Here is a 57,671-nt window from a genome sequence, read left to right as displayed (position 1 = left end):
GGCAACAACAGCTGAACGGGTCAGCACCGACCCGTCGTTGAGCGCATTCTGGATCCTGCGCATTGGATTTGTCGTCCTGCCCCTGCTCATGGGACTGGACAAGTTCGCGAACATGATGACCTACTGGCCGGACTACCTGGCCCCGTGGGTCATTGCCATCCTGCCGTTCTCCGCGCAAACCGCCATGCACGTGGTTGGCGTGGTGGAACTGGTTGCCGCCGCATCGATGATCATCAAGCCGCGCTATGCGAGCTATGTGCTCGCCCTGTGGCTGTTAGGCATCATCATCAATCTGGTCTCGATGGGCATCTTCCTCGATGTCGCCCTGCGCGACGTCGGCCTGCTCGTTGCCGCACTGGCGCTGACCCGGCTGGCCAGCAAGTACGACAAACCGTGGGGCGCCAAGCACGGCACCCGCTGATCCGCTGCAGTACAGAGCAAAGCACCGGGAACTGCTTGGCATCAAACGGTCATTGCAACAGCCTGATCAAGCAGGCGTTGCATCGGCCGTGTCCCATTAACCGCATGATATTGAGCTTGGAATCCCGCTTCCTGCCGAAGACCTTCTTCATTCGCCAGTGTTCACAGCGCTCCAAGGAACTACTGATGGCGAACCACTTGCGAAGCGAGTGAGGGATTCACTGATCGCGTGCGCACGTGTAACGCCAGCGTCGCGCTCATCCCCAGGGCACAGAAGCCGCAGGTCATCACCCAGGAAGCCTGCCAACCGCCGACCTGCACCGCAATCCAGGCCAGCAGGAAAGGGCCGAGGAAGTTGCCCACATTAAACAGCTGCTGCATCAGCCCAATCACTGCGCTCACCGCCCCGCCAGGCGGTGCCAGATCCACGGCCACCCTGCTCAGCGCGGCCGGTGCGATCCCGCCAATGAGCGAGAACACCGAGGCGCAAGCCAGCGCCCCGACGATCCCGCGCGGCAGCTGCATCCACGGCACAGCGAAGAGCCCCACCGAAGAAACGGCCATGACCGCAAAGCACAAAAGCAGGATTCCGGTGGCGCCGCGTCCGCGCTGCAACCAGGCCGCCGAGATCCAGGCACCGATAATGTTGAGGCCACCCACAAGCGCCGAGAGCAACCCTGCCGGCAGTGCTTCCAATCCATAGGCGGCATAAATGCGCGGCAAAAAGCCCATCACGGCCATCCACTGCACTGTGTAACAGGCAAAGGCCAGTCCTGCCATCCACGGCGGCAATACCTTGATGGTCAGCAGAATTTTGCGCAAGGAACCGCGCCCGTCAATGCCCCGCTCCACCGGGCCGGCCGGCACCCACCGAGCCAATGGCCACAGCATACCGACGGCCAGCAGCGCCATCAGCAGCCACAAAGCACGCCACTGCAGCACCTGCAAGGCCAAGATCCCGCCGCTGAAGGAGAGCATGATCGCGATGCCCTGGAAGGACCCCCAAGCACCCATGGCCCGATCCAGATCGGCCGGGCGGCAAATCACACGGATCAAGGCCGGGGCCAGCACCGTGCACAGCAGAAACCCGATACCTTCGACCATGCGCGTGCCAAGCAATAATCCGGGGTTCGGTGACACCGCACCACCAGCCGAGCCAAGCGCCAGCAAAATCAATCCGAGCATCAGCAACCGGCGCAAGCCGAAACGCTCCCCGCCCCAGGCAACCAGCAAGCCACCGAGCATGCTCGCCACCTGGATAACCCCCAAAAGAAGTCCGGAGAACACCAACCCAAAGCCCAGTTCGGCTTCCAATCGTTGCAGCGCCAACGGCAGTTTCCAGATGTTCATCGCTGCAACTACTCCCACACCGACCACGATCATCCAGCGCCCCGCCGCCACCCCTGGACCGCGTCCCTGAGCGTGCGGTGCATGCGCTTCGGTCGCTTCGACCGCGCCGGCGACGACTGTGGGACGTGGAACAGGACAAGACATATGCAATAGGGCTTTCTGAGCACGGCGCCAAGCGCCGGAAGGTGGGTTAATGCTAATCACCAAGGCTTTCCCAGCTCGTTGGATTCTGCTCCTAGGATTTCATCCAATGGAAACACCGGGTCATCTATTGCCGAGGGTGACCGCCCAATGCCTATGCTGATGAGTCCGAAGAAGTCTTGAACCATGGAGCATTCCCATCGCCAATCCGAAACCACGGCTCAAACGTGACAGCACCACCAGCGCCCCAACAGGACAGTCGGTAACTTCGCGCGCTCTCGCACTCTTAGGCACTTTTGACTCCGAACACCCGCGACTCACCCTGAGCGACATGGCCTCTCGGGCCGGCCTGCCGGTGGCCACTGCACACCGTCTCACCGGCGAATTAGTCAGTTGGGGTGCGCTGCAGCGCTCCGGCCAGGATTACCTCATTGGCCACCGGATCTGGCAACTGGGACTGCTGGCACCTGCCCACCAAGGCTTCGCCGAATTGGCCGCGCCCTATATGCAAGATGTTCTATTCGTGACCCAGAACGTCGTGAACCTGTTCATATTGGACAACGATCAGGTTTTGCTTCTCGAACGCATGTCGGGCACCCGGGTGGGAGCCCCATTCCGGCGCGTCGGTGAACACCTCCCTCTCCACGCCTCGGCCGCGGGCAAGGTCATGATGGCATTTGGCGAATCTGATGTATTAGAGGCAGGCATGGCCAGCCTCACCCAACTGACCGAGCACACCATCACGGCCCCCCAGCAGCTGCGCCGCGAAATCGCCAAGGTTCGCGAAGATGGCTACGCCACTACCAGCCAAGAGGCAGGCGCACAGAACTATGGGGTCGCAGTGCCGGTGATTTCGCTCAATGGCCGCTGCCTCGCGGCACTGGGAGTTGTGACTCTGGAGCGTCCGGCCTCCGTGGGTGCGGTGGTGCCCGTCTTGCGTATCGCGGCACGCAGTATTGCCCGCCGCCTAAGCATGTCCACCGAGAGCTAAGTAGACTGCACACCTTAGCCCACAGAGATTTCCATTGGATGGAAAACAATCGCTTAAGTGTGACCAGCTCCACCTACGCTGGATTCACGCACCGGCCCTGTGGGGTCGGCCACCTCGCAACCACTGCATTCAGGAGCGGTAGAGCATGACTATCACTGCGCCCATTCAGGCACCGGCCATCATCAATACGGTGATCGACGCCGTAGAGTATCCCGCGGACGGCGTCGCCTCCTTGGTGCTGCGTCGCGCCGATGGGCAGAACTTCCCCAGCTGGGCCCCAGGCTCGCACATCGACGTGCACCTCACCGACGATCTCACCCGGCAATATTCGCTGTGCTCGGACACCGAGGACCTGTCCACCCTGCGCATTGGCGTACTGCGCACCCCGGATTCCCGTGGCGGCTCCGCTTGGGTGCACGATCGCCTGAGCGCCGGTTCCGAACTGCGCATCTCCGCACCACGCAATAACTTTCCGCTTATTGATTCGCGCAAGTACCTCTTTCTTGCCGGCGGCATTGGCATCACCCCGATCATCCCGATGATGCGCGCTGCCGAGGCCGCAGGCCGCGAATGGGTACTCTACTACGGTGGCCGATCCCGCAACACCATGGCGTTCGCCCAAGCACTTGAAGCCGAATTCGGCAACAACAAGGTTCGCATTGTGGCCGAGGATGAATCGGGTCGTCTGGATTTGAGCCAGATCCTGGGTCTGCCCCGCGCCCATATGCTGGTCTACGCCTGCGGCCCAGGCGGCATGCTCGGTGCAGTGGAAGACTTCTGCATGGGCTGGCCTCCGGGTGCCCTGCACACCGAACGCTTCGCCGCCGACAGCCTCGGCGTGGGCGGCAGCTCCGAACCATTCGAGGTGGAACTGTCCCTCACCGGCACCACGCTCACCGTGGAGTCCGACCAGACCATCCTCGAAGCCGTCGAACAGGTCGGCGCCCGAGTCCTATCCAGCTGCCGGGCCGGACTCTGCGGCACCTGCGAAACCCGCATCATCTCTGGCGAGCCCGAACATCGCGACGCCGCCCTTTCCCAGGCCGATAAGGACGCTAACGAGGTCATGATGGTCTGCGTATCCCGCGCCGCTGCCGGTTGTTCCAAACTCGTCCTCGAACTCTAAGGAAGCCCACCATGTCTTTGCGCACTCAACCTATGGTCTTCCAGGAAGACCCCTTCGACGTTGCCGCCATCTCCGACCCCTACCCGTTTCTTGATCGACTGCGCGAGGCCGGCCCGGTAAGCTATCTGGAAGCCACCGGCAGCTACGCCGTCACCGGATACGAGCAGGTCTACGAGGTCCTCACTGACTTCGAAACCTACTCCTCCGCCGGCGGCCTGGGTCCCCGGGATATCCGCAAGGATGAAGCCTGGCGTCCACCAAGCATCCTGGAATCCGACCCGCCGATCCACACCCTCATGCGCCGCGCGCTGACCGGGGTCATCAACCCGGGCACCGTGCGCGCGCTGCGCGGCCCCTTCACTCCCCCAGCTCTAGAACTGACCGATGAACTGGCTACCCGCAGTGGCTTCGACGCGGTCACCGACCTAGCTGAAAAGTATCCGATTAGGGTCTTCCCCGACGCGGTAGGCATCCCAGAGGAAGGGCGCGAGCATCTGCTGCCCTATGGGAACATGGTCTTCAACGCCTTCGGCCCGGAGAACTACATTTTCCAACAGGCCTTCGCCGAAGCCGATGTGCACTCCAAGGTGGTCATGGCTGCCTGCGAGCGCGAATCGCTGAACGACACAGGCTTTGGCAAACAGATCTGGGACCGCGTTGCCGACGGGCTGATCACCGAGCAGCAAGCCACCTTGCTGGTGCGCGCCTTGCTATCGGCCGGAGTGGACACCACCATCTTCGGCATTGGCAACACCCTCTCGGTACTCGCCAAGGAACCCGAAGCCTGGGCCGAACTACGCCGCCAACCAAACCTGGCCAAGTTCGCCATCGATGAGGCCCTGCGTTTGGAATCACCCTTCCAGAAGTTCCACCGCACCGTCTCGGTGGATACCGAACTGGGCGGGGTACACCTGCCAGCCGGTACCAAGGTGCTGGTCTTCCTCGGTGCAGCCAACCGTGACCCGCAGAAGTGGGGACCGGACGCCGATAAGTTCAGTTTCGATCGCTCCTCCTCTGGCCACGTGGCCTTTGGTATGGGGCTGCACCAGTGCGTGGGCCAACCCATTGCCCGCCTGGAAATGGAAATCGTGCTCCAAGCACTGCTGGAACGGGTGGAAACCATCGCCCCTGCCGGCCCGGCCGTACCGATCATCCACAATGTGTTGCGCGGTTTCGAATCGCTTCCGGTAACTATTACTCCGGCACGCTAATACCGCCGTCGGCTCCCTGGAGTCGACACCTTGAAGCCCGCGAAACACCGCGCTTGTCAAGGAATTCTCCGCCCGCACCACCTGCTCGCCGGCGGAGAATTCCATCTAATGCACCCTGTCGCAACTACTTAGGGTGAACACACGCCACCTTCGGCACTCGTACCCGGCAATGACGCCGCCCGAAAACACCTGGGAATACCAATGACACAGACCACTCCGGCACCACCGGTGCCCAGCAAGTCTAAGCGTTCCAACCCCGCCACGTGGACCAGCCGCAAACGCACCGCCTACGGCTGGACAGTCACCATCATGCTGCTCATCTTGATGATGGTCAGCTGGGCCGACAAGGCCATCTTGGGTATCGTGGCCGTTCCGCTCATGGAGGATCTGGGCATTACCCCGGCCCAATTCGGTCTGCTTGGCAGCGCCGTGTTCGCCCTCTTCGGTGTCGCCCAGTTCGTGGCCGCACCGATCGCCAACCGCGTCCAAGCCAAGTGGATCCTGCTGGCGCTGTGCCTCGTCTGGTCCATCGCGCAGGTCCCGGTCATCGTCTTCGCGTCGCTTCCCGCACTGTGGTTCAGCCGCTTGCTGCTCGGCGCCGGCGAGGGCCCGCTGGCCCCGATCACCATGCACGCGGTCTACAAGTGGTTCCCGATGCGCCGTTCGGCCACCCCGGCTGCAGTGGCCTCGGCCGGGGTGACCCTCGGCGTGGTGGCTTTCGCCCCGGTCATCGCCTGGGTGACCTCCGAGTTCGGCTGGAAGTCAGCCTTCATCTTCGTCGCCTTGGTTGGTGTAGTCTGGTCCGTTCTGTGGCTGTTCATCGGCAAGGAAGGCCCCTACACCTCGGTGCAAGCCGAACACGAAATCGAAGGCACCAGCCCGTTGGAAGGCGCCACCGCCGTGGCGGCCGACTCCAAGGTTCCTTATCTGAAGTCATTCCTCACCCCCAGCTGGTTGCTGGCAGTGCTCTGCTCCTTCCTGGGCTACTGGACCTTCACCGTCGCAATGACCTGGCTGCCTGCCTACTTCGAGACTGTGATGGGCACCAGCACCCAGCAGGGCGGCTCGCTAATCGCCTTGCCGGCCATCTGGGGTGCGATCTCCACCGTGGGCCTGTCCTGGCTTACTCAGGTGCTCGGGAACCGTGGCCTGAACACCCGCATCTCCCGTGGTCTGGTTCTCGGCGGGTCGGCTGTGTTCTCTGGCGTGATGGTGCTGCTGGGTACCGCCGCCGACTCGCAGGGCGCGGCGCTGACCTTCTTCACCTTCGGTTTCGGTACCGCCCCGGCCTTGTTCGCTCTTACTTACCTGGTCGCCGCGGAAACCACCAACATCGCCCAGCGTGGGGCCCTGCTGCAGATTACCAACGCCTTCCTAACCGCTGGCGGCCTGTTCGCGCCGGCCGTGGTCGGTGCCATGGTCAGCGCCGCAGCGACCCCGGCAATCGGATACGAGCAGGCTTTCTGGCTTACCGGCATCATGATCACCATTGCCGGCATCATCGCCTGTTTCGGCATCAACCAGCAGCGCGACCGCAAGAAATTGGGGCTGCAGCTCTAAGCTGCACTCCGGCTTCGCGCCGCACAATGATGCCACTGGCGCTCCACCCTTGTCGGGTAGGGCGCCAGTGGTGTTTTTGTGCACTGACTCTTCCGCTTTGCGCTGGGGTTACTCCCTTTGGCGTAGCAGGTCGCATCCTGGAACGTATCCGAACGGCTTTATCGGGAGAAGCTGAAAATATTGGTGATGGAGCGCTAGAAAGTGGAGAAAATGGAAGAATATGGCACGCGTGCGATGGATCTCAGGGTTGTATGGTGCCCGGAATGCACGTCGTGAGAATACACCCGGAGCGCGCCCCTGAAAAAACGACGGAGAGCCGGAGATCCGTGTTTGCAATGAGTGGCACGAATCGGAGCACGAGGCAATTTCTTATTGCCCTGCAAGCGAAGCCACGTATGCCAACCTCTGATTGACACCCATTGTTATGTAACGGTCGTTTTTCGCGTCCGCATACGGCACGTTCACCGGCCAGCTTTGCGGGCGGGTATACGGGATGCCTCTCTTGCTTATGAATATGGAAATGGCTTGCTAGCCAAGTCATTAGGGCGGATGTCCCGGTGAACGACCAAATTACAGACGAATATAACGTACATCTTGGATGACCGGCAGGGAAACGCCTCCAGAGTCAACATCTTCGCAGCAACTACTCGCCAGCCATGACGCGCGAGATAAATTGAGCTTTTCCGTTGTTGTAGTTAAGCCGGTGAGTGCCGAAACGGTCAGCGAGTCCGAGCTTAAGCGTGGCATATTCGGCGGCAAGCTTCGGATCGACTCGGAGCCTGTCCCGGAAACGCAGTACGCCGTGTTCCCAAACCGATCATTGTTCGCAGACGTGTACGTGCACGAGGCGAGGTTCACCGGCTGGTGGCCGAAAGAACCGGTGGTCAGGTTCGCGTTGCCGAAGCACGAGGCCTAAGGATTCAAGACCAGTACGGTAGGCCGCTTCATCGTTTAAATCTGGCACAGCTATTTGCAAGTCAAGTACGGGCTTGGCGATCAGACCGGGGATCGATGTTGACCCTACATGTTCTACTCGCGCAAGCGTAGGAAGAATGTTGCTTTGGATTCGGTTGGTCCATTCAGCCGCTATCAATGGCCACAGCGGATCAGATTCATAGAGTTCCACCGGTTCCCCACCAGGCTTATCGAACCACTCACTTGGCATGATCCAATTCTCACCCAAATTGCCCGCTCAAACCGGGTCACAGCACACGTCGATGGGGTTCCGAGGGACAGAACAACGCCCCCGGGCTTCGATCCACAATATATTCGAGGATCAAATCCCGGGGGCTCAGAGAATTTCGACGGTTCCTAGCCGACGACGTCCGCTGCCAATGTGTTGAGCGCAAAACGCTGGCCACTGCTCGCCACGGTGACCTGACCGGCGAAGCTGGTTTCGGCACGCTGCTTCCATTCTTCCGGGGTTGCTACCCCGGCCAGATGCGAGAGCACCAAATGCTTCACTCCGGCAGCCTGCGCCACTCGGCCGGCACCTTCCGGCGGAGTGTGCGACTCCCGCTGGTGGTTGATGAAAGTAGGGCTGAAGCCCATGGCGGTAAAGAATTCCAGATTCACTGCCTCATGCACCAAAATGTCGCTGCCGCGTGCCAGCTCAATGAGCGCATCGCATTCTGCTGTATCCCCGGAGAAGGTCATCGACCCGTGGGCCGTATCAAAGCGGAAGGCGAAAGCCGGGAATACCGGTGGGTGCTCCACCAGAACCGCGCGCACGGTCACCCGGTCATCTTCGTAGATGATGAAGGGGCGGTTGCCAGAACCTTCGGCCGCTGCGGGCAGCGTGATCTCCTGGACGTCCAGCAACGTGTTCATCACCGGGCGTGCCTCATCCGTGACGCGGATATCCAGATCGTAGGAGAAGGCTTTGAGCGTATGATCCACCAGCTCGCGGGTGCCGGCCAGCTGCTGGCCACGCACATGGTTCGGGTCCTTCCCCGGACCGTAGAGGCCCACCGGTGTGGTGAAGCCGCCCACAGGGGCACCCCAGTTCCACATGAGATAGGCCGGCAGTTCACCCACGTGGTCGGAGTGCAGGTGCGTGATGAACCCGGCGACTAGATCCTGGCCGCGCAGTCCTGCCTGGTGGGCGGCCCTCACGCAGCCCAATCCGAAGTCCACCAGATAATGCTTGCCATCGACGACGACGGCGCTGGCCATCCCATTTTCTTTACCACGGATGGCCGGTCCGGCCGCGGTACCGAGCGTGATGAGCTCAGTGCTCGACGAAATGTTCATTTCAATCCTTAAAGTTCTTGTGGCTTGCGGGGCTTAGCCGTGGCTTCGAGCATTGATAGTGCGTGGTTCAAGGTATTCCTCTAGGCCCCAGCGGCCGCGTTCGCGGCCCGTGCCCGAGGCCTTCCACCCGCCAAAGGGCGCATCGAGTTCTACCACGGTGTGCTGGTTAATCCACACCGTGCCCGCCTCTAGGTTCGAGGCCAGCGCTTCAGCGCGGTCCAGATCCGGAGTCCACAGCGATGCGCCCAGACCAAAGGGCCCGGAATTCGCCTGCACCATGGCCTCATCGACGCTGTCGTATCCAATGATGGGTAGTGCGCTGCCAAATTGTTCTTGATCAACCAGCGCCATGCCCGCGGCCGCATTGGCGATGATCGTCGGATTCATGAAGTGGCCAGGCAAATCGCAACCGGTACCTCCCCCGGCAGCCAGCCGGGCTCCGGAATTCAACGCTGCATCGACCATCTCCTGCACGCTCTGGCGCTGCTTGGCGGTGTGCATCGGGCCCATGGTGGTGCCCTCGGCTACCCCGTGTCCCAGGCTCAGCTTGGCCGCTTCGGCCACCACAACCTCGGTGAATGCCCCCTGCATTGCACGCGGCACGTACACGCGCTTGACGGCCATGCAGACCTGTCCGGCATTGCGGAAGGCACTGCCCACGATGCCGCGGGCAGTGGCTTCCAAATCGGCGTCCTCCAGCACAATGGCCGGATCATTGCCACCCAGTTCCAGGGTAACCCGCTTGACACTCGACGTGGCCGCGGCGGCGACCGCTGCGCCCACCTCGGTAGAGCCAGTGAAGGAAATCTTGCGGATTTCTGGCAGCTCGGCCAGCGCCACGTTAACCGTGCGGCGGCTGCTGGTGCGTACCTGCAGCACGCCTTCGGGGAGCAGCTCGTTAGCCAGTTCCACCAGTGCGATAGTGGACAGCGGAGTGGTCGCCGAAGGCTTGGCAATCACCGTGCACCCAGCCACCAAGGCTGGGGCCAGTTTCACGCAGAGCAGTGATATCGGGAAATTCCATGGCGTGATGGTGCCAACCAGCCCGACCGGGCGGTACTGCACCTGCAGTTTGCGACCAGCACGTTCGGGCAGTGCCTCGGTCTCATCCCAGTCCATGTTTGCGTAGTATTCGAAGAGGTCCGCGGCCACTTGAAATTCGCCGATTGCTTCGCTCAGCACCTTGCCCTGTTCCAGGGACAGGATGCGGCCTAGTTGTGGGGCGCGGGTGCGGATACGGGCTGCCACTTCACGCAGCGTGGAGCGACGGGACTCACGGTCGGCGGCCCAGCCGGCGGCGGCGAGATTGGCCGTAGCAATGCTCTGGCGCACATCTTCTTCGGTGTGTTCCGGGGCCTGCCCAACGACCTCTAGGGTGGCCGGGTCGAGCACATCGTAGACTGGCACTTTCATCAGCACCCTCTCTTCACGGGAAATCTTAGCTAATGTCAGCTTGCCCGGTGTCCAGCCCCGACACCGGATCTGATTCCATTGGATGGAAAGTGTGTCGTGAACCACCTGGACAATGACGCAGGATTAACTATCAAGCACGGCCCGGCGACGCCCGGTGGCCCCCTACATCCTAGGAGAACCCCATGTCAGCATCTTCACTGCCCATTGCCTTGACCGGATGCGCCTCGGGCATTGGCGCGGCCACCGCGGCGCTACTGGCCTCCCGCGGCTACACAGTCATCGGCATCGACCGCACCGCGACCACTGGCTTCGCGGGTGACTTCATCCAAGCTGACTTGTCCACCCCTGCCGGCATTTCGGCAGTCATCGAGAAACTGACCACACTGGCCCCGCAGGGCTTGGCTGGCCTGGCAAATATTGCCGGGGTACCAGGCACCGCGCCGCTGCGCACCGTGCTGTCGGTCAATGTCTTTGCCGTGCGTGAACTGACCCGAGGCCTGGCCCCGCTGCTGGGCGAACGCGCCTCCGTGGTGAATCTGGCTTCCTCAGTGGCCTTTGGCTGGCGCAGTGTGGCCGAGGCCTGCCGCGACTTCGCGCTGGCCGAGGACCAGGACCAGGCGCTGGAGCAGGCCGCGGCCGATACCGCCATTGCGGAGAATAGCTACCTGTTCTCCAAGCAGTGCGTACGATTGCTGACCGAACAGTTGGCCGCCGAGTTTGTCGGCGCTCGGGTGCGGGTGAACTCGGTCAGCCCCGGCCCGGTGCAGACTCCGATCCTGGATGACTTCAAGAAGGACCACGGCCAGGATAAGGTCAATTCCGCCGCTGAACTGCTTGGCCGCTTTGCCGCCCCCGAGGACATTGCCGAGGTCATCGCCTACCTGCTCTCCAGCCAGCCGATATGGGTTAACGGTACCGATGTGCGCGTCGATGGCGGTCTGGTCGCCTACCGCAGCAGCTCGGTGCCCGCCACTCAGGCCTGAAACGCCTAGCTAGGCGGTAAGCCTTTAGCATCACGGCCAAAGCCCAGCACGAAAGCTCTCGTGCTGGGCTATGTTATTTTCCGAAGCGGCCTAGCTGCGCCACAGAGTGCAAGGCCCGGCCTCGCAGCACCAAATGGTGCGGCGCGGCCGGGCCTGATAACCAAGGTACTCCAGCTGCTACTTCTTGCGCTTGAGCAGCGGGAACTTGCGGGTCTTCTCGTACTTGATGGTCGGCATGGATCCGGTGCGGGTCTTCAGGTAGTCGGTACCGCGATCCCCCTTGAACAGGGTCGGGTCCTTGTCTTCCTTCAGGCTGCCGGAGTACACGCCGTAGGTTACGCCGGATACGGCAACGGCAATGCCGCCGCTGTAGGTTTCCTTGGCCTCTTCAACCACCTTGTTGATGTCGGTCCATACCGGAATGTGGGTGAGCAGCATGCGCTCGGCACCGGCGGCGGCGGCCATTTCGCCAGCGCGTTTCCCGGTCAGGTGCACGCCGTCAATGTGGTCATCGCGGCCTTCCTCGAAGGCCGCTTCGCACAGGAACATGTCGGCGCCGCGGGCGGCTTCCACCAGGCCATCGCAGCTGTCGGTATCCCCGGAATAGGTCAGCACGCTGGTCAGCAGTTCGCCGTCGGGGCCCGGTTCATGCGCTTCCACGCGCAGGGCATAGGCTTCCTTGATCGGGTGGCGCACCGGGTACGGGGTGATGGTGAACGGTCCGATATTCACCGGCTTCAGCGATTTCCAGACCTGGAAGTCGTAGTCCTTGGCCATGGTGTCGCCGTCAGGCAGCGAGTAGGCAGTCTCGATGCGCTCGGCGGTGTCTTCCGGGCCGTGCACGAGCATCCGCTCCCGGCCCCAGCCGTCGGGATCCCAGCGGATCGCCACATGCAAACCGCACAAATCCATGCAGTGGTCGGGATGCAGATGGGAAATCATGATCCCGTCGATGTCTTTCAAATCGGTGTAGCGCTGCAGCACGCCCAAAGCCCCGGACCCCAGATCCAGCAGGATCTTCCAGTCGCGGGTGCCATCAAAGGCCGTCACCAGGTAGCAGGACGCGGGCGATCCCGGCCCTGGGAATGACCCGGTGCATCCGATGATGGTCAGCTTCATTCGTTACTCGCTTTCGACGCGGCAATCATTTGCGGAGTGATCCGCGAGATGGCTCCGGTCGGATAGTGGGCGGCTACATGGTCCACGTGGCGCACCTGCAGCACCTCGGGTCCGAGGAAACGGCGAGCCAGTACACCAAAACTATCAGCGTTGCCTGTGGCGAGGAACTCATGACGCGCCGCGGCGCCGTCGTTGCGCACCAGCGAATGCCGGGTCAGCGCCCGGAAAACGTCCTTCGCCGTTTCCTCTGCAGATGACACCAGCGTGACCGAATCCCCCATCACGTAGGAGAGCACGCCGGTGAGCAGCGGGTAGTGCGTGCATCCCAGCACCAGGGTGTCCACCTTGGCGGCCTGCAGCGGCGCCAGATACTCTTGCGCGATCTCCAGCAGCTCGGCGCCGGCGGTGATGCCGGATTCCACGAACTCCACGAAACGCGGGCAGGCCACGGTCGATACCTGCAGGTTCGGGGCAGCGGCAAAAGCATCCTCATAGGCGCGCGAGCCCACGGTCGCCTGGGTGCCGATGATGCCGATCCTGCCATTCTTCGTGCCGGCCACGGCACGGCGGACCGCCGGCTGGATGACTTCGACCACCGGGATGCCGTAGCGCGCGGTGTAGCGTTCTCGGGCATCGCGCAGCACCGCTGCGGAGGCCGAATTGCAGGCAATGACCAGCAGCTTCACCCCGGAATCCACCAGTTCGTCCATGACGCCCAGGGCGTTGGCCCGCACCTGGGCGATGGGCAGCGGACCGTAGGGAGAGTTGGCGGTATCCCCCACATAGATCAGCGATTCGCCGGGCAGCTGGTCGATGATCGCGCGGGCCACGGTCAGCCCGCCAACACCGGAATCGAAGATGCCAATGGGAGTATTGGCGTCCGGGGCGGAGACCTGCCCGGTGGCAAAGTAGGAATTCATGGGCTCAGGACTCCGCATCCATCAGCGCGCCCATCAAGGTATCGAGCACCCAAGAGATCAGGTTGTACACCAGGGACATGTATTCCTCGGGGGTTTCCACCTCGGAAGCATCAAGCACCTCGGCGACGCGGGCCGAATCCTCTTCGCTGCGGATCTGAAGGCGCTCGGCGAGCACCAGGCGCACGTCGTTCAGGGCCTGGGCGAAACGCGCCGCGGCGTCCTTGTCCAGCACGAGCCTGTCGGTTTCCAGCAGCAGCTGGGCTTCACGCAGGCGGCCGACCTTCTGCGCGATCGAATCGGCTTCGGTCAGCCGGCGATGCTCGGCAGCCACCACGGCGTCGTCGCTGGCATCGGGCAGCAGCCTGGCCAGTGCCGGATCGGCAATCGGAGGCAAGTCCATGGACTCGGGCCGCATGCCGGTCAAGGCATAGAGCGGATCGATGTCCTCGGGCAGCTGGTGCAGCCGGGCACGTTCTTCGAGCATTTCGATGACGTCGGAGAAGAGTTCGCGGATCAGCTTGCGTTCGGGCGAATGCAGCGTGCCGGTAATGCCCTTGGAACCGTTCTTGAAGGCCTTGGCCACGTTCAGGCTCCCTGGGTCATGGTTGCGTTCAGTCCGAACCCGTGCATGGCCTGCACATCGGATTCGATGGCTTCGCGGCTGCCGCTGCGCACGGTGCAGAAGCCGTCATGGTGCACCTGCAGCATGAGCTTCTCAGCTTTTTCCGGGCTGAAACCAAAGTAGGAACGGAACACGTAGGATACGTAGCTCATCAAGTTCACTGGATCATTCCACACAACCAAGCGCCATGGCTTGTCTTGGGATACCAGGGTTTCAAATTCGGAAAGTACATCGGGCATTGCGGTCATGGCTACCATTTTACGCGCGGAAGCTGAACGCAACACCGGACACGGCAAATATCACCTTGGGCGTGAGCCGTTATACAGTAAAACGGGTCTGCTTTCCCAAGCAGCACCGCACAAGGCCTTTTCCGATCATCAGGAGCGTCACATGCGCACCAGTCTCTTCACCGACCACTATGAGCTGACCATGCTCCAGGCAGCGCTGGAATCCGGTGCAGCTCACCGCCCATCCGTCTTCGAGGCATTCGCACGCCGCTTGCCCGAAGGCCGGCGCTACGGTGTGGTCGCAGGCACTGGCCGCGTGCTCGAAGGCCTGGCAGATTTCCGCTTCGATGACGAGCAGCTGCGTTTCCTCAGCGACAACAAGGTGGTCAACGCCGAGACCATCAAGTACCTGGAGAACTTCCGCTTCACCGGCAACATCTCCGGCTATGCCGAGGGCGAGCTGTACTTCCCGAACTCGCCGCTGCTGACCGTGGAGTCGACCTTCGCCGAAGCCTGCGTCATCGAGACGTTCGTGCTCTCGGCGATGAACCATGATTCGGCCATTGCCTCGGCCGCCTCGCGCATGATCGCTTCGGCCGGCGAGCGCCCCTGCATCGAGATGGGCTCGCGCCGCACCCATGAGGAATCAGCGGTGGCCGCCGCGCGCGCCGCCATGATTGCCGGATTCTCCTCGACCTCGAACCTGGAAGCCGGTGCACGCTACGGCCTGAAAACCGTTGGCACTTCGGCCCACTCCTTCACCCTGCTGCACGACACCGAGCGCGCCGCCTTCGAAGCGCAGGTTGCCTCGCTGGGCAAGGACACCATCTTGCTGGTCGACACCTACGACGTCGAGAACGGCGTACGCACCGCGGTCGAGGTGGCCGGTCCCGAGCTGGGCGGCGTCCGCCTCGACTCGGGCGACCTGGTGCAGCAGGCAGGCTGGGTCCGCGAGCTGCTCGATGATTTGGGCAACTGGAACACCAAGATCACCGTCACCTCGGACCTGGACGAGTACGCGATCGCTGCCTTGGCCAGCGCCCCGGTGGACTCCTACGGCGTGGGCACCGCCCTGGTCACCGGCTCCGGGCACCCGACCGCGTCCATGGTCTACAAGCTGGTGGCCCGCCAAGACGATGCGGGCGAATGGATTCCCGTGGCCAAGGCCGCGGCGAACAAGGCCAGCGTGGGCGGCCGCAAGTATGCGGTGCGCCAGCTCAACGAGCGCAACCGCGCCGTCGCCGAAATCGTCTCCACCTCCGAGTACACCACCGGCGGCCCCGAGCGCGACTTGGTTGTCCCGCTGGTGCGCAACGGAGAGATCGACCAGGCCCATGTCGGCGCTGCCGGCGTCAAGCGCGCCACCGAGCGCCACCACGCATCGGTCCAGGAGCTGCCGGGCGTGGCCCGCAAGATGCAGCGCGGCGAACCGGTCATCCCGACCGTCATGATCCAGGACTAGACAAACACACGAAAAACTCAGCTGCGGAACGTAGGATCCAGGTTCAAGGATCCTGCGGTCCGCAGTTGTCCAAGGTCTACATTCACTAGCCAGGGAGGCAGCGATGAGCAGAGCCCTATTGATCATTGATGTCCAGCCGGACTTCTGCGAAGGCGGTGCCCTCGCGGTAACCGGCGGCAATGCTGTAGCTACGGCCATTGCCGCGGACATTGCCGAACGCCGCGATTCCTACTCGGCCATCGTGACCACCCAGGATTGGCACATCGAGCCGGGCGATCATTTCTCTCAGAACCCGGACTTCATTGATTCCTGGCCGGTGCACTGTGTCGCCGGCACCCCTGGCGCAGCGCTGCATCCGCAGCTCGCGCACGTGCCAGTCGACGCGCATTTCGCCAAGGGGCGTTTCGCCGCGGCCTATTCCGGCTTCGAAGCCCGGGAACTGGATCCTTCGGCAGACAAGGCCGATGAAAGCGGAGAACTGCTCGGTGACTGGCTCAAGGCCAAGGGCATCACTTCGGTGGATGTCGTGGGACTTGCCGCTGACCATTGCGTGAAGGCCACCGCGTTCGATGCGGTGGAAGCCGGGTTCACCACCACCATCATTTCCCCGCTGACCGCAGCGGTCTCGCCGGAGAATCTGCCAGCGATCCGCGAGGAACTGCGCGCAGCCGGCGTCACGGTGCTGTCGCTGGGCTGATCCTTGCCTTGAAAACCACAACGGCTTGGCGCTGACCGAATTCTCCGGTCAGCGCCAAGCCGTTTTTTCGCGGAAACTACTTGCGTCCGACGAACCAGTCCTGCAGCTTGTCGATGCGCGCCTGCAGCTGGTCAGCTGTTGCTTGCGGCACCGCAGGCCCGCCGCAGATGCTGCGCAGCTTGTTGTGGATCTGCCCATGCGGCGTGCCGGTCCGGGCAGACCATGCCGAGACGTTCTTGGACAGCTTCGTGCGCAGCTCCATCATGCGGCGGTGGTCGGACACCGGCTCGGGCTTCGTGGCGCCCTTGGAAATCTGCCTGTTCTGCTGCTTGCGCAGCAATTCGGACACCTGCTCGGTATCCAGCAGGCCCGGGATTCCCAGGAAGCCCAGTTCCTCTTCGCTGCCGATGTCGGCACCGGTGCCGAATTCGCCACCGTCGAAGAGCACGCGATCGAAGGAAGCCTGCGAGTTCAGCGCTTCGAACTTGTTGCGTGCCAGCTCGTCGCTGGCCTTCTCTTCCTTGTTCGCCGCTTCCAGCAGCGAATCGTCCAGGCCGTCCTCGTCCTTGGAACCTTCGCGGTCCAAGGCGTGGTCGCGTTCGACTTCCATCTCGTTGGCCAAGGCCATCAGGATCGGCACCGAGGGCAGGAACACCGAGGCCACTTCTCCGCGCTTGCGGCTGCGCACGAAGCGCCCCACCGCCTGGGCGAAGAACAGCGGCGTGGAGGTGGATGTCGCATAGACGCCGACGCACAAGCGCGGCACGTCCACGCCTTCGGACACCATGCGCACCGCGACCATCCAGCGCGCATCGGATTCGGAGAATTCGTCGATCTTCTGCGATGCCTTGGGGTCATCGGACAGGATGGTGGTGACCTTCTCGCCGCAGATGGCTTCGAGCTGGGCAGCATAGCCGCGCGCGTCCTCGTGGTCGGTGGCAATGACCAGCCCGCCGGCGTCCTTCACGGTGCGGCGCACCTCGGACAGGCGCCGGTCAGCGGCTTGCAGCACCGAGGGAATCCAGTCCCCGTGCGGGTCCAGCGCGGTGCGCCAGGCATGGGCGGTGACATCCTTGGTGAAGCCCTCGCCGAGGTTTGCTTCCATCTCCTCGCCGCCGGCGGTTCGCCAGCGCATATTGCCCGAATAGGCCATGAACAGCACCGGACGGACCACATGGTCTGCCAGGGCGTTGCCGTAGCCGTAGGTGTAGTCGGCCTTGGACCGGCGAATGCCGTCTCCCTCATCGATATACTGCACGAAGGGAATCGGTGCAGCATCGGAACGGAACGGGGTACCGGTCAGGGCCAGTCGGCGGGTGGCAGGTTCGAATGCCTCGCGGATGCCGTCGCCCCAGCTCAGCGCATCGCCGGCGTGGTGGACCTCATCCATGATCACCAGGGTGCGGGCATCCTCGGTCTTCGCACGGTGCACGGCAGGCTTCAGCGCGACCTGGGCATAGGTCACCACGACGCCCATGTAATGCGAGCCGTGCCGGCCGTCGGAGTTCTTGTAGTTCGGGTCCAGGGCAATGCCCACACGCGCTGCCGAATCCGCCCACTGCTTTTTCAGGTGGTCGGTCGGCGCGACAACGATCATGCGGTTGATCTTGCCCGAATCGATCAGCACCTTCGCCAGGCGCAGCGCGAAAGTGGTCTTGCCGGCGCCAGGGGTGGCCACGGCCATGAAGTCCTTGGGCTCCTTATCGAAGTACAAGGCCAGCGCTTCGGCCTGCCAGGCACGCAGCTTCGGCCCGGTTCCCCATGCCGCGCGTTCCGGGTACGCTACCGGAAGCTTGTCTTCTAGTGGAAGCTTGTCGCCAAAATCAAAGAGTGTCTCGGTCATTTACCTTTTCCCGGCCGCGTGCATCGTGTGAAGTAGTGCTAGTTCATTCGCAGCACTACCCCATCAAGGAATCGTAGATTTCCTTGCACTCGGGGCATACCGGGAATTTCTGCGGATCTCGGCCTGGGGTCCAGACCTTGCCGCACAGGGCGATCACTGGCTCGCCGGTCATTGCCGACTCCATGATCTTTTCTTTCTGCACATAGTGGGCAAAGCGCTCGTGATCTCCGGCCTCGACACTCTGGGTTGTCTCGGTACGTTCAATCGTGGCAGTGCCACCGCGGGTTTCTTCAGACTGTTCCACCATGCCTTCAAGTCTAGTACGGATTGCCCCTGCTGTCCGCGTGGCGGCCATGGGAGCTTGTCCACATTGACTTTGCCGCTGTTGCTTAAGCTGCTCCGTGTTCGGCTTCATATCTTCAGGTCAGTGATCGTTTTCTTGCATCTGCTCAAATGGCTGCCATCCAGTTTGATTTGGATTTCTCCCGGCTTGGGCACCACCGGCCAATATCCTGTGAACCTTGTTGCACCAGGGCAGGCAAAAGGCCGCCCGGCGGAACATTGCTGTCCGCTGGACGGCCCAGGATGCCGTTCCGGTTGCCCTGCCTACTTGTTGAGCATGACCGACTGCATCAACTCTGGAGTGCGCTTCTCATACCATTTGCCGCCGAGGGCAATGCCGCCGAGCACCAGTCCGGTGCCCAGAACCAAGCCCGCACCCAGGGTGATGAAGCCCAAGACCTGCGAGTGCTGGAACCAGCCGATAGTGTAGGGAATGAGCACCGGGATCAGCAAGAGTCCCATGGTGAGCATGATACCCAGCTGCGTGAGCGCCATGCGCATGCCGCTGCCAGGCGGGGTCTTCATCGGGTTATCGCCCGGAAGCGGCACCGCATAGGTGTAGCGGGCCGAAGACACCGAGGAAACGCCCAACGCGACGAACAGCGCGGCCAGCGACAAGCCCAGATCACCCGGGATGCGCCATAGCTCGCCAGCGATGAGGCCAGGCAGGATCGCGGCAGCCAGGACCGGAATGATGGCAATCAGGAAGCAGGACAGCGCCCGTCCTGCACGATCGGCCCGGCCGGATATGCCGGTCAGTGCATGCAGTGCAAAGGCCGTGTTGTCATAGGAAATATCTGCGGATATGGAAAAGCCCAGCAGGATGCCGATCAACGGCCCCATCAGATACATCATCGTGTAGTTGCCGGATTGGCTGCCGGTGAACCAGAAGAGCAATGGAAGCACAGGCACAATCAGCACGCCCACGGCGTAGCGCGGATCCTTGAACCAATAGGTCAGTGCCCTGGCGGCGACGGCGCCGGTCGGTGTTGCCGGCAGCAGCTTGAAGAAGCCCAACCCCTTGGCCGTGGCAGCGCGCTGCTGCGGCGGCGGGGTAATCGCGGCTTTTGCAGTAGCGCGAGCCAGCAGGAAATAGAGCCCGCCGAGGTAGGCCGCACCTAGCGCCAGGTGGATGGCCATCTGCCCGTAGAGCGCCGAGGCATAGGCCCCGGGAACAGCGGCAAAGGCGCCGAGCGGGGTGTAGCCGAGCACCGTGGACAGCGGATGGATCCAGTCGCCCAAGGACTGCGCCGCGGAGAACACCGAGGCCATGATCGGGCCCAGCCCGACGAGCAGCAAGAACAGCAGCGCGAACGTCAATTCGCGGAAGCGGCGCTTGGCCCGCAGCGCGGTTGCCATGATCACCAGGTACTGGCACAGCAGGATCGCCATCACCGCGGTCGCCACCGCAGCGAGCAGACCCAGCATCAACGCACCTGCATCGCTTCGCCACATCAGCGAGGCGCCCAGCAGGCCGACAACTGTCAGCACCGCAGGAATCGAGATAAAGCCGGCCAGCACCAGGGCAGGACCCAGGGTCTTTTCCGGGATTCCGAATTGGACGAAGCGCGACGGTTCCAGGGTGAGGTCGACGCCGGTCAGCAGCGGCGGGATGATGGCCCAGCCCAGCACCACTGCCGAACCGATCAGGGTAAACATTTCGCCTTGGAAGGGGATCTCGTCAGCGGCGAACCACACGGCCAAGGTCAGCATGGTGATCATGCCCAGCGCGTACAGGCCGCCGATGATGACGCCGATCAGCTGGCCGACGGAGCGCTTGAAGCCATTGGCCAGCAAGCGCAGTTTCAGGCTTAGGACGTGCGCAACCATGACAGCCCCTCGTTGTTGGCGCGGCCGCCCACCAGATCGACGAAGCGGTCTTCCAGGCTCATGCCGCCGCGGACTTCATCCACGGTGCCCTGCGCCTTGAGCACGCCATCGGAAATGACCGCCACATGCGTGCACATGCGCTGGACCAGGTCCATGACATGCGAGGAAACGATCACGGTGCCGCCGAACTCCACGTAGTTGTTCAGGATGTCGCGGATATTCGCCGCCGAGACCGGGTCCACTGCCTCGAATGGCTCATCGAGCACCAGCAGCTTTGGCGAGTGGATCATCGCGGTAGCCAAGGTGATCTTCTTGGTCATGCCGGCGGAGTAGTCCACCACCAGCTTGTCCCCGTCATCCAGCAGGTCCATCACGCGCAGCAGGTCTTCGGTGCGCTGGGCAACTTCGGCACGGTCCATGCCGCGCAGCAGCCCGGAATAGGTCACCAGCTGCCGGCCGGTGAGCCGATCGAATTGGCGCACGCCATCGGCCAGGACGCCCAGGGTGGACTTGGCGGCGTGCGGGTCGGCCCAGATGTCCACGCCGTTGACCACCGCCTGGCCCGCATCCGGGCGCAGCAAACCGGTAGCCATCGAGAGCATGGTGGTCTTTCCGGCGCCGTTGGGCCCGACCAGCCCATAGAATGAACCGGCGGGAACTTGCAGGCTGACGTTGTTCACGGCAATCTTGGCGCTAAATTGCTTGGCGAGAGACCGGATGTCCAGTGCGATCTGATTCATAGTTTAAGGCTAGCAATGCCCCAAGTCAGAACACATCATCCTTTGGAGTTAAACCTGAAGGCAAGACAAAGCCGCGGCCCGGGAAATATTCCGGACCGCGGCTTGCTAGCTGTGCGCTTCAGCGCTTCGGCATCAGCCTAGAAGAGTACGCGGGCCAGCTTCTGGCGCGAGGCGGCGACGCGTGGGTCGGCATTGCCGATGACCGCATAGAGCTCGATCAGGCGGCGGCGCACCCGCTCGCGGTCCTCATCCGCTAGCTTGGAGATCAGCGAGACCAGCCGGGCGAAGGCGTCCTCGACATGCCCGCCGACCACATCCAGGTCGGCGACATCCAGCTGCGCCGCGATGTCCTCGGGGTTCTGCGCGGCCTGCTCGCGAGCCTTGTTCAGATCCAGGTTGTGCGTGCGCGAGAGCAAGCGGACCTGGTACACGCCAACCTGCGCGTCCTTGTCGTTCGGCTTTTCGTTCAGCGCTTCCAAGTAGGCTGCCTCGGCGGCGGCGTAGTCCCCCGCATCAATGGCGTCGACTGCCTTCTGGTGCAGCGGCGGCAGTTCCGGCTCGGCCTGGCCGGCCTGCCCGGAGAATGCCGGGGCGGTGCCGCTCATGCCCTGCTGCACGGCAAGCTGTTCAAGCTGCGCGAAAACCTGGGCAATTTGCGCTTCTTCGGCAGGACCCTGGAACAGCGGCACCGGCTGGCCCTTGATCAGCGCAACCACCATCGGGATCTGCTGCGCCTGGAAGGCCTGGGCGATCTGCGGGTAGCTTTCGGCATCCACGAGGCCGAGGACGAACTTGCCACCCTTGGCATCCACCAGCTTGCGCAGGGTCGCATCCAGGTCTGCAGAGACCTGCACGCGCGGCGAGCCGAGGGAAACGATGGCGGGCACCTGCTGGGACAGGCCGACGAACTGCTGGAACGCGGCCTCGTCCAGGCTGGTGGTCCAGCTGGCGGCACCGGCTGGGGTGCTGTCGGTGGCTTCCGGGCCGTGGTTGGCCAGCGCCGAGAGATCCACCGCACCGCGGGTCGAGGGGATGTTCTGATCAGTCATGGGGATTAGTCAACTTCCTTCACATCGAGCAGGACCTGGCTTGCCGAGATCAGCTGGATCTTGTCCTTGGAACCATCGGCCGGCAGGTAGAACATCACTGGTTCGGCGTAGGTGCTCTCGACGTCGCCGTTCGACGAGCTGGAGCCCAGCAGCTGTTCGGTCAGCTTGTCGGTGCTCTTGAGCGGGTCGGCGTCTTCGGTGCGGACGAACAGCGCCTTGTTGTTCAGCTTGCCGGTGACAATCGCGCCGCCGTCCGGGGTGGAGACCACCTTGGTGTCGCCCTCGGTGACCGAGCGCTTGTACTTCACGTTCGCCTCGTTGGCTTCCTTGGACTCGTCCTCCTGGGCCGCGTGCACCGCCTTGATGAAGTCCGACTCGGCGAACTTGTCCTTCTCCTTGGCCTTGGGATCGGTCAGCACCTTGCCCAGCGCCTCCAGCGCCTTCTTCGGGGTCATCTGCAGGCCTTCGGCGTCGGCGCCCAGCTGCTTGGTCGACGGATCGCCCACCGCGATGCCCGGGAAGGTGGAGTTCGGCAGCATCTGTCCGGCGAAGACCACCTTGAAGTTCTCGCGGGCATTGGCCTGCACCAGGGTGAGCGCCTGCGGCAGGGTGTCTGCGTCATTGTTCTTCGCGGTCACCACGGAGATCACGCGCGGGAACTTGGCTTCATTCGCATTCGGCACCGCGGCCGAGCGGATCACCTGGGTCGTGAGCGCCATCGGCTTGTCGACCTTGAACTCTTCCTTGAGCATGTCATAGCGCTTGTTGCGCAGGTACTTGAAAGCACCGGCGCTGCGCTGTTCCAGGGCCTTGGAATCGTTCTTTTCATCTGCCTTGGCGATCTGCTTCTGGGCATCGGCCAGCACCCGCTTGAGCTGCTCTTCGGTGATCACCGGGAAGCTGGCCGCTTCCTCCTCCGAGGAAGCGGCGGATTCGGAGCCCTTGGCCTCGTCGGACTTGGCTTCTTCGGACTTCGCTTCATCGGACTTCTGCGCCGATTCCGAGGCCTTGGCACTGTCCTCGTCGCTTGGAGCCATCGGCAGCGAGACGCCGGAGATGGCCAGGGCGACGACTGCCACGGCGGCGACCGAGTGCTGGGTGTTCGAGCCGGTCTTCGCCTTGCCGGGGCGCATGGCCAGCAGGGCCACGCCGAAGACCAGCAGCAGCGCGCCGGCAATGATCAACGGCAGGGCGAATGGCATGGCGTCGTCATTTGCGTAGCTCACCGAGATGTCCACTGGAGCGGCGTCCTTTCCGCCGGCGGCCAGCAACAGCGACCAGTCGCCGGAATCCGGAGCGGTCCAGCGGTAGGTCATGGTCTGGTCTGCGGTCTGCGAGTCGAAGAAGATGTCATCGCCGGCGGGGTTCGGCACTTCGGCTTCGCCCTTGGCGTATTCGGCAATCATCTTGTGGTTATTGGTATCGATTCCGGTGACCGAAACGTGCGCGGCATCGCCGACCCACGACTCGACGTCATAGTCGCGTCCCAGGGACGCGGTGAATTCACCCTTCGACTTGATCACCAGTTCCACCGGATCAAGCTTGGGGTCGTTGACCGAGGATTCAATCACGGTCAGCGGGGCCTCATCGGATAGTTGCGGCATGGTCGCGGTCACCGTTTCGGGCGGCGCCCAAAAGGTCTTCTGTCCGATGCCGACCACCAGGGCCACGGCCCCCAGCAGCATCGCGATCACGGAGATTACTTTTCGCACAAGTTCACCTATTCGCCTACGTCTCACAGCTGTTCTTCGACAAGTCTAACGAGTTGCGGCGGATCATGGTTCCGATCAGTGCCTGTGAACTGCCTCAACACCGCAAGTGCGTGGTGCCTTGAACCACTTAATAGACGCCAATGCGCGATATGCTCTGACCCATGGAGCCAGATCAGCCGCGCCCGCATCGCGCTCAGCACGCGCACGACGAGCAATCGCACGCACCTGAGCGCTCCGTGGAACCAGAGGCCCCAGGCCCGGAATCCACAGCGCATTCCCAGCCTCATCAGGCGAATTCCCAGCCGGCGCCGCCATCATCAGAGGGCTCGCCGGTCCCCCGCTATCCCGCTTCTGCGCCATCGGGCGGCACTGCGGCTCGCGAGGGCTGGACCAGGAAGCTCGCCGACCGGGTGGGCAAGCTGCTCAACGCCCCGCAGCGGGGCGCGGCCCTCGGCGAGGAACCCGAGCAGCCGCTGGAGGGATCCCCCGAACCCATTCCTGCGCTGCACCCGATTTCCATGGGCTTCCTGGGCACCATCGGGGTGGGCATCGCCCTGGGCGGCTTCTACCTGCTGACCAATGTCGGCTCGCTGATGACCTGGATTGCCATCGCGCTGTTCATTGCCCTGGGCCTTGACCCGCTTGTGCGCTTCATGATGCGCAAGGGGCTCTCCCGTCCGCTGGCCGTGACCGCGACCATGGTCAGCATGCTGGCAATCTTCGGCGGCTTCATGGCCCTGATCATCCCTACGCTGGTCAATCAGATCACCACCTTCATCACGCGCGCGCCTGAAATCGTCGATGATTTCCTCAATAGCGAATGGGTCAGGGAAATCGACCGCCAATATGCAATCTCCCAGCGCATCACAACCGAGGTGGACCGTTTCTTTGGAGACTCGGGCGCCGTAACGAATGTCTTCGGCGGTGTCCTGGGCGTCTCGCAAACCGTCGCGCAGTCGATGTTCGGCGTGCTGATCGTGCTGGTGCTGGCCATCTACTTCCTGGCGTCCCTGCCTGGCATGATGGGCTTCTCATTGCGCCTGGCCCCGCGCTCCAAGCGCGAGCGCGTCTCGGAATTGACCGTGCGCATCACGCGCTCGGTGGGCAACTATGTCATGGGCCAAGCCACCGTGGCGATACTGAACTGCCTGGTGGCGCTGCTCCTGATGAGCATCCTGGGCGTTCCGTTCACCGCGCTGCTCACCTTGCTGGTGGCCTTGCTGGCCTTCATCCCACTGGTCGGTGGCGTGATCGCCGGTGTGCTGGTCACCTTGGTGACGCTGTCCCTGGGGTGGCAAACCGCGCTGATCTATGCCGTCTGCTACTTCGGCTACCTGCAAATCGAAGCCTACTTCGTCTCGCCGCGCATCATGCGCCGGGCGGTGGCAGTGCCCGGCGCTGTAGCGGTGATCTCGGTGATTGCCGGTGGCAGCCTGGCCGGGGTTACCGGTGCGCTGATGGCCATTCCGGTAGCTGCCAGCGCCATGATCCTGTTGCGCGAGGTATTCATCGCACGCCAGGACCGCCGCTAGCGGACTGACTCCGCAGGCTCGTCCTAGTAGCGGTAGGAGCGGGTTTCCCAGCAGTGCGGATGCCAGTGGCGCCGCGCGGTGGCCGCGGCCTCATCCCCCGACCAGTGATCCGCCCGCCAGGCGACCACATGGGCCACGCCCACGCCGATGGAGCGGTGGCACCCGGGGCAGGTGTAGATCTTGTTGGCGTTCAGCGGCGCGATCTTGCGTACATGCCACTGCCCATCCGGGGCATCCTGGCGGAGCACCACGCCGAAGCGCGCCCGTTGCATCCACTCTTCCTGGTCCGCTCCGTACTCCTGCTCGTCATCCCCATAGCCGTGTCCGGATCCGGAGTTCCGGCCCTTGGCAGGTCGTGAATTCTTCGAGCGGCGCGGGCGGTTGGAACGTGGCATGTCATTAATCATGCCGTATCTGAGGGCACAAGTCGCAACCAGCTAGTAAAGTGTGTGGGGTGCGTTTAGTGGTAGCGAAGTGTTCAGTAGATTACGAGGGCCGTCTGCGAGCCCACCTTCCGTTGGCGACCCGCCTGATCATGGTCAAGGCCGATGGATCGGTTCTCATCCATTCGGATGGCGGCAGCTACAAGCCGCTGAACTGGATGAATCCTCCATTGACCCTGCGCGAGGCCGACCCCGACGAGGAAGCCGCCGCTTTGGGAGCCACCGCCACGTGGATCGTGGCCAGCGCGAAGACCGATGACAAGCTGACCATCCACTTCCACAGCTTCGAGCACGACTCGGCCCACATCCTGGGCAATGATCCGGGGCTGGTCAAAGACGGCGTCGAGGCCGACCTGCAGCGCCTGCTAGCCGAGCAGATCGAGTTGCTCGGCGACGGCCACCAGCTGATCCGCCGCGAGTACATGACCGCCATCGGCCCGGTGGACATCCTGGCCCGTGATGCCAAGGGCGCCACGGTAGCGGTAGAGCTCAAGCGCCGCGGCGACATTGACGGCGTGGAACAGCTGACCCGCTATCTGGACCTGCTCAACCGCGATCCGCTGCTCAAGCCGGTCACCGGAATCTTCGCAGCCCAGCAGATCAAGCCGCAGGCCCGCACCCTGGCCGAGGACCGCGGCATCCGCTGCCTCACCCTGGACTACGACGCCATGCGCGGTGTCGACGATTCCGCAGGACGTCTCTTCTAGCGCAGAGTCCTGCCCGACGCGCTGCAAGTCCCGGAGCTGCCTGCCGACTGCTAATCTGATCTCCTCAACCAAATGCGCTGGGGGCCGCACGGCACCAGCCAGCTTTGCCGGGAGGACCATTGGATCCGCTGACAGCTTCGCTCATGGCCATTGGCAGCGGTTCCGCCGCCGGACTTCGGCCCTACTTCACCGTGTTGGCGCTCGGCATTGCCGGACTCGCAATTCCCGACACCGCACCAGAGATGATCGCCTCGGCCGCCCGGCAGATCCCCGAGATCATCAGCAATCCTTGGGTTCTGGCGATTTGCGCGGTGCTGGCCATTGGCGAAGCGGGCCTGGACAAGATCCCTTTCCTGAACTTGTCCATGGAAACGGTCTCCGTATGGCTGCGCCCGGTCTTCGGAGCGCTGGTAGGCATTGGGCTAGGGGCCAACTCGGGAGCGGAAGTTGCCGTGGTGACCGGGTTGCTCGGTGCGGGATCCGCGCTGTCGGTGAGCCTGGGCAAATCATCGCTGACCGCGGCAACCAACGTCGTGCCCGAACCGGTGACCCACTGGGTGCGCAGCCTGATAGAGGATTTCGGTGCGCTGGTGCTCGTCCTCGCTGCTGTGCTGCTTCCGGTGCTGGCCGCGCTGCTTGGCCTGGCAGCGGTGGCCATCGGGTTCCTCCTCTACCGGATGTTCCGCAAGGCCTACCGCTCGCTGAAGAGCAAATTCGGCAATGAGAAGGACAAGCAGGCCGCCGCACGGGCCGCGCGCGAAGCGCAGAGCGACACCGGCGGGAATGCCAGCGCCTGGCAATCGCTGAAGCTCATCGCTTCCGGCACCGATCCGGAAAACCCGGATCCTGCCGCTACACGCGGCTGAGCGCATGGCGCCCTCCTTCCACGTCCGCTTCGAGAATAATCCGCCAAGTCGGTGACTGGATGCCTTCTCTCTTCTAAGCTGGGAACATGACTACGACGCGCTACGCTTTGTTCGCCACCCTGATTTCCGATGGCCTCAAGGTCACCGATGGCGTGCTCGCCGTCGAGGGAGACCGCATCCGCTTTGCCGGCAACCGCGATGACTTCACCGCCCTGCCTGACGCCGCCGACTACCCGGTGCGCGAAGTGGCCCCGGGATCCATCATCATCCCGGGCCTCATTGACCTGCACTGCCACGGCGCCCTCGGCGCTGATTTCTCGTCGCCGGATCACAAGAGCGTCACCGAAGCCATCGAGTACCTGCACCGTTCGGGCACCACAACGCTGCTCGCCTCGCTGGTCACCGCTGAGCCGTCGTCGATGATCGAGGCCGCCGAACTGCTCGCCGAATTGGCCGAGGCCGGGAAGATTGCCGGCATCCATGCCGAGGGCCCATTCCTCTCCGAAGCCCGCTGCGGCGCCCAGGATCCGCGCTTCCTGCAGGAACCTGATCCCGGCTTCGTCAGCGAGCTGGTGGCCGCCAGCCGCGGCCAGCTGCGCACCATGACCTATGCCCCCGAGCTGGAGGGCACCGAGGAAATCATCGAGCAGCTGGTCTCCCACGGCGTGGTTCCCTCGCTGGGGCATACCGATGCCAGCGCGCAGGTCGCCTCCGATTCGCTGCGCTTTGCCCGCGAGCAGCTGCGCAGCGCCGGGGTGGACGGATTCACCGAACGCCCGACGGTCACCCACCTGTTCAACGGCATGCCCTCGCTGCACCACCGCGAGCCGGGACCGGTGGCCGCCTGCCTGGAAGAAGCGGTGAACCGCAATGCGTTCGTGGAGCTGATCGCCGACGGGGTGCACCTGTCCCCCGATACCGTGCGGCTGGTCTACCGGCTGGTGGGCGGAGGCAACATCCTGCTGGTCAGCGATTCCATGGCAGCCACCGGCCTGGACGATGGCCAGTACACCCTCGGCCCGCAGGAGGTGACCGTGTCCAACGGCCAGGCACGGCTGTCGAGCGACGATTCACTGGCTGGCGGCACCTGCACGCTGCTCCAGATCGTCCAGCATGCGGTGCAGGCAGGGGTCTCGCTGGTCGAGGCGGTCAACTCGGCCACGTCCATCCCCGCCTCGCTGATCGGGCTGGCCGATGAAGTCGGCTCCCTGCACTACGGCTTCGCGGCCGACGCGCTGGTCCTCGATGCCGACCTGCAGCTGGTCCAGACGATCCGCAACGGGGAGTACCTCTAGCCTTTAAGAAGCGAAGACCGCCGCTGCATCTGCAGCGGCGGTCTTCGCGTATTCAAGTGCTAGATCTGCCAGCTTCCGGCGATCGGTCCGGCTTCGAGCCAGGCCGAGAAGCCGGTGTAGTCACGGTAGTCCATGGCCAGCAGCAGTTCCTCACCGCTGCGCACCAGCATCACGATGATGAATCCCGGCGGGATCCGCGAGGTTTCCTCATCGGTGGGCTGGCGCGTTCCGGTGATGTCCAGTCCGCGGCGCTCGATCACGAAGCTCGGCACCGGGGAGACAGAGAAAAACCGCAACAGGTCCACATGCGCTCCGCCGTAGCGGCCGATGACCATGATCCATTTGCCCGAGGGCGCAAGGATTGATGCATCGAAGGTGCCCAGCGTGCGCCGCAATTGGATGCGGCGCACGGCCATGGCCCCGAAGAACATGGCGATGCCGATGAGGATCAGCAACGCGATCAGAACTGGTGCGGTTATCTCGAACAATTCATCGCCTACGCTGCGGTACCAAGCACAGCGTTGTCAGCAACGATCACTACGCGATCCGAATCAACGGAGAAGAAGCCCCCATCGATCTGGACCGAGAAGCGGGACTCGGAAACCGGTTCGATTTCCAGGTCCCCAGCGGCAAGCACGGACAGCATCGGAACGTGACCGGGCAGAACACCGATCTCGCCGTCCACCGAACGAGCCTTGACCAGCTTGGCTGCGCCCGACCACACGAAGTGGTCGGCCGCGACGATTTCGACCTGAAGCTCAGCCATGATTAGCTGGCCTTCTGGATTTCGGCCCACTGGCGCTCGACGTCGTCAAGACCGCCGATGTTGAAGAACGCCTGTTCTGCAATGTGGTCCAGGTCGCCATCGCAGATGGCCTTGAAGCCTTCGATGGTGTCCTTGATCGATACGGTCGAGCCCTCGACACCGGTGAACTGCTTTGCGGTGTAGGTGTTCTGCGACAGGAACTGCTGGATGCGGCGTGCACGTGCAACGACGATCTTGTCCTCTTCGCCCAGTTCGTCGATACCGAGGATCGCGATGATGTCCTGCAGTTCCTTGTTCTTCTGCAGGATAGCCTTCACGCGGATGGCTACATCGTAGTGATCCTGGCCGATGTACTGCGGATCCAGGATTCGCGAGGTCGAGGTCAGCGGATCGATTGCCGGGTACAGGCCGCGCGACGCGATTTCACGCGACAGCTCGGTGGTTGCATCCAGGTGGGCGAAGGTTGCTGCTGGAGCCGGGTCGGTGTAGTCATCGGCCGGGACGTAGACAGCCTGCATCGAGGTAATCGAGCGGCCCTTCGTCGAGGTGATACGTTCCTGCAGCAGGCCCATTTCATCGGCCAAGTTCGGCTGGTAGCCCACGGCGGAAGGCATGCGGCCCAGCAGGGTCGACACCTCGGAACCGGCCTGGGTGAAGCGGAAGATGTTGTCGATGAAGAGCAGCACGTCCTGGTTCTGCACATCGCGGAAGTATTCCGCCATGGTCAGAGCCGACAGTGCCACGCGCAGACGGGTGCCTGGTGGCTCATCCATCTGGCCGAACACCAAGGCGGTGTCCTTGAGCACGTTGGCTTCGTCCATTTCGACCCAGAGGTCGTTGCCTTCACGGGTGCGCTCGCCCACGCCGGCGAATACCGAGGTACCACCGAAGTTGCGTGCCACACGGGTGATCATTTCCTGGATCAGCACGGTCTTGCCCACGCCAGCGCCGCCGAACAGGCCGATCTTGCCGCCCTTGATGTAAGGGGTCAGCAGGTCGATCGACTTGATGCCGGTTTCCAGCATTTCGGTCGAGCCCTCGAGCTCCGAGAACTTCGGAGCCTCGCGGTGGATTGGCCAGCGCTCGGAAACCTGGATCTCCGAGTTGTCAACGTCCAGGGCATCGCCCAGCACGTTGAAGATGTGGCCCTTGACGCCGTCACCAACTGGGACGGAGATGGCAGCGCCGGTATCGATAACCTGAGCGCCGCGGACCAGGCCGTCGGTGGCCTGCAGCGATACTGCGCGGACCAGGCCTTCACCGAGGTGCTGGCTGGTCTCGAAGGTGATCTTCTTGGTTTCGCCGTTGAGGGTCAGCTCAGCGGTCAGTGCGTTGTAGATAGCAGGCAGTGCGTCGGCTGGGAACTCGACGTCCACGACCGGGCCAGTCACGCGCGCGACGCGACCAATGGCCCCTGCGGTAACCTGCTCGTTGAGTTGGGCAGTCATCTTTCTCACTTCTTGTCTGGTCGGAATCTCGGAAATCAGCTGTTCAGCGCGTCGGCGCCGGCAATAATTTCCGAAAGCTCCTGGGTGATTTCAGCCTGACGGGCATTGTTGAGCAATCGGGTGTACTTCTTGATCAGTTCACCAGCGTTATCGCCTGCGGCCTTCATGGCGCGCTGGCGGGCAGCGAGCTCGGAGGCAGCGGACTGCAGCTGGCAGTTGAACAGTCGAGAATCGATGTAGCGCGGCAGCAGTGCATCAAGCACTTCCTCCGGCGATGGCTCAAACTCGTACAGTGGCAACAGCTCGTCGGCCGGGGTCTCGGACTCGTCCTCGACAACCTCCAACGGCAACAGACGGATGACCGTCGGTTCCTGCGTGACCATCGACTTGAACTGGGTGTAGACGACGTGGATCTCGTCCACGCCTCCCTGCTCGAAGTCGGTGTCGAAGTCCTCCAGGAGGACATCGCGCAGCTCGCGTGCGGTTTCGAAACGCGGGGAATCGGTTTCCCCGGTCCACACTCGTGCGTACTCGCGTGAGCGGAAATCAAAGTAAGCCTGGGCCTTGCGGCCGACCAAGTAGGTCTTGACTTCCTTGCCTTCTTCACGCAGGAGTTCCACGAGGTGCTCTGCCTGCTTCAGAACGCTGGCGGAGTAGGACCCGGCAAGTCCTCGGTCCGAAGTCATCACCAGGACCGCGGCACGGCGTACCTGCGCCGGCTCGGTGGTCAGTGGATGATCGACATCGGCCTGGGACGCGACGGCGGTTACTGCACGGGTAATCGCATTGGCATACGGCAGCGAGGCCGAGACACGCGTACGTGCCTTACCAATGCGGGATGCAGCGATCAGTTCCATCGCCTTGAAGATCTTGCGCATCGACTTGGTCGATCCGATCTTCTGGCGGTAGACCCGAATCTGGGCTCCCATGTGTGTCCTTTCCTTATCCCCTGCCTTGGGAGGGCGGCGCCGTTACCGGCGCCGCTCCCCCTTGGCAAGGAAAATGTCAGCGCTTCTGCTTGACGATCTGTTCCTGGTCAACGGACTCGGAATCGAGAGCGTCATGCTCTTCGTGTCCGGCTGCGACAAGCTTGTCGTCGCCTTCACCGAAGAAGCCGGCCTTGAAGTCCGCAACAGCGGTCTTCATGGCTTCCAGAGTCTCGTTCTCCAGCTTGCCGGTCTGGCCAATCACGGTCAGCACATCGGTGCGGTGGCGCAGGTACTCGATGAACTCGCCCTCGAAGCGGCGTACATCCTCAACCGGGACATCGTCCAGGTAGCCGTTGGTGCCGGCCCAGATCGAAACGACCTGGTCCTCAACCGGGTACGGGGTGTACTGGCCCTGCTTGAGCAGTTCCATCAGGCGTGCGCCACGGGTCAGCTGCTGCTTGGAAGCGGCATCCAGGTCCGAAGCGAACATTGCGAATGCCTGCATGTCGCGGTACTGAGCCAGTTCCAGCTTCAAGGTACCGGAAACCTTCTTCATGGCCTTGACCTGTGCAGAACCGCCAACGCGGGATACCGAGATACCCACGTCGACAGCTGGACGCTGGTTGGCGTTGAAGAGGTCCGACTGCAAGAAAATCTGGCCGTCGGTGATCGAGATGACGTTGGTCGGAATGAACGCGCCCACGTCGTTGGCCTTGGTTTCGATGATTGGCAAGCCAGTCATCGAGCCTGCACCCAACTCGTCCGACAGCTTGGCGCAACGCTCAAGCAGGCGGGAGTGCAGGTAGAAGACGTCGCCTGGGTAGGCTTCGCGTCCTGGCGGACGGCGCAGCAGCAGGGACACGGCACGGTAGGCTTCAGCCTGCTTCGACAGATCATCAAAGACGATCAGAACGTGCTTGCCGCCGTACATCCAGTGCTGGCCGATGGCCGAGCCTGCGTATGGAGCCAAGTACTTGAAGCCGGCTGGGTCCGATGCCGGGGAGGCCACGATGGTGGTGTACTCCAGGGCGCCCTGCTCTTCGAGGGTCTGGCGGACGGCAGCGATGGTCGATGCCTTCTGGCCGATTGCCACGTAGATGCAGCGGACCTGCTTGGTCTGATCGCCGGACTCCCAGTTGGCACGCTGGTTCAGGATGGTGTCGACCGCGATGGCGGTCTTGCCGGTCTGGCGGTCGCCAATGATCAGCTGGCGCTGGCCACGGCCGATCGGGATCATGGCGTCGATAGCCTTCAGACCGGTCTGCATTGGCTCGTGCACGCTCTTGCGCTGGGTCACGCCTGGGGCCTGGAGCTCCAGGGCGCGGCGGCCCTCGGAAGCGATTGGGCCCAGGTTGTCCAGTGGCTCGCCCAATGGGTCGACCACGCGGCCCAGGTAGCCGTCGCCGACTGGAACCGAAAGGATCTCGCCGGTGCGCTCTACCTTCTGGCCAGCTTCGATGCCGGTGAAGTCACCAAGCACAACGACACCGATTTCGCGGGTATCGAGGTTCTGGGCCAAGCCCAGGGTGCCATCTTCGAACTTCAGCAACTCGTTGGCCATGACGGAAGGAAGGCCTTCCACTCTGGCGATGCCGTCGCTCGCGGCGACGACGCGTCCCACCTCGGTGCGCTCTGCCTTACCCGGTTCGAAGGAAGATGCGAACTCGTTTAGGGCATCGCGGACGTCGTTGGCATTGATGGTCAAATCGGCCATCTGCAGTCCCTGCTCTCCTAAATTGTGATCCGGCCCGGCGGGCCGAATCGAATGTGAATGAAGTCTGTTGTGGTCCTGGCAGCCAGGAACACCGGGCGAAGGATCGTTCCTCGCGCCCAATGAGTCCTAGCTGGCCAAGGCGCGGCGCAACTCGGCCACGCGTGATGCCACGGAAGCGTCGACAACTTCGTCGCCAACCTTGACTACCAGGCCACCAACCAGCGATGGGTCGGTAGTGGTGTTGAGCTTGAGCTGACGACCGTATAGCTTGTTCAGGCTGCTCTCCAGGCGCGAAAGCTGGGCTTCGGAGAGTTCGATGGAGCTGGTCACCGAAGCGATCCAGCGCTGCTGGCGCTTGGCCACGAGCTCTACGAAACGTCCAACCAAGGCTGCCGGCTTCAAACCGCGGGGGTTCGAAACTGCCTGGGAGATCAAAACCTGCGAGGTCTGCGACGCGTTAGGCACGAGCTTCAGCGCGAGTGCGCGCTTAGCCTCGACTGGGGCCTGTGCATCATCCAACGCACGCTGCAGCTCGTGATTGCCACGAACTACCTCGATGAAGGAGAACAGATCCTGCTCCAGCTTGTTCAGCCCCGAAGCGCCGTCCTGCTGTTCCGCCACCGCGGCAACCGCGGTGACAGCCAGCGTTTCGAGCGCATCGCTAATGTCGCGTTCCGAGCTCCAGCGGGTAGAAGCCAGCTGTGCAACGGTATCCTCGGCGTCAGCCGAGACCTTTCCGCGCAGCAGCTGAGCCAAAAGGCCTGCCTTGTCGGCATTCCCACGGGCTGGGTCAGTCAATGCGCGGCGGAGACCGGCATTTGCATCCAGTACTTCCAGGACCGCGAACAGTTCCTTAGGCAGCTCAATAGATGCCAGTGCCAGCTTGGGTTCCAGGAACTCCAAAGCCTTTGCCAGTGACTCGCTCGATACACTTGCCATTAGTTCGATGCACCTGCGTTCTGCTGAGCTTCCAAATCGGTCAGGAACTTGTCAACCACGCGCTGGGCACGGGCATCGTCCTGCAGAGCTTCGTCAACAACCTTGCTTGCAAGCTCGGTAGCCAATGCGCCCACGTCGGTGCGGAGCGAAGCCAGTGCGGATACGCGCTCAGCCTCGATCTGGCGGTGCGACTGCTCGGTGATGCGAGCTGCCTCATCGGTTGCCTTGGTCTTCAGATCGGCGAGGATCTGAGCACCTTCGCTACGAGCTTCCTCACGGATGCGGTTTGCTTCGGTGCGTGCTTCCAGAAGCTGGGCCTTGTACAGTGCCAAGGTCTCCTCTGCTTCCTTCTGCGCTGCTTCAGCCTTCTCAAGGCCACCTTCGATCGCGGTGACGCGATCTTCATAGGACTGCTCGAACTTCGGAGCAATCACCTTGATGACGATGAACAGAAGGACCGCGAAACCAACACCCGTAACGAGAATTTCCCACGGGTTCGGCAACAGCGGGTTGACCGATTCGCTCGCAGCGAGGATGAAATCAGTGCTGTTCATTCTCACTATTCCTTATCTACTAGTTTCCGCTTTTGTGTACGCCTCGCGATAGTGGCGAGGCCACTACAGTTGCGAAAAGACTAGGCGCCTACGACGAAGGCGAAGACCAGGCCCAGGATGGCCAGTGCTTCAGTAAGTGCGAAGCCAAGCAAGGCGATTGGCTGCAGGATGCGCTGAGCTTCTGGCTGACGAGCAACACCATTGATGTAGGCAGCGAAGATCAAGCCAACGCCGATAGCCGAACCGATAGCAGCCAGGCCGTAGCCGATCATATTCAGGGAGCCGTGCAACATGTGATTATGTTCCTTTCAAGATACCGGGCTTTTGCCGGTAGGTTGTGAGGTATTCCTTGAGCGACTCAAGGAAGATCTTTATGGGTTGGAAGAAAGAAGTGTTGGCCTAGTGGGCGTCGGCTTCAATTGCACCTTGGAGGTAGATCGCGGTCAGCAGGGCGAAAACGAACGCCTGCAGGCACATGATCAGAAGTTCCAGGAAGTACATAGCGACCGATCCGATGATGACCAGCACGCCGAGGCCGTTCATGGCCAGGGAGTCCTGGACAACGATCAGGTGACGCGCGCCGGACGCTGCCAGCATCACGATCATGTGACCGGCCAGCATCGTTGCCATCAAACGCAGCGAGTGCGTCAGCGGGCGAACGATGAAGTTAGAAATGATTTCCAACGGAACCATCAGCGGCATGATCCAGCCCGGAACACCGGACGGGACGACAGCCAGCTTGAAGTAGCGGATACCATGGTTCTTCAGGCCTACGGCAATCCAGGTGCCGTAGATGATGATAGCCATCGCGTAGGCAGAACCAGCGTGTGAGAACGATGGAAGCTGCAGGAACGGAATCGCGCCGAAGAGGTTGTTCAGCAGTACGAAGAAGAAGGTCGCGAACAGCAGAGGAATCCAAGGACGGAAGTTCTTCTCGCCGATGATGTCGCGGCCAATTCCGTTACGTACGAATGCGTAACCGGTTTCAGCGATGTACTGCATCTTGCCTGGAACCAATTTAGGGTTCTTGATGGCCGCGGTGAAGAACCAAGTGATGAGCACGATCGACAAAACGATCATGAGCATCTGCTTGCCGAAACCCGTGCCGTACTCCGCCATCCAAGGGAAGATATCTGGAAGGTGGGTATCGGAAACGGATGGCGGTACGAAGCCGCCTTCTTCTGAGGCCATTGGGAGCGCAAACGCGAACAACGCGCTGTCCTCTCTGCAGTAACGGTCACGGGCAAAAGGCGGTGACTGGCGGTAACTGCCTCTCACCGTGTGAAGAAAAGATCAAACGGGGATCCCATCACGGCCCATGCCAAAGCATCAACCCTGATGAAGGTCCATCTGCGGGTCTCCCCGCGGATGCATCTTGCATAAACCGCCCGCGGTTCAGCGGACGGCCAAAAATGACCCGAAGTAAGCTTATCAAACTCACAGCACCCCACCGACACAAAGTCGGGCGGAATACTCTATTCCTCGTTGTAGATAGCCAGGCGTGCCTTCATGAAGGCACGCACCTCGCCAACCTGCCAGGCAACAAGGGAGATAGCTGCTGCAAGAACGAATCCCTGGCGGTTGACCCATTCGGGCAACCCCAGGTTCAACAGCACGAAGGCGATGCCGAAAACCTTGATGACAAAGACGCCCAGGAATGCGGGCATGGCCCACGATCGGCGGATTCGCCCGGCAGCTTCGGCGATGAGGATGCCAATTGCGAAAAAGCCGATCACGATCCCGGCAGCCAGCGCACCAGAAAGCGCGTAGGTGAGATCAGCTACCAGCCATGAAATCAGGAAAAATATGGCGGTAGCGATCGCCGAATACACCAGTGACAAGCCAAGAATCGGCAGCCAGATGGATTTCGGGGCTGACGAAGCACTGACGCGGGCAGAACCAGAATTCACGTCCGCAACCTTTCTTCGTCAACACCGAGGGACCATCGCGCACCCATCGATGCTGATGAAACTTGAAACTCCCACCCGTTCCCGAAAAGAACAGGAGGAAGAAGATCCACATTGAATTCTACACGAGATAGAAACAGATTGCGCACGCATTACTTGGCTAATTAACCGGGCTAGGCCTTGCCCATGCGCTTGCGCAGGGCATCGACCCGCTTGATCACCAGCGGACGCCACGTGGCCACCGCTGCCACTAGGAACAACAGCAAGGCCATCGGCACCACCAGGACCACCGGGATGAAGGCGATGGACACCACTGAGACAGCAATCACGGCAGCCCAGAGGTACAGCAGGATCACCGACTGGCGCACCGAATGGCCCTGGGCCAGCATCCTGTGGTGGATGTGCTTGGCGTCCGGTGAAAAGGGTGAGCGTTTGTTGGCCAGCCTGCGGAAGACCGAGAGCACAAGGTCCAGGACTGGTAGGAACACGATGACCATCGGCAGCAGCATCGGCATGTAGGCAGGGATGTTGCGGAAGCGCCGTGCCTCCAGCCCCTGCACATCCCCGGTCACCGCGATCGCGGCCACCGAGAGGACCATGCCGATGGCCAGCACCCCGGTCTCCCCCATGAAGATATTCGCCGGGTTGAAGTTGTGCGGCAGGAAGCCCAGGCAGGCGCCGAGCAGCAGCGCGCAGAGCAGCGCCCCGATGTTAGCGTAGTCATCCGCGCTCACATGCGTGGCCAGCACATAGGAATACACGAAGAAGGTCGCCGCGCCAATGGCGGCCAGGCCCGCGGCCAGGCCATCGAGCCCATCGGAGAAGTTGATCGCGTTCATGGTCAGCACGATCAGGAACACCGTCACCGCGATCTGCAGCCACGGCTCATCGATCTGCCACGAACCGACCGGCAGCGACTGGATGACGATTCCGTGGGTGGCGATCAGCCAGCCGATCAGGATCTGCCCGGCGAGCTTCAGCCACCACTTCAAGTCGAACATGTCATCGGCCAGGCCCATGAGCACGATGACTCCCAGCGCATAGGCGATGCCGCGGATGGCTTCGTCATTGCCGAAGACCCCGCGGAAGAAATGGAAGTTGCTCGCGAGCCATAATCCTGCGGCGAAGGCGGCGATGATTGCCAGCCCGCCGAACTTCACGATCGGCTTTTCATGCTGGTCGCGCTCGCGCACCAGCTGGTTCCCGGTAAAGCGCTGGCCGAACGTGCGCACGATCGGCGTGAGCAGGAACGAGACCGTAAAGCTGAACGCTATGAGCAGGACATATGTTCTCATGCGCCGGTTTCCGGTGCGTCCTGTCCCAAATCGAGAATTCCAGGGACGACCACGCGCAATTCCTCAATGGAAATTGCACCCGAGCGGACTACCTGCAGGTGCGCACCGGTGCAATCGATGATGGTTGATGGCAGGACTTCTTCGCCGGCCGCACCGCGCGGACCGCCGTCGAGGTACACATCCACCGACTCGCCCAGCTGGGCGATGGCCTGCTCCACATCCAGTGCCGCCGCGTTGCCGGTGCGGTTGGCCGAGGACACTGCCAGCGGGCCGGTCTGGCCCAGCAGTTCCAGGGCGGTGTCGTCGTTGGGCACGCGCAGCGCTACGGTGCCGCGGGTCTCCCCCAGATCCCAGGTCAGCGACGGCTGGGCGTGCAGGATCAGGGTCAGGCCGCCTGGCCAGAAGGCTTCGGCCAGCTTCCGGGCCTCATCGGGGATGTCCCGGGCCAGCCCGTCCATGGTGGCGGTCTGGGCAATCAGCACCGGTGGCGGCATGGTGCGGCTGCGGCCCTTGGCCGCCAGCAGCATCGCTACGCTCTGGGCGCTGAAGGCATCGGCGCCAATCCCGTAGACGGTATCTGTGGGCAAGACGATGCAGCGCTTGTCCGCCAATGCGGCCTTGGCTGCAGCGATGCCGTCAGCGTGTTCCTGCTCGTTGCTTACCGAAAATGTTGTGCTCACGGGATCATTCTTTCATGCACTGGTGTGTCGTTTGGTTATTGGGGCGCGTAGCCGGATGTGGCGCGGGCGCGCCCGGTGAGGTCCTGGTGGCCGGCAACCTGCGTGAACCCTGCTTCGCGCAGCATCGCGGCCGCGCTCTCGCGCTGCACTTCGGCGTGTTCCATCACGTACCAGCCGCCGGGACGCAGCAGCGTCAGGGCCTGGGCCGTGACGGCTCGCGGGACCTGCAGCCCATCCTCCCCCAGCCCGTACAACGCCATCTCCGGGTCGTGCTCGCGCACCTCGACCTCGCGCGGCACCGCATTCGGCGGGATGTAAGGCGGATTGGAGATCACCAGATCCATGGTGCCTTCGAGCTGGGAGGGCACCTGCGTGGCGTCCCGGTGCAGCACGGTGACCCCGTGGGGTTCGCAGTTGGTCCGGGTGTAGCCGATAGCATCATCCGAGAGCTCCACGGCCCAGACGCTGGCCGTCGGCACCTCGCTGGCCAGGGCCGCGGCAATGGCGCCGGAACCCGAGCACAAGTCGATGCACCGCGGGCTGCCGATCCCGTGGGCCGCCAGGAAATCAAGGCCCAGCTGCACCACGGTTTCGGTTTCCGGCCGCGGGGTGAAGACCCCCGGCCCGACCTTCAGTTCCAGGTAGCGGAAGTAGGCGACGCCGGTCAGGTGCTGCAGCGGGATGCGGGTGCGCCGGGCGGCCACCAGCGCGGTGAACTGCTCCCGGTGCTCCGGACCGAGGCCGTCGCCGCGCAGCTCGCGCAGCTTCAGCTGCGCGCGGTCGATGCCCAGCACATGGCAGAGCAGCAGATCGGCATCGACGCCGGGGCTTGGCACCCCGGCGTCGGCCAGCGCCGCAATCGCCTGGCGGCGTACGGCAGATAGTTCTTCCAAGGCGCAGTTACTCGCCCAGCGCTGCCAGGCGCTCTTCCTCGTCCATCTGGATGCAGGAGTCGACCACCGGCTGCAGGTCGCCGTCCATCACGGCGTCCAGATTGTAGGCCTTGTACCCGGTGCGGTGATCCGCAATGCGGTTCTCCGGGTAGTTGTAGGTGCGGATGCGCTCGGAGCGGTCCATGGTGCGGATCTGGCTGGCGCGCTGCGCCGAGTTCTCGGCGTCGATCTGTTCCTGCTGGTGGGCCAGCAGGCGCGAGCGCAGCACGCGCATCGCGGCTTCGCGGTTCTGGATCTGCGACTTCTCGTTCTGCATGGCCACTACGATGCCGGTAGGCAGGTGGGTGATGCGCACCGCGGAGTCGGTGGTGTTCACCGACTGGCCGCCTGGGCCCGAGGAACGGTAGACGTCGATCTTCAAATCATTCTGGTGGATATCGACTTCTTCGGGCTCGTCCACTTCGGGCAGCACCAGCACGCCGGCGGCCGAGGTGTGGATGCGGCCCTGGGATTCGGTGACCGGCACGCGCTGCACGCGGTGCACGCCGCCCTCGAACTTCAGCTGGGCGTAGACGCCTTCTGCCGGGTCGTTGGAGTTGCCCTTGATGGCCACCTGGGCGTCCTTGTAGCCGCCGAGGTCGGACTCGTTGTAGGAGATCATCTCGACCTTCCAGCCCTTGTGCTCGGCGAAGCGGGTGTACATGCGCAGCAGGTCGGCCGCGAACAGCGCCGCTTCGTCGCCGCCTTCGCCGCCCTTGACTTCGAGGATCACGTTGCGGCCGTCGTTCTCATCGCGCGGGATCAGCAGGCGGCGCAGCTTCTCCTCTAGCGCCGGCAGCTCGGCGGTCAGGGTTTCGACCTCTTCGGCGAAGTCCGGATCCTCGTCGGCCATTTCCTTGGCGGCTTCCAGGTCCTCGGTGGCGGTGTTCCACTTGTTGTAGGCTTCGACGATGCCGTTCAGCTGGGCCGAACGGCGCCCGAGCTTGCGGGCCAGCGCCTGGTCGGCGTACACCGCTGGATCCGAGAGCTGCGCCTGGATGGCTGCATGCTCTTCTAGTAGCGATTTGACGGACTCGAACATGGTGGTGTGCTTCCTTGTTGGCGTTTTCCGCGCAGTGCCGGCGCTTGGCGCTGCCCGGGCACTGCTGGAATTCAATTCTAGACGCTGCGCCGGCGGTCACCGGCGTGCGAGGTGTCACTACGCGCCGATGGCGTCCAGCCAGCTGCCGAGGTGGCAAGCTGGCTGGACGCCATGGCGGTGGATGGTGCTAATCCTTGTTTGGAGTGGTCTTGTTGACCAGCATCAGGAATTCCGCGTTGGACTGGGTCTCGCGGATCTTCCCGGTGAGCACCTCCAGTGCCTGCTGCGGATCGATGCCCGAGAGCATGCGGCGCAGGCGCCACATGATGCGCACCTCTTCGGCACTCATCAGCTGCTCTTCGCGGCGGGTCGAGGATGCGTTGACATCCACCGCAGGGAAGATGCGCTTCTCGGCCAGCTGGCGCGAGAGGCGAAGCTCCATGTTGCCGGTGCCCTTGAATTCCTCGAAGATGACCTCGTCCATCTTGGATCCGGTCTCCACCAGGGCGGTGGCCAGGATGGTCAGCGAGCCGCCGTTCTCGATGTTGCGGGCGGCACCGAAGAAGCGCTTCGGCGGGTACAGCGCCGCCGAGTCCACGCCGCCGGAGAGGATGCGTCCGGAGGCCGGTGCTGCCAGGTTGTAGGCGCGGCCCAGGCGGGTCATCGAGTCCAGCAGGACCACGACATCCATGCCCATTTCCACCAGGCGCTTGGCGCGCTCGATGGCCAGCTCGGCCACGGTGGTGTGGTCATCTGCCGGGCGGTCGAAGGTCGAGGCGATGACCTCGCCCTTGACGGTGCGCTGCATGTCGGTGACTTCTTCGGGACGTTCGTCGACCAGCACCATCATCAGGTGCACTTCCGGGTTGTTGGTCGTGATGGCGTTCGCGATGGACTGCAGGATCAGGGTCTTGCCGGCCTTCGGAGGCGAGACGATCAGGCCGCGCTGGCCCTTGCCGATCGGGGCGACCAGGTCGATGACGCGCGGGCCGACCAGCTTCGGGTCGGTTTCCAGGCGCAGGCGCTCGGTCGGGTACAGCGGCACGAGCTTGTTGAACTCGACGCGTTCCTTGTTGTCTTCCGGCTTCTTGCCGTTGACGGAGGTCAGCTGCACCAGGGCGTTGAACTTCTGGCGCGGGTTCGGGGTCTCGCCCTCGCGCGGCTGGCGGATGGCGCCGACGATGGCGTCGCCCTTGCGCAGGTTGTACTTCTTGACCTGGCCCAGGGTGACGTAGACGTCGTTCGGGCCGGGCAGGTAGCCGGAGGTGCGGACGAACGCGTAGTTCTCCAGCACGTCCAGGATGCCGGCGATCGGCAGCACGACATCGTCTTCGCTCAGCTGCGGCTCGTCGTCATCACGGCGGTTGCGGCGGTTGCGGTTGTTCCGGTCGTTGCGGTCGTTGTTGCGCTCACGGCGGTTGTTCCGGTCATTGCGGTCATTGTTGCGCTCGCGGCGTTCACGGCGATCATTGCGCTCGCTGCGTTCCGAACGCTCCTCGGTGTTCTCCGAGTCGTTCGAGTCGTTGTTGCGATCATTGCGATCGTTGTTGCGCTCACGGCGGTTGTTCCGGTCATTGCGATCGTTGCTGCGCTCACGGCGCTCTTCGCGGCGGTCGGTGCGCTCTTCGGCGTTCTCCGACTCGGCGGCGTCATTGCGCTCGTTGTTGCGCTCGCGGCGGTTGCCACGCTCACGGCGGTTGCCGCGCTCGCGGCGCTCTTCGCGTGCTTCGCCGTTGTTCTCGGCGTTCTCTGCCGGTGCCTCGGCTGGCTCGGTGCCCTGCTCTGCAGGCTGCTCAGCTGGCTTGCTGCTGCGCGAGTTGCGGCGCTGGCGCGGGGCCTTGGCTTCCTCTGCTGGGGCCTGCTTCTCGGCAGGTGCTTCGGCGGCTGCTTCCTTGGTTTCGGCAGCAGCGGCAACCTTGCCGGAGTCGGTCACGCGGCGCGAGGTGCGGCGTGCGCGAGCAGGCTTTTCCGCCGGTGCTTCGGCAGCTGCCGCGGTTTCCGGTGCGGCGGTCTCGGTCTCGGCCTGCTCCTTGGCTGCGGCCTTCGGGGCGCGGCGTGCGCGGGCCTTGGTTTCCTTGGCCGGCTCGGCGGCGGCTTCTGCCTTGGCTGCAGGTGCTTCGGCCTTGGCCGACTTCGCTTCCTGCGCGGCCTTGGCTTCCTGCGCTGCCTTGGCGTCCTTGGCGGCAACGGAGCCACCGCGCTGGTGGTCGCCGATGGCCTTGACCAGATCAGCCTTGCGCATGCGCGACCCGCCGGTAATTCCCAGCTGGGAAGCCAACTGCTGCAGCTGGGTCATCTTCAAAGAGGCCAGACCGGCACTCTTATTTTCGGAAGTCTTGGTGTCCACGCCTTCGGTGAGGCTCGTGGTTTCGGTCACGAAAGTTCCTTCTGACTCGTAGGATGGGCCGCTTCAGGCAGGCCCACTATGCCGTAAATGATGTTCCACAGCCGCAGATTGCGTGGCTGCTTCACTTTCTCCCCGCAAGATAGCCCAGAATTCGGAGCAAAACTGCGGTGGATTAAAGAAACTGATATCGCCTGGGCGTACCTGGATGCGGGATATCAAAGGTGCTGCGAACTGCAGGGAAATCCGGAGCGGCTGGAGGGATGAAATGGGGTTCAAGAACCGAATTTATCCGCATCAACACTGGCCACAAATGATTCGGACCGGGCTACTGCCCAGCGATCCGGCCTGCCATGGTGTTACAGCACTTCTACTGTAACACCGTTATTGGCAAGCTTGGGAACTTCAGCACGCCAAGACACTGGAGAACTCGCAGAAAATTCGTTGATCACCGCTTGCACGGCAGCTACCTGGTCCTCGCTGGATACCAGGGTCATCACCGTTGGGCCGGCACCGGAAACCACTGCGGCCAATCCGGCATCGCGCAGCTTGGCAATCAGTGCGGCGCTTTGCGGCATGGCCGCAGCCCGGTAATCCTGGTGCAGGTAGTCCTTGGTGCCGCCCAGCAGCTGGCTTGGGTCATTGCTCAAAGCGTGGATCAGCAAGGCGGCACTAGCGCTGTTCGCCGCGGCCACCGCATGCTCGATATGCGAGGGCAGTGCACCACGGGCCACTTCGGTGGACAGCCCGTTGGAAGGGATGGCCAGCACCGCACGCAGATCCGGGTGCAATGGCACCTGCACGGAGCTGAAGCTGCCATCGGGATTCGTGGCAGAAATGCTCAAACCGCCAAAGACCGCAGGGGCCACATTATCCGGGTGGCCTTCCCACGCGGCCGCGGCCTGGAAGATTGATTCGGTTCCACGACGTGCCTCTGCTGGCAGCAGCGCGTCGGCCGCAGCATAGGCGGCAACGATCGCCGCTGCGGACGAGCCCATACCCCGAGCATGCGGAATGCGGTTATGCGCCACTAGTTCCACGCCTACCGGGGCGAAGCCGGCGTCTTTCCAGTAGCGGTGCATTTCCTTGATGATCAGGTGGGATTCATCGCGTGGCAGCTCATCGGCCCCGTCACCGAAAATCTCGACGCGGCTGGAGTGCGCGGTGCCCACCTCAAGGCGGTCGCGGTATTCCAGGGCCAGGCCCAGCGAATCGAAGCCGGGGCCGAGGTTGGCGGAGGTAGCCGGCGGGGAAACGATCAACTTCTGGCCCAGGGCGATCTGCTGCGTCATGGTTCCTTCAAGAATTCGGTGCGAGTGGTAATGGGTGCGCAACGGCCCGCCACGGCCGGCTCCCCCGTTTCCGGGAGAGCCATTGGCGCGGCGGGCCGTTGGCTGGCCAGAAGAATTCTGGCCGAAGGCGTTTAGGCCAGGCCCAGGGCGCCGGCGACCTCGACTACGTCGAAGGCCACCTTCTTTGGTGCGACGTCCGAGCCGTCGGCCTGCTTCAGGGCCCAGTCAGGATCCTTCAGGCCGTGGCCGGTTACGGTGATCACGATCTTCTTGCCGGTGGGCACGTTGCCGGCGGCGTGGTGCTTGAGCAGTCCGGCGACGCCGGCTGCCGAGGCGGGTTCCACGAAGACGCCTTCGCGCGAGGAGAGCCAGCGGTGCGCGGCGAGAATTTCCTCATCGGTGACCGAGTCGATCTGGCCGCCGGACTCGTCGCGGGCTGCTTCGGCCTGTTCCCAGGAAGCCGGGTTGCCGATGCGGATCGCGGTGGCGATGGTGTCCGGTTCGGTGATCGGGTGCCCGGCAACAATCGGAGCGGCGCCAGCTGCCTGGAAGCCCCACATGATCGGGTTCTTGGTGGATACCGGTTCGAGGACCTTGCCGGCCTCGTTGGTCCACTGCGTGGAGTACTCCTTGTAGCCCTTCCAGTACGCGGTGATGTTGCCCGCGTTGCCTACCGGCAGCAGGTGGTAGTCAGGTGCATCGCCCAGGAAGTCCACGACCTCGAAGGCGCCGGTCTTCTGGCCCTGGATACGCGCAGGGTTCACCGAGTTGACCAGGAATACCGGGTAGTTCTCGCTGAGCTTGCGGGCGACCTCAAGGCAGTTATCGAAGTTGCCGTCGATCTGGATGATGTCTGCGCCGTGGGCGATCGCCTGGGACATCTTGCCCATGGAGATCTTGCCGTCCGGCACCAGCACGGCGCACTTCAGGCCGGCCTGGGTGGCGTAGGCGGCAGCCGAGGCGGAGGTGTTGCCGGTGGAGGCGCACACCACGGCCTTGGCGCCGGCGGCGACCGCAGCGGTCATCGCCATGGTCATGCCGCGGTCCTTGAAGGAGCCGGTCGGGTTCATGCCCTCGACCTTCAGGTACACCTCGTTGCCGGTTTCCGCCGACAGCGCCGGGGCGTAGACCAGCGGGGTGCCGCCCTCGCCGAGCGTGATGACCTTGGTGTTTTCGTCGACTGGCAGGCGATCGGCGTATTCGCGGATCACTCCGCGCCACTGGTGAGCCACGTTAGTTTCCTTCAACTCGCATAACGGATAGTACACAGTGCACCGCGTCCAGCGCGGTGAGCGCCTCGACGGTGCTGGCCAGGGCCGCTTCGGTGCCCTGGTGGGTCAGGATGCGCAGCTGCGCGCCGGCCTCGGCGTCGACCTGCTGGCTCATCGACTCGATGGAGACCCCGTGCTCGCCGAAGACGGTGGCGATGGCCGCCAGCACGCCCGGCTGGTCCTTGACCGACAGGCCGATCCAGTAGCGGGTGTCGATGGCTTCGAAGTCCAGCAGCCGCGGGGCCTGGCTGACCGAGCCGTTGGGCAGCGGGGCCCCGGCGGCGATCTGCCGGGCCACGGCGACGACATCGCCCATGACCGCCGAGGCGGTCGGGTTGCCGCCCGCGCCGGCGCCGTAGAACATCAGGTCCCCGGCGTTCTCGGCCTCGACGAACACGGCGTTGAACGCGCCGTGCACGGTGGCCAGCGGGTGGCTGCGGCGCACCAGCGCCGGGTAGACGCGCACCGAGATCCCGGCTTCTGCGCGTTCGGCGATGGCCAGCAGCTTGATCACGTAGCCGGCGGCGGACGCGGCGGCGACATCGGCGGCGGTGACCTCGGTGATGCCCTGGGTCCAGACCTGCTCCGAGGACACGGTGGTGTGGAAGGCCAGCGAGGCCAGGATGGCCGCCTTCGCGGCGGCGTCGTGCCCGCCCACGTCGGCGGTCGGATCGGCTTCGGCGTAGCCCAGCGCCTGGGCTTCGGCCAGCACGTCGTCGAACGCGGCGCCGGTGGTGTCCATCGCGTCGAGGATGAAGTTGGTGGTGCCGTTGACGATGCCCATCACCTTGGTGATGTGGTCGCCCGCCAACGAGTCGGCGATCGGGCGCAGGATCGGGATGGCCCCGGCCACCGCCGCCTCGTAGCGCAGCTGCGCGCCGTGCTGCGAGGCCAGCGCGTTCAGCTCGGCGCCCTTGAGCGCGATCAGCGCCTTGTTGCCGGTGATGACGCTGGCGCCCTTGGACAGCGCGGCGGCGATGTATTCGCCGGCCGGCTCCATGCCGCCGAGCAGCTCGATGACCACATCGGCCTGGGCGATCAGCCCGGGAGCGTCGGTGGTGAAAAGCTCCTGGGGCAGCGCCGCATCGCGTTTGGCATCCAGGTTGCGCACGGCAATGCCGATCAGCTGCAGGCCGGCGCCCGAGCGGGCCGCCAGTTCATTCGCATCTTCCAGCAGGATCCGGGCCACCTGGGCCCCGACCGTGCCGCAACCCAGCAGGGCTACCTTCAGGTTCTTTTCGCCGCTCAATTAAACTCCCATGTCGCGGGCCAACAAGTCTGTTTCCGTTTCCCTGCGCACGATCAGGCGGGCTTGGCCATCGCGTACAGCTGCCACCGCGGGACGGGTGAGGTAGTTGTAGTTGCTCGACAGCGCCCAGCAGTAGGCGCCGGTGGCCGGTACGGCGAGCAAATCGCCGGCCGCCACGTCCTCGGGCAGGTAAACGTCCTTCACGACTATGTCACCTGACTCGCAATGTTTCCCAACTACACGAGAAATAATTGCGTCGCTTTGCGTCATACGGCTGGCCAGCACGGCGGTGTATTGCGCGTCGTAGAGCACCGGACGCGGGTTGTCGCTCATCCCGCCGTCCACCGAAATGTAGCGGCGCGGATGCAGTGCTCCAGTTTCGTCTTCCACCTGGACGTCCTTGCGCACGCCGGCCTCGTAGAGGGTGAAGGTGGACGGGCCGGCGATGGCGCGGCCCGGCTCGATCGAGATGCGCGGGCAGTCCAGTTCCAATTCGGCACAGGTGGCAGAGACCACGTCGGCCATCTGGCCGGCCAGCTTGGCTGGGGTGGAGGGGTGGTCTTCGGAGGTGTAGGCGATGCCGTAGCCGCCGCCCAGATCCAGCTCGGGCAGGGAGACGCCGTGGATCTCGCGGATCCGGGCCAGCAGCCCGAGCATGGTGCGCGCGACCATGGCGAAGCCTTCGGCCTCGAAGATCTGCGAGCCGATGTGGGCGTGCAGGCCCAGCAGGTTGATGTTCTTCGCCTCGATCGCCTGGGCGACCGCGCGCAGCGCAGGCGAGCTGCCGGAGGCGTCGTCCAGGATGGACAGGCCGAACTTCTGGTCCTCGTGCGCGGTGGCGATGGCCTCGTGCGTGGAGGCGTGCACGCCGGGGGTGATGCGCAGCATGACCTGGGCGGTCTTGTCCATGGCGTCGGCGATGGAGATCACCCGGTCCAGCTCGTCCAGCGAGTCGATGACCAGGCGTCCCACGCCCATCTCGATGGCGCGGGTGATCTCGGCTGCCGACTTGTTGTTCCCATGCAGCGAGAGGTTGGCGGCCGGCACCTTGGCGGCGCCGGCCACTGCCAGCTCGCCGCCGGAGCAGGTGTCAAGGCGCAGGCCCTCGTCGGTCACCCAGCGGGCCACCTCGGTGCACAAGAACGCCTTGCCGGCGTAGTAGACGTCGACTCCCCCGCACAGGTTCTTGAACGCCTCATCGAAGGCGGTCTTGAATCCGCGCGCGCGGGCACGGAAGTCGTTCTCGTCGAGCACGAACAGCGGGGTGCCGAATTCGGCTGCCAGCGCGGAGACGGGAAGGCCCTGGATGGACAGTTCGCCGCCAGCCTCGCGGGAAACCCCCGAAGCCCACTCGATCTGACGAAGCGCGTTGATGTTTTCCGGGAAGTGCAGCCATTGCGGGGCTAGCGGCGATACGGCCATAGGGTCTTACATCCTCTCTGGGGCGGAGACGCCCAGCAGTTCCAATCCATTTGCCAAGACGGTGGTGGCGGCGTCGTTCAGCCACAGGCGGGTTCCGTGCACCGGTGCGACTGCTTCGTCTTCGCCCATCGGGGTGATGCGGGTGGCGGCGTACCACGAGTGGTAGGCGCCGGCGACCTGCTCCAGGTAGCGGGCGATGCGGTGCGGTTCGCGGAATTCAGCGGCGCCGGCAACCACCGACGGGAACTGGCCGAGCACTGCCAGCAGCTCGTTCTCGGTGGCGTCGGTCAGCAGGGCGGCGTCGAACTCATCGCGGGTCACGCCCTTGGCGGCGGCATTGCGGGCCGCGGCGCAGGAGCGCGCGTGGGCGTACTGCACGTAGAACACCGGGTTGTCGTTGGTGTTCTTCTTCAGCTGCTCCGGATCCAGCGCGATCGGCGAATCGGCCGGGAAGCGGGCCAGCGAGTAGCGCAGCGCGTCGGCGCCGATCCAGTTGATCAGATCGCGCAGCTCGATGATGTTGCCGGCGCGCTTGGACAGCTTGGCTCCGTTGACCGAAATCAGCTGGCCGATCAGCACCTCGATATTCTTTTCCTTGTCATCGCCAGCGCAGGCGGCGATGGCCTTCAGGCGGTTGACGTAGCCGTGGTGGTCGGCGCCGAGCAGGTAGATCTTCTCTTCGAAGCCGCGGTCCTTCTTGGACAGGTAGTAGGCGGCGTCCGCGGCGAAGTAGGTAGGCTCTCCGTTGGCACGGATCAGCACGCGGTCCTTGTCATCGCCGAAATCGGTGGTGCGCAGCCAGACGGCTCCCTCCAAATCGAAGATGTGGCCCTGTTCGCGCAGGCGAGCCACGGCGTCAGCTACGGCACCGCCCTCATGCAAGGTGGTTTCTGAGAAGAACACGTCGAAGCTGACGCCGAAGTCGGCCAGGGTCTTCTTGATGTCTTCGAGCTGCGCCTTGTAGGCGGCTTCGCGCAAGGCCGGGATGGCTTCGGCTTCGTCCAGGTCCTTCAGGCCAGGGTTTTCGGCGAGAACGATCTCGCCCAGTTCCTTGATGTATTCGCCTGGGTAGCCGCCCTCGGGGACCGGCAGGCCGTGGATGCGGTTGTAGACCGAGCGGGCAAAGACGTTCATCTGGTTGCCGGCATCGTTGATGTAGTACTCGCTGGTCACGCTAGCGCCGGAGGCACGCAGGACACGCGAGATCGCATCGCCCAGGGCGGCCCAGCGGGTGTGGCCGATATGCAGTGGTCCGGTGGGGTTCGCCGAGACGAACTCCATGTTCACCACGTGGCCGGCCAGGGCCTGGTTGTTGCCGTAGGCGGCTCCGGCCTCGACGATGGTGCGAGCCAGTTCGCCGGCGGCGCCAGCTTCGAGGGTGATGTTCAGGAAGCCTGGACCTGCGATGTCCACGGCGCCGACTCCTGGAACTTCGGCAAGGCGTCGGGCAAGGATCTGCGCGAAGTCGCGCGGTGCCATGCCGGCCTTCTTGCCCAGCTGCAGCGCGATGTTGGTTGCCCAGTCACCGTGCTCACGGCTCTTGGGACGGTCGACACGCACGGTGTCTGGAACCTCAACGGAGATTTCACCAGCGGCGACGGCTTCGGTGAGGCATGCGGATATTGCTGCGGAGAGTTCTTCAGGAGTCACCGTTCAAGAATACCGGTAATTGCACTGCTTAATTAGCATTCATGACTCCGCCAAGGCTGTGAGACTTGCCGGGTTCGGTGACTTTTACAACACATCACAGCCCGGCTGCTCGAATTGCGCAGATCGGCACACCACCTGATAGTATTTTTTCTGTTGCCCGGCAACACGCCTCTGTAGCTCAGTGGATAGAGCGTCTGCCTCCGGAGCAGAAGGCCGAAGGTTCGATTCCTTTCAGGGGCACCAGCAAATTGCAGGTCCGGTTTATCCGGACCTGCAATTTTTTTATTTCCCCAGCGGTGTGATCTTCCACCGCAGATCAGCTAAACACTGGCGGTTCTCGCCCAGCTGGTGGTTATCTGGGGGCATGACCGATTCAACGCAGGCCCACCCGGATGAGCCACACGATCAGAACTTCGCCGAACGCCTGAACTGGCTCCGCGCCGGGGTGCTCGGCGCGAATGACGGCATCGTTTCGGTAGCCGCCACAGTTGTTGGCGTCGCCGGCGTCACCAACCACACCGCCCCCATCTTCACTGCCGGAATGGCCGCGGTCATCGGCGGAGCCATCTCGATGGCCCTGGGTGAATATGTTTCGGTCAGCAGCCAACGTGATTCGCAGCGAGCCCTGGTTGAAAAGGAGCACCAAGAACTCCGTGACGATCCCGACGCGGAGCTCGCTGAGCTTGCCGGGATCTACGAGGCCAAGGGATTGAGCCAGCACACCGCGATGCAGGTAGCCACCGAGCTGACCGAGCATGATGCGTTGGCAGCACATTTGTCCGCCGAGCTGAATATCGATGAAGAAGAAGTCGTCAATCCTTGGCATGCCGCCTATGCATCGGCGGCGTCCTTCATTGTCGGCGCCATCTTGCCCATGCTGGCGATCTTACTGCCGCCGGAACAGATCCGCATTCCGGTGACCTTTGCCGCGGTACTCGTAGCCCTCGCACTTACCGGGACGCTCGGCGCCTACATCGGCGGAAGCTCCAAACGCGTGGCAGCGCTGCGCCTGGTCATCGGCGGTGCCCTGGCCTTGGCCGCGACCTTCGCCATCGGCTCACTGCTTGGCTCCAGCGGAATTATCTAGCCCACGAACTCCGGCCTGGGAAACTATTCATGGACACCCCATCGATAACTTTTGCTGAAGCGACACCACCGGATTCGAAGCACGTCCAGAGCGCTGCGAAAATCTGGGCGCAGGCTGCGGCCCAACGCGATCACAAGCCCCTGCCTTTCGACGGCAGCCAAGCACTGGCCGGCGTCGAGCGTCGTTTGGCCCTGCCTGGTGCCAGGCTCGTGGTCGCATCCGAGGACGGGGTTCCAGCAGGATTTACCCTCTGCTCACCGCAAGATGGCTATCTGGAGATCTACTACGTCGCTGTTGCGCCGGATTTCTGGGGACAGGGCGTGGCACGCGAACTCTTGGCCGAAGTGGACCACTTCGCGCAGAAGGCCGGTTCCCACGATTTGCGTCTATGGGCCATCGCCGATAATTCACGGGCCATCAAGCTGTATCAGGCCAACGGCTACCGTCCTACTGGTGAAGAACTCAGGGATGAAGCTTCGGGACGAGTGGAAATCCTGTTGTCCAAGACACTGCGCTAAAACCCTGGCTTAAAAACAGCAAGGGCTTTGCCACCCCCTCGGATCGGCAAAGCCCTTGATACTGGACAATTCAGCTACTGCAGCATGGTCTTGTCATCGAGCTGCGCGCCCTTGATCTTGCTGAATTCGTCCAGCAAGTCCTGGACGGTCATCCTGGACTTCTCTTCCTGGTTCAAATCCAGGATGATCTGCCCGTCGTGCATCATGATCAGCCGGGTGCCCAGCTGCAATGCCTGCTCCATGTTGTGCGTGACCATCAACGTGGTCAGCTGGTGGCGTTCGACAATTTCCTTGGTCAAGCGCGAGACCAGCGCCGCACGCTGCGGATCCAGGGCCGCGGTGTGCTCATCGAGCAACAGGATCTTCGGCTTGGAGAAGGTGGCCATCAGCAGGCTCAGCGCCTGGCGCTGGCCGCCGGAGAGCAGGCCCACCTTCGTCTTCAGGCGCCCTTCCAAGCCGAGCTCCAGGGACTTCAGCTCCTCGACGAACAGCTCGCGGCGCTTGGAGCCCACGCCCAGGCCCAGTCCGCGGAAACGGCCGCGGGCGTAGGCCAGCGCCATGTTCTCCTCGATGGACATGGTCGGCGCGGTGCCGGCCATCGGATCCTGGAACACCCGGCCGATGTACTTGGCGCGGGAGTAGTCGGCCATCTTGGTGACATTCTTGCCCGCAATGGACACCGAGCCGGTATCCGGCTGCAGCTTGCCGGCGACCATGTTCAGCACGGTGGACTTGCCGGCGCCGTTGGAACCGATGACCGTGACGAATTCACCGTCCGAGAGGTTCAGGTTGATGTTGCGCAGCGCCTTGCGCTCGTTGACGGTTCCCGGGAAGAAGGTGCGGGACAGGTTCTTGATCTCAAGCATTGGTGCGAACCTCTTCCTTGGATTCGGTGACGGGCGCCGGGGTGCGCTTGAAGGACTTCACGATCTTCTGGAAGCCCTTCCACTTCGGCAGCAGCAGGGCAACGACCACGAGGACCGCGGAGATCAGCTTCATGTCGTTGACCTCCAATCCGGCCGACAGGGCCAGCTGGATGACCAGGCGGTAGATCACGGCGCCGAAGACCACCGCAATGGCGGCCAGCCAGATGTAGCGCTGGGTGAAAATCGCCTGGCCGACGATGACCGAGGCCAGGCCGATCAGGATCAGGCCGATGCCCATGCCGATGTCGGCGAAGCCCTGGTACTGGGCGATGACCGCGCCGGAGAGCGCCACCAGGCCGTTGGACAGCGCCAGGCCCAGGATCTTCTGGTTATCGGTGCTTACGCCGAAGGAGCGGATCATTTCCTGGTTGTCGCCGGTGGCGCGCATGGCCATGCCCAGTTCAGTGTGCAGGAACCAGACGATTGCCGCGACGAAGACCAAGCAGACGCCGAAGAGGATCGCCACCGAAGCGGCCGAGCCGAGGATGCCGGCGGCCCGCATCGGGCTGATCAGCGTTTCCTCGCCGAGCAAGGGGGTATTGGCCTTGCCCATGATGCGCAGGTTGACCGAGTACAGCGCGATCATGGTCAGGATGCCGGCGAGCAGGCCGTCAATCTTGCCCTTGGTATGCAGCAGGCCGGTAATGACACCGGCAACCATGCCGGCGAAGAAGGCCAGCACGGTGGCCAGCCAGGGATTCATCCCGTTCACGATGCCGACCGAGGCGACGGCTGCACCGGTGGTGAAGCTGCCGTCGACGGTCAGGTCGGGAAAGTCCAGGATGCGGAAGGTCAGGTACACCCCGAGCGCCATGATGGCGTAGATCAGGCCGAGTTCAACCGCTGTGATCATGTGTGGATCCTTGAGTTGTAAGTTTTTTGCGAGTTATCACGACGAAAGGCGAGGCGTCAGGTTATGCGCCTCGCCTTTCGTCGATAAGTTGTTGCCGGGGTTTAGTAGACCTCGACGGCTTCCGATTTCATCTCATCGGTGAATTCGATGCCTGCTTTCTTGGCGGCATCTTCGTTCAGGTACAGGTCGACCTCGGAGATAGTCTCCACCGGCATGGTTGCCGGCTCGGCCTCGCCCTTGAGCAGCTTCACGGCCATGGCAGCGGTCTGCTCGCCGAGCTTCTCGTAGTTGATGCCGTAGGTTGCGGTCGCGCCGCGCTTGACGGACTCGCCGTCAGCCGAAATGACCGGAACCTTGTTCTTCTCGGCTACCTGCAGCAGGCCTTCCAGTGCGGAGACCACGGCATTGTCGGTCGGGACGTAGTACGCGTCGACATCCAGCGAGCTGGCGGCCTGCTGGACTTCGCTGGAAGCCGAGACAGCGGCTTCCTCAATGGTCAGGCCCAGGCCCTTGGCGGCTTCCTTGGCCATCTTCACCTGGACGGCGGAGTTCGCTTCGCCCGAGGAGTAGACGATGCCGACCTTCTTGGCATCCGGCACCAGGTCCTTGAGCAGCTGCAGCTGCTCATCGACCGGGTTCATGTCCGAGGTGCCGGTGACGTTTGCGCCCGGGGCTTCGTTGGAAGCAACCAGCTTGGCATCCACCGGGTCGGTCACAGCCGAGAAGAGCACCGGAACATTGGTGATCGCCTGAGCGGCTGCCTGTGCCGATGGGGTGGCTACTGCCAGCACCAGGTCGATATCCGAATCGGCGGCCAGCTTGCCGGCGATCGAGGTGTTGGTGGCCTGGTCGGTTTCGGCGTTGTTCTCGTCGTAGCTGATCTTCTCGCCCGTGTAGCCGGCTTCTTCCATGCCTGCCTTGAAGCCGGTGACCACTGCATCCAGCGACGGGTGCGAGACGAACTGGGAGATGCCGATCTTGACTGGTTCGTCGCCGCCGCCGGCGGCACCCTGTTCTCCGCTGCCGCCGCAGGCGGTCAGGGCCAATGCGCCAGCTGCTGCGATCGCAGCGAATTTCATGGCGGTGAAGCTCTTCATTGAAGTTCCTTTCAAAGTTCCCTTGCGAGTGATTCCCACCGATAGCGCGGATGCCAGGTTATGAAGCGCAACTGGTGCGCAGCATGCGGGAACCGTCCAGGCATCGCGACGATGATTACCCACGATCTTACATGTGAACGACCTCACCTTGCCTACAATCAAGCGCGTTTTCTAGACGTTTGCCTCTTGATACCGATTCTGGTGGACACAAATGATCCACTTCTAGCCGGAATCTGGAAGTTTTGTATTTGGCGGCCCGAAGTTGTCGACAATTACTTGGACAATCTGAAAATTTGACTCCTGGAGCCCTGCTTGCCGACTGCCTGGGCTATTGCATTAATGCTGCCCGGCCAGGCTCCGGCCCGGCGGCCACCACGAACATGCGGGGCGTGAATAGAATGGGAACATCATGGCGCTCAGCATTACGTATCCCGAAGCACTTCCCGTCTCAGCCCGCCGCGAGGACATCCTCGACGCGGTGCGCGAAAACCAGGTAGTGGTCATCGCCGGCGAAACCGGTTCGGGCAAGACCACCCAGCTTCCCAAGATGCTCCTCGAACTCGGCCTTGCCGAAAAGGGCATGATCGGGCACACCCAGCCGCGCCGCCTGGCCGCGCGCACCGTGGCCGAGCGCATCGCCGAGGAGATGGGCACGACCATCGGCGAGGAAGTCGGCTTCCACGTGCGCTTCACCGGCGAGGTCTCGCGCAAGACCAAGCTGAAGGTGATGACCGACGGCATCCTGCTGGCCGAGATCCAGCGCGACAAGCTGCTGAAGAAATACTCGGCGATCATCATCGACGAAGCCCACGAGCGCAGCCTGAACATCGACTTCCTGCTCGGCTATCTCAAGCAGATCATGCCCAAGCGCCCGGATTTGAAGATCATCATCACCTCCGCGACCATCGACCCGCAGCGCTTCGCCGCGCACTTCGGGAAGAAGGATGCCGACGGCGAACTGGTCCCTGCCCCGATCCTGGAGGTCTCCGGGCGCACCTTCCCGGTGGAGCTGCGCTATCGGCCGCTGCAGGCCGAGGAGCCCATGGACGCCGACGAGGCGGCCGAGAACACCCTGGAGGAAGAGCGCGACCCGCTGGATGCGGTCACCGACGCGGTCAAGGAGCTGAGCGGCGAAGCGCCGGGCGACATCCTGATCTTCTTCTCCGGCGAGCGCGAGATCCGCGACGCAGCCGATGCGCTGCGCGCCATGGTCACCGCCAACAAGCGCCTGCCGCGCTATGAGGTGCTCCCCTTGTTCGCCCGGCTGTCGCTGGCCGAGCAGCACCGGGTCTTCCACCCCGGCGGCGCACCGCGCATCATCCTGGCCACCAACGTGGCGGAGACCTCGTTGACCGTGCCGGGCATCAAGTACGTGATCGATACCGGCACCGCCCGCATTTCGCGCTACTCGCATCGCACCAAGGTGCAGCGCCTGCCGATCGAGCGCGTCTCGCAGGCCAGCGCCAACCAGCGCTCGGGCCGCTGCGGCCGCGTCTCCGAGGGCATCGCCATCCGCCTGTACTCCCAGGAGGACTACAACTCCCGACCTGAGTTCACCGACCCGGAAATCCTGCGCACCAACCTGGCCAGCGTGATCCTGCAGATGATCTCCATGGGCGTGGTGGCCTCGGCCGCCGAGGTCGCCAGCTTCCCGTTCGTCCAGCCGCCCGAAGCCAAGGCGATCACCGATGGCGTGAACCTGCTGCGCGAGCTCGGGGCGCTGTGCCAGGACAAGTCGGCCAAGCTCACCGAGGTCGGCCGGAAGCTGGCCCAGCTGCCGCTGGATGTGCGCCTGGGCCGGATGATCGTCGAATCCGCGCAGCGCTCGGTCGCCAAGGAAGTGATGGTGCTCGCCGCCGGGCTGAGCATCCAGGACCCGCGCGAGCGGCCCAGCGAGGAGACCGGGCAGCGCGAGCGCGCCACCGAGCTGCACAAGCGCTTCGCCGACGGCAAGTCCGACTTCATCGCGCTGCTGAATCTGTGGGCCTATCTGCAGGAGCAGCAGAAGGAACTGTCCTCCTCGGCCTTCCGCCGGCTGTGCAAGGCCGAGTTCATCAACTACCTGCGCGTGCGCGAGTGGCAGGATTTGTTCACCCAGCTGCGCCAGCTGGCCAAGCCGCTGGGCATCACCGTCGCGGCCGCCCCGATCGAGCCGGCAGCCAACGAGGACGAGGTGCACAAGTCGCTGCTCTCCGGGCTGCTCGGGCACATCGGGCTCTACGACGAGCGCAAGCGCGACTACCAGGGCGCGCGCGGCACCCGGTTCGCGATCTTCCCCGGCTCGGGCCTGTTCAAGAAGTCCCCCACCTGGGTGATGTCCGCCGAGCTGGTGGAGACCTCGCGGCTGTGGGCGCGCACCAATGCGGCCATCGACCCCACCTGGGTGGAGGAGCTCGCCCCGCATTTGCTCAAGCGCACCCACTCGGAGCCGCACTGGTCCAAGCGCAACGGCTCGGTGATGGGCTACGAGAAGGTCACGCTCTTCGGGCTGCCGATCGTCCCCCGCCGCCAGTTCCACTACTGGCGGGTGGACAAGGACCTGGCCCGCGAGCTGTTCATCCGCCATGCGCTGGTTGAGGGCGATTGGCGCACCCACCACAAGTTCTTCGCGAAGAACCGCGCGCTGCTCGAGGAAGTCGAGGAGCTGGAAACCCGCATGCGCCGCCACGACCTGCGCATCTCGGACGAGGACCTGTTCGCGTTCTACGATGCCCGGGTGGGTGCCGAGGTGTACTCCGAGCGGCACTTCGACCGCTGGTGGAAGAAGGCCCGCGCCGCCGACCCGGCGCTGCTGGACTTCGACCCCGAGGCGCTGCTGGCCGAAACGGACGCGGTGGACGAGACCGCGTTCCCGACCACCTGGAAGCTCGGCGGCATCCACCTGCCGCTGTCCTACGAGTAC

General features: G+C 63.3%; 51 protein-coding genes, 1 tRNA gene and 2 pseudogenes (2 of these 54 running past the window's edge). 16 read left to right on the top strand and 38 right to left on the bottom strand.

Translation table 11 applies throughout. The features are described from left to right. A protein-coding gene (locus tag F0M17_RS06470; RefSeq protein ID WP_052253860.1) for a hypothetical protein crosses the window boundary here: on the top strand, positions 1-421 show its 3' portion. The gene continues 44 nt to the left of window position 1, outside the view; only the last 421 of its 465 coding nucleotides appear in the window; the start codon falls outside the window, past its left edge; it ends in the stop codon at positions 419-421. A gap of 179 nt (positions 422-600) precedes the next feature. On the opposite strand, the gene F0M17_RS06465 is transcribed toward F0M17_RS06470, so the two are convergent. After that, positions 601-1,803, bottom strand: coding sequence for a CynX/NimT family MFS transporter (locus tag F0M17_RS06465; RefSeq protein WP_256370209.1), 1,203 nt, complete (start codon positions 1,801-1,803; stop codon positions 601-603). A gap of 301 nt (positions 1,804-2,104) precedes the next feature. Here F0M17_RS06465 and F0M17_RS06460 point away from each other — a divergent pair, with 301 nt between their 5' ends. From F0M17_RS06460 to F0M17_RS06445, 4 genes are all read left to right on the top strand, one after another. Next, positions 2,105-2,902 (top strand): IclR family transcriptional regulator, encoded by a 798-nt coding sequence (locus F0M17_RS06460; RefSeq protein WP_317628486.1) that lies wholly within the window; start codon positions 2,105-2,107, stop codon positions 2,900-2,902. A gap of 145 nt (positions 2,903-3,047) precedes the next feature. Then, positions 3,048-4,028, top strand: a complete 981-nt coding sequence (locus F0M17_RS06455) for a PDR/VanB family oxidoreductase (protein ID WP_083586907.1) — start codon at positions 3,048-3,050, stop codon at positions 4,026-4,028. A gap of 11 nt (positions 4,029-4,039) precedes the next feature. Beyond that, positions 4,040-5,239, top strand: a complete 1,200-nt coding sequence (locus F0M17_RS06450) for a cytochrome P450 (RefSeq protein ID WP_141358780.1) — start codon at positions 4,040-4,042, stop codon at positions 5,237-5,239. Between the two features lie 201 nt (positions 5,240-5,440). Further along, on the top strand, positions 5,441-6,799 hold the full coding sequence (locus F0M17_RS06445; protein WP_149596688.1) for an MFS transporter: 1,359 nt from the start codon (positions 5,441-5,443) through the stop codon (positions 6,797-6,799). A gap of 643 nt (positions 6,800-7,442) precedes the next feature. Here the strand turns inward: F0M17_RS06445 and F0M17_RS17835 are convergent. The 3 genes and pseudogenes from F0M17_RS17835 to F0M17_RS06425 all read right to left on the bottom strand — a co-directional run bounded on the left by F0M17_RS17835 (position 7,443) and on the right by F0M17_RS06425 (position 10,465). Beyond that, positions 7,443-7,964, bottom strand: a pseudogene (locus tag F0M17_RS17835) (GrpB family protein). Between the two features lie 146 nt (positions 7,965-8,110). Next, the gene (locus tag F0M17_RS06430) at positions 8,111-9,052 is read right to left on the bottom strand and encodes an MBL fold metallo-hydrolase (protein ID WP_073707628.1); all 942 of its coding nucleotides are present in this window, start codon (positions 9,050-9,052) and stop codon (positions 8,111-8,113) included. Positions 9,053-9,085: 33 nt separating this feature from the next. Beyond that, on the bottom strand, positions 9,086-10,465 hold the full coding sequence (locus tag F0M17_RS06425; protein ID WP_073707708.1) for an aldehyde dehydrogenase family protein: 1,380 nt from the start codon (positions 10,463-10,465) through the stop codon (positions 9,086-9,088). Between the two features lie 182 nt (positions 10,466-10,647). On the opposite strand from F0M17_RS06425, the gene F0M17_RS06420 reads away from it, so the two are divergent. Beyond that, entirely contained in the window at positions 10,648-11,448 is an 801-nt protein-coding gene (locus tag F0M17_RS06420) for an SDR family oxidoreductase (RefSeq protein WP_073707629.1), read from the top strand. Between the two features lie 324 nt (positions 11,449-11,772). On the opposite strand, the pseudogene F0M17_RS06415 reads toward F0M17_RS06420, so the two are convergent. The 4 genes and pseudogenes from F0M17_RS06415 to clpS form a co-directional block, all read right to left on the bottom strand. Beyond that, positions 11,773-12,567, bottom strand: a pseudogene (locus F0M17_RS06415) (MBL fold metallo-hydrolase); the annotation flags it as partial. Continuing rightward, positions 12,564-13,487 (bottom strand): glutamate racemase, encoded by a 924-nt coding sequence (gene murI / locus F0M17_RS06410; protein WP_073707631.1) that lies wholly within the window; start codon positions 13,485-13,487, stop codon positions 12,564-12,566. The gene murI and the pseudogene F0M17_RS06415, both read right to left, overlap by 4 nt. Before the next feature lie 4 nt (positions 13,488-13,491). After that, positions 13,492-14,070, bottom strand: a complete 579-nt coding sequence (locus F0M17_RS06405) for a DUF2017 domain-containing protein (RefSeq protein WP_073707632.1) — start codon at positions 14,068-14,070, stop codon at positions 13,492-13,494. Between the two features lie 2 nt (positions 14,071-14,072). Further along, complete coding sequence (gene clpS, locus F0M17_RS06400; protein ID WP_038992076.1) at positions 14,073-14,357, bottom strand: ATP-dependent Clp protease adapter ClpS; 285 nt, start codon at positions 14,355-14,357, stop codon at positions 14,073-14,075. Between the two features lie 142 nt (positions 14,358-14,499). Here clpS and F0M17_RS06395 point away from each other — a divergent pair, with 142 nt between their 5' ends. Next, positions 14,500-15,798 carry a nicotinate phosphoribosyltransferase gene (locus tag F0M17_RS06395; RefSeq protein ID WP_038992074.1) on the top strand — a complete coding sequence of 433 codons (1,299 nt, stop codon included), beginning with the start codon at positions 14,500-14,502 and terminating at the stop codon, positions 15,796-15,798. Between the two features lie 103 nt (positions 15,799-15,901). Next, positions 15,902-16,495, top strand: a complete 594-nt coding sequence (locus tag F0M17_RS06390) for an isochorismatase family protein (protein WP_149596687.1) — start codon at positions 15,902-15,904, stop codon at positions 16,493-16,495. A 76-nt stretch (positions 16,496-16,571) separates the two neighbouring features. On the opposite strand, the gene F0M17_RS06385 is transcribed toward F0M17_RS06390, so the two are convergent. The 6 genes from F0M17_RS06385 to F0M17_RS06360 form a co-directional block, all read right to left on the bottom strand. After that, positions 16,572-18,338, bottom strand: coding sequence for a DEAD/DEAH box helicase (locus F0M17_RS06385; RefSeq protein WP_149596686.1), 1,767 nt, complete (start codon positions 18,336-18,338; stop codon positions 16,572-16,574). 55 nt (positions 18,339-18,393) lie between these two features. Continuing rightward, positions 18,394-18,645, bottom strand: coding sequence for a DUF3039 domain-containing protein (locus F0M17_RS06380; protein ID WP_038990501.1), 252 nt, complete (start codon positions 18,643-18,645; stop codon positions 18,394-18,396). Positions 18,646-18,944: 299 nt separating this feature from the next. Continuing rightward, a complete protein-coding gene (locus tag F0M17_RS06375; protein ID WP_121866566.1) occupies positions 18,945-20,510 on the bottom strand; it encodes a transporter in 1,566 nt (521 codons plus the stop codon). After that, a complete protein-coding gene (locus F0M17_RS06370) occupies positions 20,492-21,250 on the bottom strand; it encodes an ABC transporter ATP-binding protein (RefSeq protein ID WP_149596685.1) in 759 nt (252 codons plus the stop codon). Before F0M17_RS06370 ends, F0M17_RS06375 begins: the two co-directional genes overlap by 19 nt. A gap of 137 nt (positions 21,251-21,387) precedes the next feature. Further along, positions 21,388-22,299, bottom strand: a complete 912-nt coding sequence (locus tag F0M17_RS06365; RefSeq protein ID WP_038990505.1) for a co-chaperone YbbN — start codon at positions 22,297-22,299, stop codon at positions 21,388-21,390. A 5-nt stretch (positions 22,300-22,304) separates the two neighbouring features. Then, positions 22,305-24,011, bottom strand: coding sequence for a hypothetical protein (locus F0M17_RS06360; RefSeq protein WP_121866565.1), 1,707 nt, complete (start codon positions 24,009-24,011; stop codon positions 22,305-22,307). Positions 24,012-24,172: 161 nt separating this feature from the next. Between F0M17_RS06360 and F0M17_RS06355 the strand changes: the two genes are divergently transcribed. Then, positions 24,173-25,543: an AI-2E family transporter gene (locus tag F0M17_RS06355; protein ID WP_073707637.1), complete on the top strand. Its 1,371-nt coding sequence runs from the start codon at positions 24,173-24,175 to the stop codon at positions 25,541-25,543. A 23-nt stretch (positions 25,544-25,566) separates the two neighbouring features. On the opposite strand, the gene F0M17_RS06350 is transcribed toward F0M17_RS06355, so the two are convergent. Next, the gene (locus F0M17_RS06350; RefSeq protein ID WP_073707638.1) at positions 25,567-25,938 is read right to left on the bottom strand and encodes a hypothetical protein; all 372 of its coding nucleotides are present in this window, start codon (positions 25,936-25,938) and stop codon (positions 25,567-25,569) included. Between the two features lie 59 nt (positions 25,939-25,997). On the opposite strand from F0M17_RS06350, the gene nucS reads away from it, so the two are divergent. The 3 genes from nucS to nagA all read left to right on the top strand — a co-directional run bounded on the left by nucS (position 25,998) and on the right by nagA (position 28,854). Beyond that, complete coding sequence (gene nucS, locus F0M17_RS06345; protein WP_038990509.1) at positions 25,998-26,693, top strand: endonuclease NucS; 696 nt, start codon at positions 25,998-26,000, stop codon at positions 26,691-26,693. 119 nt (positions 26,694-26,812) lie between these two features. Beyond that, positions 26,813-27,559, top strand: a complete 747-nt coding sequence (locus tag F0M17_RS06340; RefSeq protein ID WP_210416701.1) for a DUF4126 domain-containing protein — start codon at positions 26,813-26,815, stop codon at positions 27,557-27,559. 86 nt (positions 27,560-27,645) lie between these two features. Next, the gene (gene nagA / locus F0M17_RS06335) at positions 27,646-28,854 is read left to right on the top strand and encodes an N-acetylglucosamine-6-phosphate deacetylase (RefSeq protein ID WP_149596683.1); all 1,209 of its coding nucleotides are present in this window, start codon (positions 27,646-27,648) and stop codon (positions 28,852-28,854) included. 59 nt (positions 28,855-28,913) lie between these two features. Here the strand turns inward: nagA and F0M17_RS06330 are convergent, their stop codons facing one another. From F0M17_RS06330 to argS, 20 genes are all read right to left on the bottom strand, one after another. Further along, positions 28,914-29,342, bottom strand: a complete 429-nt coding sequence (locus F0M17_RS06330) for a DUF2550 domain-containing protein (protein WP_066137627.1) — start codon at positions 29,340-29,342, stop codon at positions 28,914-28,916. A gap of 8 nt (positions 29,343-29,350) precedes the next feature. Beyond that, entirely contained in the window at positions 29,351-29,620 is a 270-nt protein-coding gene (locus F0M17_RS06325; RefSeq protein WP_038990466.1) for a F0F1 ATP synthase subunit epsilon, read from the bottom strand. A 2-nt stretch (positions 29,621-29,622) separates the two neighbouring features. Beyond that, the gene (atpD, locus tag F0M17_RS06320) at positions 29,623-31,068 is read right to left on the bottom strand and encodes a F0F1 ATP synthase subunit beta (RefSeq protein ID WP_038990465.1); all 1,446 of its coding nucleotides are present in this window, start codon (positions 31,066-31,068) and stop codon (positions 29,623-29,625) included. Positions 31,069-31,103: 35 nt separating this feature from the next. After that, positions 31,104-31,997 carry a F0F1 ATP synthase subunit gamma gene (locus tag F0M17_RS06315; protein WP_066137623.1) on the bottom strand — a complete coding sequence of 298 codons (894 nt, stop codon included), beginning with the start codon at positions 31,995-31,997 and terminating at the stop codon, positions 31,104-31,106. A gap of 76 nt (positions 31,998-32,073) precedes the next feature. Further along, positions 32,074-33,711 (bottom strand): F0F1 ATP synthase subunit alpha, encoded by a 1,638-nt coding sequence (gene atpA / locus F0M17_RS06310; RefSeq protein WP_038990460.1) that lies wholly within the window; start codon positions 33,709-33,711, stop codon positions 32,074-32,076. A 126-nt stretch (positions 33,712-33,837) separates the two neighbouring features. Then, a complete protein-coding gene (locus tag F0M17_RS06305; protein WP_038990459.1) occupies positions 33,838-34,650 on the bottom strand; it encodes a F0F1 ATP synthase subunit delta in 813 nt (270 codons plus the stop codon). Then, complete coding sequence (locus F0M17_RS06300) at positions 34,650-35,204, bottom strand: F0F1 ATP synthase subunit B (RefSeq protein WP_038990457.1); 555 nt, start codon at positions 35,202-35,204, stop codon at positions 34,650-34,652. The genes F0M17_RS06305 and F0M17_RS06300 overlap by 1 nt, the downstream gene beginning before the upstream one ends. Before the next feature lie 80 nt (positions 35,205-35,284). Then, positions 35,285-35,497: a F0F1 ATP synthase subunit C gene (locus F0M17_RS06295; RefSeq protein WP_073707641.1), complete on the bottom strand. Its 213-nt coding sequence runs from the start codon at positions 35,495-35,497 to the stop codon at positions 35,285-35,287. 106 nt (positions 35,498-35,603) lie between these two features. Continuing rightward, positions 35,604-36,395 carry a F0F1 ATP synthase subunit A gene (gene atpB / locus F0M17_RS06290; protein WP_083515384.1) on the bottom strand — a complete coding sequence of 264 codons (792 nt, stop codon included), beginning with the start codon at positions 36,393-36,395 and terminating at the stop codon, positions 35,604-35,606. Between the two features lie 284 nt (positions 36,396-36,679). Next, a complete protein-coding gene (locus F0M17_RS06285) occupies positions 36,680-37,114 on the bottom strand; it encodes a hypothetical protein (RefSeq protein ID WP_052253623.1) in 435 nt (144 codons plus the stop codon). A gap of 170 nt (positions 37,115-37,284) precedes the next feature. Next, complete coding sequence (locus F0M17_RS06280) at positions 37,285-38,406, bottom strand: MraY family glycosyltransferase (protein ID WP_073707642.1); 1,122 nt, start codon at positions 38,404-38,406, stop codon at positions 37,285-37,287. Continuing rightward, on the bottom strand, positions 38,403-39,086 hold the full coding sequence (locus F0M17_RS06275) for an L-threonylcarbamoyladenylate synthase (protein WP_149596682.1): 684 nt from the start codon (positions 39,084-39,086) through the stop codon (positions 38,403-38,405). The genes F0M17_RS06280 and F0M17_RS06275 overlap by 4 nt, the downstream gene beginning before the upstream one ends. Positions 39,087-39,121: 35 nt before the next feature. Further along, complete coding sequence (gene prmC / locus F0M17_RS06270) at positions 39,122-39,979, bottom strand: peptide chain release factor N(5)-glutamine methyltransferase (RefSeq protein ID WP_073707643.1); 858 nt, start codon at positions 39,977-39,979, stop codon at positions 39,122-39,124. Positions 39,980-39,986: 7 nt separating this feature from the next. After that, complete coding sequence (prfA, locus tag F0M17_RS06265; RefSeq protein ID WP_038990452.1) at positions 39,987-41,060, bottom strand: peptide chain release factor 1; 1,074 nt, start codon at positions 41,058-41,060, stop codon at positions 39,987-39,989. A 187-nt stretch (positions 41,061-41,247) separates the two neighbouring features. Beyond that, entirely contained in the window at positions 41,248-43,437 is a 2,190-nt protein-coding gene (rho, locus tag F0M17_RS06260; RefSeq protein ID WP_149596681.1) for a transcription termination factor Rho, read from the bottom strand. A gap of 326 nt (positions 43,438-43,763) precedes the next feature. Continuing rightward, the gene (gene thrB, locus F0M17_RS06255; protein ID WP_149596680.1) at positions 43,764-44,696 is read right to left on the bottom strand and encodes a homoserine kinase; all 933 of its coding nucleotides are present in this window, start codon (positions 44,694-44,696) and stop codon (positions 43,764-43,766) included. Between the two features lie 131 nt (positions 44,697-44,827). Continuing rightward, positions 44,828-45,928 carry a threonine synthase gene (gene thrC, locus F0M17_RS06250; RefSeq protein ID WP_038990449.1) on the bottom strand — a complete coding sequence of 367 codons (1,101 nt, stop codon included), beginning with the start codon at positions 45,926-45,928 and terminating at the stop codon, positions 44,828-44,830. A 1-nt stretch (position 45,929) separates the two neighbouring features. After that, complete coding sequence (locus tag F0M17_RS06245) at positions 45,930-47,216, bottom strand: homoserine dehydrogenase (protein WP_038990448.1); 1,287 nt, start codon at positions 47,214-47,216, stop codon at positions 45,930-45,932. Next, positions 47,217-48,638, bottom strand: coding sequence for a diaminopimelate decarboxylase (gene lysA / locus F0M17_RS06240; RefSeq protein ID WP_121866557.1), 1,422 nt, complete (start codon positions 48,636-48,638; stop codon positions 47,217-47,219). Positions 48,639-48,644: 6 nt separating this feature from the next. Beyond that, positions 48,645-50,288, bottom strand: coding sequence for an arginine--tRNA ligase (gene argS / locus F0M17_RS06235; RefSeq protein WP_149596679.1), 1,644 nt, complete (start codon positions 50,286-50,288; stop codon positions 48,645-48,647). Positions 50,289-50,455: 167 nt separating this feature from the next. Here argS and F0M17_RS06230 point away from each other — a divergent pair. The 3 genes from F0M17_RS06230 to F0M17_RS06220 all read left to right on the top strand — a co-directional run bounded on the left by F0M17_RS06230 (position 50,456) and on the right by F0M17_RS06220 (position 51,893). Next, positions 50,456-50,531, top strand: a tRNA-Arg gene (locus F0M17_RS06230). Between the two features lie 121 nt (positions 50,532-50,652). After that, positions 50,653-51,375 (top strand): VIT family protein, encoded by a 723-nt coding sequence (locus F0M17_RS06225; protein WP_038990444.1) that lies wholly within the window; start codon positions 50,653-50,655, stop codon positions 51,373-51,375. 29 nt (positions 51,376-51,404) lie between these two features. Further along, positions 51,405-51,893, top strand: coding sequence for an N-acetyltransferase (locus F0M17_RS06220; protein WP_073707649.1), 489 nt, complete (start codon positions 51,405-51,407; stop codon positions 51,891-51,893). 74 nt (positions 51,894-51,967) lie between these two features. Here F0M17_RS06220 and F0M17_RS06215 read toward each other — a convergent pair whose 3' ends face one another. The 3 genes from F0M17_RS06215 to F0M17_RS06205 form a co-directional block, all read right to left on the bottom strand. Then, the gene (locus tag F0M17_RS06215) at positions 51,968-52,759 is read right to left on the bottom strand and encodes an ABC transporter ATP-binding protein (RefSeq protein ID WP_038990443.1); all 792 of its coding nucleotides are present in this window, start codon (positions 52,757-52,759) and stop codon (positions 51,968-51,970) included. Continuing rightward, the gene (locus F0M17_RS06210; protein WP_038990442.1) at positions 52,752-53,672 is read right to left on the bottom strand and encodes an ABC transporter permease; all 921 of its coding nucleotides are present in this window, start codon (positions 53,670-53,672) and stop codon (positions 52,752-52,754) included. The genes F0M17_RS06215 and F0M17_RS06210 overlap by 8 nt, the downstream gene beginning before the upstream one ends. A gap of 101 nt (positions 53,673-53,773) precedes the next feature. Next, the gene (locus F0M17_RS06205) at positions 53,774-54,769 is read right to left on the bottom strand and encodes an ABC transporter substrate-binding protein (protein WP_066137608.1); all 996 of its coding nucleotides are present in this window, start codon (positions 54,767-54,769) and stop codon (positions 53,774-53,776) included. A gap of 409 nt (positions 54,770-55,178) precedes the next feature. Between F0M17_RS06205 and hrpA the strand changes: the two genes are divergently transcribed. Continuing rightward, positions 55,179-57,671, top strand: the 5' portion of a protein-coding gene (gene hrpA, locus F0M17_RS06200) for an ATP-dependent RNA helicase HrpA (protein ID WP_149596678.1). The gene runs 1,488 nt beyond the window's last position; 2,493 of the gene's 3,981 nt are visible here — the first part of the coding sequence; it begins with the start codon at positions 55,179-55,181; the stop codon falls past the right edge of the window.

It is taken from the genome of Glutamicibacter sp. ZJUTW, from assembly GCF_008370855.1.
In the GTDB taxonomy this organism is placed as follows: domain Bacteria; phylum Actinomycetota; class Actinomycetes; order Actinomycetales; family Micrococcaceae; genus Glutamicibacter; species Glutamicibacter nicotianae.
This window is presented reverse-complemented; position numbering and strand designations above follow the sequence as displayed.

Bases quoted from the DNA above. Each gene is read 5' to 3' on its own strand.
- F0M17_RS06220 (WP_073707649.1), top strand. From the start codon at position 51,405: ATGGACACCCCATCGATAACTTTTGCTGAAGCGACACCACCGGATTCG.
- F0M17_RS06380 (WP_038990501.1), bottom strand. From the start codon at position 18,645: ATGGTGGAACAGTCTGAAGAAACCCGCGGTGGCACTGCCACGATTGAA.
- F0M17_RS06215 (WP_038990443.1), bottom strand. From the start codon at position 52,759: ATGCTTGAGATCAAGAACCTGTCCCGCACCTTCTTCCCGGGAACCGTC.
- F0M17_RS06315 (WP_066137623.1), bottom strand. From the start codon at position 31,997: ATGGGAGCCCAGATTCGGGTCTACCGCCAGAAGATCGGATCGACCAAG.
- F0M17_RS06365 (WP_038990505.1), bottom strand. From the start codon at position 22,299: ATGACTGATCAGAACATCCCCTCGACCCGCGGTGCGGTGGATCTCTCG.
- prfA (WP_038990452.1), bottom strand. From the start codon at position 41,060: ATGTTCGAGTCCGTCAAATCGCTACTAGAAGAGCATGCAGCCATCCAG.
- F0M17_RS06450 (WP_141358780.1), top strand. From the start codon at position 4,040: ATGTCTTTGCGCACTCAACCTATGGTCTTCCAGGAAGACCCCTTCGAC.
- F0M17_RS06325 (WP_038990466.1), bottom strand. From the start codon at position 29,620: ATGGCTGAGCTTCAGGTCGAAATCGTCGCGGCCGACCACTTCGTGTGG.
- atpB (WP_083515384.1), bottom strand. From the start codon at position 36,395: ATGGCCTCAGAAGAAGGCGGCTTCGTACCGCCATCCGTTTCCGATACC.
- F0M17_RS06280 (WP_073707642.1), bottom strand. From the start codon at position 38,406: ATGAGAACATATGTCCTGCTCATAGCGTTCAGCTTTACGGTCTCGTTC.
- F0M17_RS06350 (WP_073707638.1), bottom strand. From the start codon at position 25,938: ATGCCACGTTCCAACCGCCCGCGCCGCTCGAAGAATTCACGACCTGCC.
- F0M17_RS06395 (WP_038992074.1), top strand. From the start codon at position 14,500: ATGCGCACCAGTCTCTTCACCGACCACTATGAGCTGACCATGCTCCAG.
- F0M17_RS06205 (WP_066137608.1), bottom strand. From the start codon at position 54,769: ATGAAGAGCTTCACCGCCATGAAATTCGCTGCGATCGCAGCAGCTGGC.
- F0M17_RS06370 (WP_149596685.1), bottom strand. From the start codon at position 21,250: ATGAATCAGATCGCACTGGACATCCGGTCTCTCGCCAAGCAATTTAGC.
- F0M17_RS06385 (WP_149596686.1), bottom strand. From the start codon at position 18,338: ATGACCGAGACACTCTTTGATTTTGGCGACAAGCTTCCACTAGAAGAC.
- F0M17_RS06355 (WP_073707637.1), top strand. From the start codon at position 24,173: ATGGAGCCAGATCAGCCGCGCCCGCATCGCGCTCAGCACGCGCACGAC.
- atpD (WP_038990465.1), bottom strand. From the start codon at position 31,068: ATGACTGCCCAACTCAACGAGCAGGTTACCGCAGGGGCCATTGGTCGC.
- F0M17_RS06300 (WP_038990457.1), bottom strand. From the start codon at position 35,204: ATGAACAGCACTGATTTCATCCTCGCTGCGAGCGAATCGGTCAACCCG.
- F0M17_RS06390 (WP_149596687.1), top strand. From the start codon at position 15,902: ATGAGCAGAGCCCTATTGATCATTGATGTCCAGCCGGACTTCTGCGAA.
- F0M17_RS06425 (WP_073707708.1), bottom strand. From the start codon at position 10,465: ATGAAAGTGCCAGTCTACGATGTGCTCGACCCGGCCACCCTAGAGGTC.
- F0M17_RS06465 (WP_256370209.1), bottom strand. From the start codon at position 1,803: ATGATCGTGGTCGGTGTGGGAGTAGTTGCAGCGATGAACATCTGGAAA.
- F0M17_RS06210 (WP_038990442.1), bottom strand. From the start codon at position 53,672: ATGATCACAGCGGTTGAACTCGGCCTGATCTACGCCATCATGGCGCTC.
- F0M17_RS06295 (WP_073707641.1), bottom strand. From the start codon at position 35,497: ATGTTGCACGGCTCCCTGAATATGATCGGCTACGGCCTGGCTGCTATC.
- F0M17_RS06225 (WP_038990444.1), top strand. From the start codon at position 50,653: ATGACCGATTCAACGCAGGCCCACCCGGATGAGCCACACGATCAGAAC.
- thrB (WP_149596680.1), bottom strand. From the start codon at position 44,696: ATGACGCAGCAGATCGCCCTGGGCCAGAAGTTGATCGTTTCCCCGCCG.
- F0M17_RS06305 (WP_038990459.1), bottom strand. From the start codon at position 34,650: ATGGCAAGTGTATCGAGCGAGTCACTGGCAAAGGCTTTGGAGTTCCTG.
- F0M17_RS06430 (WP_073707628.1), bottom strand. From the start codon at position 9,052: ATGAACATTTCGTCGAGCACTGAGCTCATCACGCTCGGTACCGCGGCC.
- F0M17_RS06455 (WP_083586907.1), top strand. From the start codon at position 3,048: ATGACTATCACTGCGCCCATTCAGGCACCGGCCATCATCAATACGGTG.
- F0M17_RS06375 (WP_121866566.1), bottom strand. From the start codon at position 20,510: ATGGTTGCGCACGTCCTAAGCCTGAAACTGCGCTTGCTGGCCAATGGC.
- atpA (WP_038990460.1), bottom strand. From the start codon at position 33,711: ATGGCCGATTTGACCATCAATGCCAACGACGTCCGCGATGCCCTAAAC.
- murI (WP_073707631.1), bottom strand. From the start codon at position 13,487: ATGAATTCCTACTTTGCCACCGGGCAGGTCTCCGCCCCGGACGCCAAT.
- nagA (WP_149596683.1), top strand. From the start codon at position 27,646: ATGACTACGACGCGCTACGCTTTGTTCGCCACCCTGATTTCCGATGGC.
- F0M17_RS06445 (WP_149596688.1), top strand. From the start codon at position 5,441: ATGACACAGACCACTCCGGCACCACCGGTGCCCAGCAAGTCTAAGCGT.
- lysA (WP_121866557.1), bottom strand. From the start codon at position 48,638: ATGGCCGTATCGCCGCTAGCCCCGCAATGGCTGCACTTCCCGGAAAAC.
- clpS (WP_038992076.1), bottom strand. From the start codon at position 14,357: ATGACCGCAATGCCCGATGTACTTTCCGAATTTGAAACCCTGGTATCC.
- F0M17_RS06420 (WP_073707629.1), top strand. From the start codon at position 10,648: ATGTCAGCATCTTCACTGCCCATTGCCTTGACCGGATGCGCCTCGGGC.